We start from the raw sequence: 57,671 nt of genomic DNA, 5'->3' as shown, positions 1-57,671 counted from the left end.
CCTGGGGCTTGCTCTTGGCCTCAGCCTTAGCCTTAGCCTTGGCCGGCGCCTGAGCCTGGGAAGATGAATGCTCGGTCTGGGCCAGAATCGTGGCCACCTCATCCTGCGTCAGGTCGCGCCAGTCCCCCAGCGCCAGGCCCTTGAGCGAAACGTTCATGATGCGGATGCGCTCGAGCTTGACCACCTCATAGCCGAACACCTCGCACATGCGCCTGATCTGGCGATTCAGCCCCTGTACCAGGGTGATGTTGAACACGAAGCGCGACTCCTTGACCACTCGGCACGGCTTGGTGGTCTCGCCGAGGATCCGCACGCCGCTGCCCATCCCGGCGATGAAGTCGTCGGTGATGGGCTTGTTGACGGTGACCAGGTACTCCTTCTCGTGGTTGTTGCTCGCGCGCAGGATGCGGTTGACCAGGTCGCCGTTGTTGGTCAGGAAGATCAGGCCCTGGGAATCCTTGTCCAGGCGGCCGATCGGGAAGATGCGCGTGCCGTGCTTGACGAAGTCGACGATGTTGGCCTTCTCGCTGGACTCCGTGGTGCTGACGATGCCGACCGGCTTGTTGAGCGCGATGAACACCAGGTCCTCTTCCTCCATGGGCTCGATCACCTGGCCGTTGACCTTGACCACGCTGCCCGGGAAGACCTGGTCGCCGGTAATGGCACGCCGGCCGTCGATGGTGACGTTGCCCTGCTCGATGTAGCGGTCCGCATCCCGCCGGGAGCACATCCCGCTCTCGCGAATGTACTTGTTGATGCGCTTCGAGAGGTCTTGGGCCATGGGATCACTACCGGGCTGCTGGAAGAAGGGAAAAGGCCGTGGAGGCACGGCCGCTCGACCGGGCAGTGTAAGGGCTGCCCCGCCCGGCGGCCAGTCGCGCCGCAGCGCAACGCCTGTCGTAAAGAGCGTCGCGTTCAACCCAGGCCGCAGCAGGCCTTGAACTTGCGCCCGCTGCCGCAGGGGCAGGCCTCATTGCGGCCGGGCTTGAGACGCGTCACCGAGGGCTCGCCGTCGAGATAGCGCCAGCGTCCGTCTTCAAGCACGAAACGCGACGCCTCCACCAGGACGCCCCAGCGCCGCCCTTCCTGGAAGGTGGCGCGAAAGTGCACCCGACCGTGATCGCCCTGCTCGTCGTGGTCGAGGATCTCCAGGCGCCGCCAGCGGGTGGCGTCGTCGGCCGGCAGGCTCGCCGGGCGGCTGCTCGAATGCCATGTCTCGCGCAGGTAGTCAGTGAGGTCGAGGGCGAAGGCGCTGTAGCGCGAGCGCATCAGCGCCTCGGGGCTCGGCGCCGCCTCGCCCTGGTGATAGCGGCCGCAGCACTCGCAAAGAGGCCGTTGGCTGCTGCAGGGGCAGGCCTGATCGGGGGGCGTGGCGGCGGTCATGGCGGGTCTCCCGAAAAAGTCGCTATTGTGCCATCTCGCGAGACGCGGTTCCCGCCCCCGCGCCCCCCATGAACCATGACCTGGATTACCGCACTGCAGCATAGAGTGTGGTACACCTGTCAGGGTACCACCCTCACGCGACACAAGGAGGACAGGGATGACCCGCCACGCACCCGCCCACGACCGCCACTGGCATGCCCTATCGCCCGAGGAGGCGCTGGCGGAGCTCGACGCCGCCCAGGATGGGCTCTCGGAAGACGACGCCCGCGAGCGCCTGGCGCAACACGGGCCAAACCTGCTCCAGCAAGGCCAGGGACGGCCCGCCTGGCGGCGCCTGCTGGCCCAGTTCAACAACCTGCTGATGCTGATCCTGCTGGTCGCCGCGGTGGCGAGCCTGGGGCTTGGCCATGCACTGGACGCCGTCGCCATCGCCGGGGTGGTGCTGATCATCGCGCTGATCGGCTTCTTCCAGGAGGGCAAGGCCGAGCAGGCGCTGGACAGCATCCGCAACATGCTCTCGCCGCGCGCCCAGGTGCTGCGCGACGGCCGACGCCATGAGGTCGATGCCGAAGCGCTGGTGCCCGGCGACGTCGTGCTGCTGGAGAGCGGCGACCGGGTACCCGCCGACCTGCGCCTGCTCGAGGCCAAGCGGCTACGCGACGAGGAGGCGGCGCTGACCGGGGAGTCCACCCCGGTGGACAAGGCAATCGGCGCGGTGGACGCCCAGAGCGAGCTGGCCGAGCGCAGCTCGATGGCCTATGCCGGCACCCTGGTGGTCCAGGGCAGTGCCCAGGGGCTAGTGGTGGCGACCGGCGAGCGCACCGAGATCGGGCGCATCTCCGAGCTGCTGCGCGGGGTCGAGACGCTGAGGACGCCACTGCTGCGCCAGCTCGACCGGGCCGGGCGCGTGCTGGCGCTGATCATCACGGTGATGGCGATGCTGACAGCGGCCTTCGGGGTGCTGGTGCATGACGAGCCCCTCGGCGACATGTTCATGGCCGCGGTGGGGCTGGCCGTGGCCGCCATCCCCGAGGGCATGCCGGCGATCGTCACCATCGGCCTGGCGCTCGGCGTGCAGGCCATGGCGCGACAGAACGCCATCATCCGCCGCCTGCCCGCGGTGGAGACCCTGGGCTCGATCTCCACCATCTTCTCCGACAAGACCGGCACCCTGACCCGCAACGAGATGACCGCCCGGGCGATCCGCCTGCCCGAGGGCGAGTTCCGCTTAGAGGGGACCGGCTTCGCCCCCGAGGGCGCGTTCCACCGGGTGTGCGACGGCGAGGCGCTCGATGCCCCCCTCGGCCTCGACGACGCCCCGGCGCTGCGCCACTTCCTCAAGGTCGGCGTGCTGTGCAACGACGCCGAGCTCGCCCGGGACGAGGGCCGTTGGCGCATCCACGGCGACCCCACCGAGGGCGCGCTGGTGGTGGCCGCCGCCAAGGCCGGCCTCGAGGCCCGCGAACTGCGCGGCCATCACGCCCGCCATGACGCCATCCCCTTCGAGTCCGAGCGCCAGTACATGGCCACCCTCCACGAAATGGACGGCGAGCCGTGGCTGCTGGTCAAAGGCGCCCCGGACCGCCTGCTGGAGCGCTGCCAGCGGGTGCGCAGCGCGGCCGGGGACGTCGCGCTGGACCCCGCCGAGTGGCAGGCGCATCTCCACGCGCTGTCGGCCCAGGGACTTCGCGTGCTGGCCCTGGCCGAGAAGCGGGCCGAGGGCGTCAACGAGCTGGCCGACGAACATGCCGAGGACGGCCTGGTGCTGCTGGGGCTGGTGGGGCTGCAGGACCCGCCCCGGGACGAGGCCGTGGCCGCGGTGAAGGACTGTCTCGCCGCCGGCATCCGCCCGGTGATGGTGACCGGCGATCATGCCGTCACCGCCCAGGCCATCGCCCGCCAGCTCGGCTTCCTGCACACCGAGCGGGCGATCTCCGGGCGGGAGATCGAGGCGATGTCCGACGCCGAGCTCGAAGAGGTCATCCTCGATGTCGACGTCTATGCACGCGCCTCCCCCGAACACAAGTTGCGCCTGGTCACCGCCATGCAGGCCCGGGGCGGCGTTTGCGCCATGACCGGCGACGGCGTCAACGACGGCCCGGCGCTCAAGCGCGCCGACGTGGGCGTGGCCATGGGCATCCAGGGCACCGAGGCGGCCAAGGAGGCCGCCGAGATGGTGCTGGCCGACGACAACTTCGCCACCATCGTCGGCGCCATCCGCGAGGGCCGTAAGGTCTACGACAACATCCGCAAGACCATCACCTTCCTGCTGCCCACCAACGGCGCCCAGGGCCTGGCCATCCTGATCGCCGTACTGGCCGGTAGCGTGCTGCCGGTTACCCCGCTGCAGGCGCTGTGGGTCAACATGGTGGTCGCGGTGACCCTGGGCCTCGCCCTGGCCTTCGAGTCCGGCGAGCGCGACCTGATGCGCCGGCGCCCCCGCGACCCGAGCGCCCCGCTGCTCGACCTCTTCCTGCTGTGGCGGGTGGTGTTCGTCTCGGTGCTGCTGCTGCTCGGGGTGTTCGGGATCTTCTCGTGGCTCTTCAACGGCCAGGGCACGAGCCTCGAGCTGGCCCGCGCCGCGGCCGTCAACATGCTGATCACCGGCTGCGCGGCCTACCTGATCAACAGCCGCTTCATGCACCGCAGCAGCCTCTCCCTCCAGGGGCTCTTCGGCAGCCGCCCGGTATGGATCGCCATCGCCCTGGTGATGGCCCTGCAGCTCGGCTGGACCTACCTGCCGATCATGCAGCGGATATTCGGCAGCGCCGCCCTGGGGCTCGACCACTGGCTGGCGATCCTCGCCGTCGCCGTGGCGATCTTCCTTTCGGTGGAGCTGGAGAAGGGGGCACGGCGCCGCCTGCATCGCCGGCGTGGCGAGCGCAAGGCCTTTGATGATCGCGGTCATCCGGGCGACGAAACAGCTCGCATAGACGAACAGAAAGACGAACGAAAAGACGAGCACGCCGAGGCACGCTGAGGCACTTGCGCCGGGCTCAGTCGCTTGCGTCGGGCTCAGTCGCTTGCACCGGGCTCAGCCGCGCCGCTTGGTGCGGGCGGTCGCCTCGGCGGCCAGCGGATCCTCGGGCCAGGGGTGCTTGGGGTAGCGACCGCGCATCTCGCGACGCACCTCCGGGTAGCCGTTGGCCCAGAAGCTTTCGAGGTCGGCGGTGACCTGCAGCGGCCGACGCGCCGGCGAGAGCAGGTGCAAAAGCACCGGCTCGCGCCCGTCGGCGACCCGCGGCGAGCCCTGCCAGCCGAAGCACTCCTGCAGCTTGACCGCCAGCACCGGCGGCTTGCCTTCCAGGCACGGCCTGTAGTCCAGCCGATGACTCGCGCCGCTGGGCACCGCCAGGCGCGGCGGCGCCAACTCGTCGAGGCGCGCGCGCAGCGGCCAGGCCAGCGAATCCGTGAGAATGCGCGAAAGCGGCAGCTTCTCCACCGCCTCGAGGCGGCTCACGCCGTCGAGATAGGGCCCTAGCCACGCCTCCAGGGTCTCGAGCAGGGCCGACATCGACCAGTCCGGCCACGCCTCTTCCCCTTCCCTTCCCCCCTCATCGTCCTCGTCGCGATTCAGCGTACGGCGCAGCAGCGCCACTCGACCGCGCAGCTGCTCGGCTTCCTCACCAAAAGGCAGCCGCTCGCGGCGCCGCAGGGCCGCCAGCAGCGCGGCACGCACCGCTTCCGGTGGCAGGCGGTGAAGCGGCCGACGCTCGAGCACCACGGCATCGAGCCCCCTCACCTGCTCGCCGAGCATCCGGCCCTGGGCGTCGGACCACTCGAGGCTCGCCCGCCACTCGCGGGTCTGCGGGTAGAGCGCCTCCAGCCGCTCGGGCGCCAGCGCCACGGCGCGGAAGATGCGCGCGCCGCTCGCCTCGCCGTCGAGTTCGGCGGCCACCAGCAGCGGCGCATGGGCCAGCGGATGCGCCTCGGGCAGGGTCGCCAGCGTCCCGCCCGCCAGGCGAAAGCGCCCGGGTTCGAGGCGCTGCCCGATACGCTCCGGGTAGGCCAGCGCCAAGAGCTCACCCAGCGGCGCCAGGCGGATCGCACCCCCTCCCGTCTTAGAGAGATCGACGCCGGCGATGCGCGCCAGACGCCGGGCCTCCTGATGCCACTGGCGATGTTCCTTCGGCGCGGCCAGCCGGGTGGCCAGCGCCCGCTCCAGGTCGCGCTCCTGATCGAGGTCGCGACCCTCCAGGGCGGCCACCAGGGCACAGGCGAGCGGCCGGGCCTCGAGCTCGGCCGCGCGCTCCAGCATCACGGCGAGGCGCGGATGGGTCGGCCAGCGCACGCAGGCGCGGCCCAGCGCGGTGAGATGACAGGCGGCGTCCAGCACGCCGAGTCGCGTGAGCAGCGCCCGCCCGGCCGAGAGCGCCCCGGCAGGCGGCGGCGTCACCCAGGCGAGCTCGCCCGGCTCGGTGATGCCCCAGCGCGCCAGCTCGAAGGCCAGCGGTGCGAGGTCCGCCTGGCGGATCTCCGGCTCGCCGTGGGGGATCAGCGGTTGCTCCTCGGCCCACAGCCGTACGCAACGGCCCGGGCCCTGGCGGCCGGCGCGGCCGCGGCGCTGGTCGGCGCTGGCCCGGTTGACGCGGCGCGTCTCCAGCCGAGTCAACCCGGTGCGCGGCTGGAAGACCGGCACCCGCTCCTGGCCGGCGTCGATCACCAGACGCACGCCGTCCACGGTGACGCTCGACTCGGCGATGGCGGTGGCCAGCACCACCCGCCGGCGCCCCTCGGGATGCGGTCGCAGGGCGCGCCGCTGGGCCTCGATCGGCAGGCGACCGTGCAGCTCCATGATGGCGAGCGCCGGCGCCCGGGCCCCGAGCTCCCGGGCCAGGCGGCGGATCTCCCCTACGCCGGGCAGGATCACCAAGGCGTCGCCCGTCCCTGCTTCACCCGAGGGCGTCTCGTCCAGTGATTCAAGGAGCGACGCTGCCTGCTGGCGCGCGGCGTCCTCGCGCGGGCGCAGCGGACGATGGCGGGTCTCGACGGGAAAGCTGCGCCCCGGGCAGTCGATCACCGGGGTGGCCTCGCCGAGCACGCCCAGCAGGGCGTCGACGTCCAGGGTCGCCGACATCACCAGCAGGCGCAGGTCGTCGCGCAGACCCTGCTGGGCATCGAGGGTCAGGGCGAGTCCCAGGTCGGCCTCCAGGCTGCGCTCGTGGAACTCGTCGAAGATCACGCCCGAGACGCCCTCGAGCATGGGATCCTCCTGGAGCATCCGGGTCAGCACGCCCTGGGTGACTACCTCGAGGCGAGTGCTCGGCCCCACCCGGCTCTCGCCGCGCATCCGGTAGCCCACCGTCTCACCGACCCGCTCGCCCAGCGATTCGGCCATGAAGCCGGCCGCCAGCCGCGCCGCCACCCGCCGCGGCTCCAGCAGCAAGAGCCGCCCGTCACGGCACCAGTCGGTGTCCAGCAGCGCCAGCGGCACCCGGGTGGTCTTGCCGGCGCCGGGCTCGGCGACCAGCAGCGCCCGGGATTGAGCCGCCAGGGCGGCCCGGATCTCGTCCAGCCGGGAGTCGATGGGCAGGGCGGCCGGGGAAGGGTCGTCAACGCTGTTCATTCGTTCACTCTGGTTGGTTCGTTCACTTGAGTCGTTAGCCCAGGCCCCAGGGCCTCTGGCCTCACGCGGGGCAAGCGTCGTTGAACGTCGATTCGTGCGGCCGGCTTGCCGGCGATCGCGTCCGGCACTAGCCTTGCTTCTCGCAACTTGACCGATAGGTCAGGAAGTGTCAGTTTCGAGTCCCCGACCACAACAACAATAGGTTTCGGTATGCAACAGACCTCCACGACCCGCGCCGATGGGCGCCCTCACTCGGCCTCATCTCAAAGCGACGGGCTGCCGCTGCTCGACCGCTGGTTTGGCGTCAGCCGCCGCGGCTCGACGCTGAAGACCGAGATCCTGGCCGGGATCGCCACCTTCCTGGCCGGCATGTACATCATCGTGGTCAACCCGGCCGTGCTCAGTGACGCCGGCATTCCCTTCACCGCGGCGCTGTCGGCCACGGTACTGATCAGCTTCATGAGCAGCCTGGCCATGGGCCTCTATGCCCGTAACCCCATCCTGGTGGCGCCGGGCATGGGCATGAACGCGCTCTTCACCTATACCCTGGTGCTAGGCGCGGGCCTGACCTGGGAGGTGGCGCTGGGCTGCGTCTTCTGGTCCGGGGTGATGTTCGCGGTGCTGGCGATGTTCAACGTGCGCCGCGCCATCATCGAGGCTATCCCGCTGTCGTTGCGCTACGCCATCACCTGCGGCATCGGGCTCTTCATCACCTTCATCGGGTTGCAGAACGCCGGCTTCATCGTCGGCAGCGACGCCACCCTGGTCACCCTGGGCAACATGGACGCGAGCCTCGCGACCTTCTTCTTCGGCCTGGTGGCCACCGGGGTGTTCGTGATCCTGCGCTTCAACGGCGCCCTGATCATGGGCATCGCCCTGACCACCCTGCTGGCCGTCCCCATGGGCCGGCTGTGGGGCGACGAGGTGATGGTGGCCTGGAACGGCCTGGCCGCCTGGCCCGACTTCAGCGCCGTGATGCAGGTCGACATCCTCGGTGCCCTGAAGGTGGCCTACCTGCCGTTCATCTTCGTGATGCTGTTCACCAACTTCTTCGATGCGCTCTCCTGCTTCATGGCGCTGTCGGAGTCGGCGGATCTGAAGGACAAGGACGGCAACCCGCGCAACCTCAAGCGCTCGATGACGGTGGATGCCTTCGCCTCGATGATCGCCGCGCCGCTCGGCACCAGCGCCGCCCAGACCTTCATCGAATCCGGCGCGGGCGTGGCCCAGGGCGGACGCACGGGCCTCGTGGCCGTGGTCATCGCCCTGCTCTTCCTGCCCTTCCTGTTCCTGTCGCCGCTGCTGTCGCTGGTGCCCGGCGTCGCCACCGCCCCGGCCCTGGTGCTGGTGGGGCTGTTCATGATGGCGCCCATTGCCAAGATCGACTGGGCCCATTTCGATCAGGCCCTGCCGGCCTTCCTGGCCATCATCCTGATGCCGCTGACCTACTCGATCACCCTCGGCATCGCCTTCGGCTTCATGAGCTTCGTACTGATCAAGGCCCTGACCGGGCGGATCGGCGAGATCAAGCCGGCGATGTGGGTCTCCGCGGCCCTCTCGGTGCTGATGCTGCTCACCGCCCAGTGAGGGGCACCGGCTCCTCGCCGCGGGCCGCGGGGTGCTTCACCCCGCAGCCCTTGATCACCACCCGGGTCAGGAACTCGGTGATGTGCTCGAGATCATCGTCGTCGAGCGCCTCACGGCCGGTGATGCCCAGCACCTGGGCCTCGAAGTCGGCGTAGTGCTGGGTGGAGGACCAGATCAAGAAGATCAGCCAGACCGGGTCGACCGGGTCCATCAGGCCCCGGTCGGCCCACTCGCGAAACACCGCGGCGCGGCTCTGCACCCAGTCGCGCAGCTCACCGCTCAGGTACTCCTGCAGGAAGGGCGCCCCGCCGAGGATCTCGCTGGCGAACAGCCGCGAGCCCTCGGGGTGACGGCGCGACATCTGCATCTTGGAGCGGATGAAGGCGGAGAGCACCTCGGCCGGATCGTCCTCCGCGGAGATGTCATCGAGCATCACGTTCCAGCGCTCCATCATCCGCTCGAGCAGGCGAACGTAGAGCTCACGCTTGCTGCCCATGTAGTAGAGGACGTTGGACTTCGGCAGGCCCGCCTCCTCGGCGATCGCCTGGAGGCTCGCCCCCCGATAGCCGTGCCGGGCGAAGACCCGCTCCGCGGCCGCCAGGATCGCCTGCTCGTTGCGCCGGCGGATGGCGCCGCCTTCCTGCTCGCTGGGGTGTTCTGCCTTGGCCATAGGCCCTCGCTGCTGTCGACACGGACGTTTCGGCCCAGAGCTTGCCTGAGAGGCGCCCCACAAGGCAATTCGGCATGGAATACCGTCAACGGAGAAAGAGCGAAGGCAAGTCGACGAGGAGGTCCTAGGCCAGGGGTGAGGAGCACTGCTCCGAACGGGCTGGCCATGGATGGCCAGCACCGGTCCTGCAAGACGGAGCAGGATGCCTGAGCGCCGCAGGGCGTCGGTAGCGCCCAGGAACGGGTTCACAGCGCCTCCTCGATGGTCCGGCACCCCGGGACTGGCCTTCGAAAAGAAAAAAACGTCACGGCTTGCCAAAGCTGACCATATGGTCAAGAATCAAGGTATTCCCTGATGCTTCGGCCACTACAACCACAAACGGAGCCGACCATGATCGACTTCCACCTCAATGGCAGGCGCCAGCGCTGTGCCGACGTGCGCGCCGACGAGAGCGTGCTCGAACTGCTGCGCACGACCCTGGGTCAGACCGGCACCAAGGAGGGCTGCGCCTCCGGCGACTGCGGGGCCTGTACCGTGGCCATCGGCGAGCCGGACGCTTCAGGCGAGCTCGTCTATCACAACGCCAACGCCTGTATCACCCCGGCCCACCAGCTCGAGGGCTGCCACCTGGTGACCGTCGAGGGCCTGGCCGAAGGCGAGCGGCTGCACCCCGCCCAGGCGGCCATGGTCGACTGCCACGCCAGCCAGTGCGGCTTCTGCACGCCGGGCATCGTGATGTCGCTGTTTACCCTCTATGAGCAGCAGCGCCGGAGTGATGAAGAGCCCCCGCCCCCGCTGACCCAGGAACGCCTCGAAGCGGCGCTCGGCGGCAACCTCTGCCGCTGCACGGGCTACCGGCCAATCCGCGACGCGGCGCTGGCCATGGGCGACTATCCGGCGGTCGATCCCGCCTGGATCACCAACGCAGAGCTTGGCCATCCCGCCGACGGCCAGATCGCCACCGCCGACGCCAGCCACTACGTGGCGCCCCGGGATCTCGCCGCGCTGCGCGCCCTCAAGGCCGAGCGGCCCCACGCCCGGCTGTTGGCCGGCGCCACCGACCTGTGGCTCGAGACCACTCAGCAGCTCAAGGCGCTCGATGAGCTCATCGACGTGCGCCGGGTCGCCGAGCTCAACGCCATCGAGGAGGTGGAGGCGGGCTGGTGGATCGGCGGTGCGGTGACGCTCGCCCGACTCATGCCAGTGCTGGCCGAGCCCTACCCGGCCTTCGAGCACCTGATGCACCGCTTCGCCTCCTCGCAGATCCGCCACCGCGCAACCCTGGGCGGCAACATCGCCAACGCCTCGCCGATCGGCGACACCCCGCCGGTGCTGCTGGCCCTCGACGCCCGGCTGCGTCTGGACGGCCCGCGGGGAGAGCGCGAGCTGCCCCTGGCGGAGTTCTTCCTCGACTACAAGCGCACGGCGCTGGCCGAGGACGAGTTCATCGCCGCGATCTTCCTGCCACGGCCTACCGCCGGGCACCACCTCAAGGTCTGGAAGCTCTCCAAGCGGCGCGAGGACGACATCTCGGCGGTACTGGCCGCCTTCGCCTGGCGCCTGGAGGAGGGTGTGATGCGCGACGTCCACCTGGCCTTCGGCGGCATGGCGGCGATTCCATGCCGGGCGCCGGCCGCCGAGGCCGCCCTGGAGGGCCGCGCCCCCGACGCCGAGGCCTTCGCCGCCGCCCGCGCGGCGCTCGCCGAGGAGCTGACGCCGATGACCGACGTGCGCGGCAGCGCCGAGTACCGTCGTCTGGCCGCCGGCAACCTGCTCGAGCGACTGCGCCTGATGATAGAGGCCGAGGGCAACCCGACCGACAACAACAGCGACAACCGCGATTCCGCGACCAAGGTGACTCTCGATGCGTACGCTAACTGACATTGCCCAAGACACCTCCCGGCGCAACCAGGGCGATGCGCCGCTGGCCCGCGAGACCGTCGCCCCCCAGGGGGGCGCCGGCAGCTCCCGCGCCCACGAGAGCGCCGTCAAGCACGTCACCGGTCGCGCCGCCTATATCGACGACCTGCCGGTCCCGCGGGACTGCCTGCACGTGGCGATAGGCCTGTCGCCGGTGGCCCATGGCCAGCTGACTCGCCTCGACCTCGAGAAGGTCCGCGCCGCGCCCGGGGTAGTGGACGTGATCGCGCTGGCCGACGTGCCCGGCCATACCGACGTCGGCCCGGTGTTCCCCGGCGACCCGCTGTTCGCCGATGACGAGATCAGCTACGTCGGCCAGTGCCTGTTCGCCGTGGCCGCCGAGAGCCACCGCGCCGCCCGCCTGGCCGTCAAGGCAGCGGTGGTCGAGATCGACGAACAGCCGGCCTGCCTGGATCCGGTGGCGGCCGCAGAGCGCGGCGAGTTCGTGCGCCCGCCCCATACCCATGAGCGCGGCGACTGGCAGCAGGCCTTGGGCACGGCGCCCCACGTGCTGGAGGGCGAGCAGTTCGTCGGTGGCCAGGAGCACTTCTACCTGGAGGGCCAGGCGTGTCTCGCGCAACCCACCGAGGACGAGGGGGTGATGGTCTACACCTCCAACCAGCACCCCAGCGAGACCCAGAAGCTAGTCGCCGAGGTGCTCGGCATCCCCTTCCACGCGGTGACCATGGAGATGCGGCGCATGGGCGGCGGCTTCGGCGGCAAGGAGACCCAGGCCTCGCCCTGGGCCTGCATCGCCGCCCTGCTCGCCCGTCGCACCGGCCGGGCCGCCAAGCTGCGCCTGCCCCGCGCCGAGGACACCCGCGCAACCGGCAAGCGCCATCCCTTCCACAACCGCTATCGGCTCGGCTTCGACGACCGGGGCGTGCTGGCCGGCGGCGAGATCACGGTGATCGGCGACTGCGGCTACTCGCCGGACCTGTCCGACGCCATCGTCGATCGCGCCATGTTCCACGCCGACAACGCCTACTCCCTGGGCGCCGCCCGGGTCACCGGGCAGCGCGCTCGGACCCACACGGCTTCCAACACCGCCTTTCGCGGCTTCGGCGGCCCCCAGGGCATGATGATCATCGAGCAGGCCATGGACGACATCGCCCGTCACCTCGGCGAGGACCCGCTGACCATCCGCCAGCGCAACCTCTATCGCGCCACCGACCCGGACGCCACGCCACGCGACGTTACCCGCGATATCACCCACTATGGCCAGCGCGTCGAGCAGCTCGCCCTGCTCCACGACCTGATCGGCCAGCTCGAGGAAAGCAGCGACTACTGGGCGCGCCGCCGCGAGATCACGGCGTTCAATGCCCAAAGCCCGATCATCAAGAAGGGCCTGGCGCTGACGCCGGTGAAGTTCGGCATCTCCTTCACCGTTCAGCACTTGAACCAGGCCGGGGCGCTGCTGCTCGTCTATACCGACGGCAGCGTGATGATCAATCACGGCGGCACCGAGATGGGCCAGGGCCTGCACACCAAGGTCTGCCAGGTGGTGGCCCGGGAGCTAGGGCTCGATCTGGAGCGGGTGCGCATCAGCGCCACCCGCACCGACAAGGTGCCCAACACCTCGCCCACCGCCGCCTCCAGCGGCGCCGACCTGAACGGCCAGGCCGCCCGGGACGCCGCCGCCAAGCTGCGCGAGCGGCTGTTCGACTTCGCCGCCACCCACTTCGATCGCGACGCCGGCGGGCTCGACCGCGAGGCCATGCGCCTGGAAGACGGTCACTTGGTGGCCGGCATCGGCGAGGCCGAGCGGCGCATTCCCTGGGGCGAGCTGGTCCAGGCGGCCTACATGGGCCGGGTCTCGCTCTCCGAGAAGGGCTTCTACGCCACCCCGCTGATCCACTACGACCGCGCCACCGGCCGCGGCCGTCCCTTCTACTACTACGCCTATGGCGCCGCGGTGGCCGAGGTGGAGGTGGATACCCTCTCCGGCGAGTACCGGGTCAGCCGCGCCGACATCCTCCACGACGTTGGTGACTCCCTGAACCCGGCCATCGATATCGGCCAGATCGAGGGCGCCTTCATCCAGGGCATGGGCTGGCTGACCAGCGAGGAACTGGTCTGGAACGACGCCGGCCGACTGGTCACCGACGGCCCGGCCACCTACAAGATCCCGGCTTTCGGCGACCTGCCGCCGACCTTCAACGTCGACCTGCTGCAGGGTCATCCCAACTCCCAGGCCAGCATCTACCGCTCCAAGGCCGTGGGCGAGCCGCCCTTCATGCTGGCCATCTCGGTGTGGTCGGCGCTGCGCGATGCCCTGGCGAGCCTCGCCGACTATCGCATCAGCCCGGCCCTCGACACCCCGGCCACCCCGGAGCGGGTGCTGATGGCCGCCGAGGCGCTGCGCGCCCGCCACAAGGCACGGCCAGTGGACCAGGAGGAGCCCGCATGAGCGCCGCGGATATCCGGCCCGAGCCCTGGCACGCTGCCCTGCACCGCCTGCAGCGCGAGGGGCTGCCCCACGTGCTGGCAACCCAGGTCACCAGCGCCGGCTCGACCCCCCGGGAGCCCGGCGCGCGCATGGTGATCACCGCCGAGGCGGTATATGACACCCTGGGCGGCGGCACCTTCGAGTGGCAGACCATCGAAGCCGCCCGTCGGCGCCTGGCGGGCGTCGATGGCAGCGCCGAGGGCCGGGGCGATGGCAGAACCGAGGCCGGCATGAGCCTGGAGGCCTTCTCCCTGGGCGGGCGCAGCGGCCAGTGCTGCGGCGGCTTCGTCAACGTGCTGCTCGAGGTCTTCCCGGGCAGCCCCGCGACGCTCGCCATCTTCGGCGCCGGCCACGTGGGCCAGGCGCTGGTGCGCCTGGCCGCCCCGCTGCCGTGGCGGGTGCTGTGGCACGATAGCCGCGCGGACGCCTTCCCCGACTGGGCCGCCGGCGAGCCGAGGCTCGAGTGTCGCCAGGCGCCAGACCCCGCCGCGGCCGTGGCCGCCCTGCCAGCCGGCGCCCACGCCCTGGTGCTGACCCACGATCACGCCGAGGACCGCGCCCTGGTGGACGCCCTGCTCGCCCGCGGCGACACGGGCTCGCTGGGGCTGATCGGCTCGCGCAGCAAGTGGGCGAGCTTTCGTCGCCGGGTGGGCGAGGCCGGCCACGACGAGGCGGCGCTGGCCACGGTCCGCTGCCCCATCGGCACGGCGGCCGGCGGCACGGGCGGCGACAAGACGCCCTACGCCATCGCCCTGGCCGCCATCGCCGAGCTGCTGCCCTTGATGGCCGGCGAGGAGCGCCCCGACCGGCGCGGCCTCGACCCGGCCGAACTGCGCGGCGCCCTGAGCGATACCCTTCGCGACGAACCAAACGCGACGGCCTGACGCCGACCGTCACGCCCCCTGTCACGACCCCCGAGACGAGCCCCGACGACATGAGCCTCGATGTGATGACCCCTGATACCGCGCGCGTGCTGCGCGCCGACCTGCTGAGCTTCGACACCGACCCCGGCGAGGGCGATACGCCCGCCGCGGGGAGCGTGCGCCATATCGAGGATGGCGCCCTGTGGATCGAGAACGGCCGCATCCGCGCGCTGGACGCCTGGGCGCGGCTGGCCCCCGACCTGCCCGAGGGCATCGAGGTCGTCGATCATCGCGGCAAGCTGATCGTGCCCGGCTTCATCGACAGCCACGTGCACTACGTGCAGCTGGAGATCATGGCCTCCTGGGGCCGCCAGCTGCTCGATTGGCTGAACGACTACACCTTCCCCGAGGAGTGTCGCTTCGCCGTTGCCGAGCACGCCCGGGCCCAGTCGGGGGCCTTTCTCGACGAGATGCTGCGGGTCGGCACCACCACCGCCCAGGTGTTCTGCTCGAGCCACCCCGGCTCGGTGGACGCCTTCTTCACCGAGTGTCGCGAGCGCGGCCTGCGCATGCTCGCCGGCAAGGTGCTGATGGATCGCCACGCGCCCGAGGCGCTGTGCGACGACACCCGGGGCGGCATCCGCGACAGCGAGCGGCTGATCGCCGACTGGCACGGCCGGGACCGGCTCGGCTACAGCCTGACGCCGCGCTTCGCGCCCACCTCCACCCGGGCGCAGCTCGATGCCACCGGGGGGCTTCTGCGCACCGACCCGAGCCTGTGGCTACAGACGCACCTCGCCGAGAACACCGGCGAGCTCGACTGGGTGGCCGAGCTCTTCCCCGAGAGCCGCGACTACCTCGAGGTCTACGAGCAGTCGGGGCTCGTCGGCCCCCGCAGCACCTTCGCCCACGGCATCCATCTCGACCAGGAGATGCGCGGTCGACTGGCGGCGCGGGGCGCCAACCTGGCCTTCTGCCCGAGCTCGAACATGTTCCTGGGCAGCGGCCTGTTCGACCGCCTCGCCGCCCGGGAGGCCGGCCTTGCCATCAGCTATGCCAGCGATGTCGGCGGCGGCACCGACCTCTCGGGCCTGGCCACCCTCAAGACCGCCTATCAGGTCGGCCAGCTGCGCGGCCAGCCGCTCACCGCCTGGCAGGGCTTCTACGGGCTGACGCTCGGCAACGCCCGGGCGCTCTCCCTGGACGACCACATCGGCAGGCTCGCCCCGGGCATGGAGGCGGACCTCGTGGTGCTCGACCCCGCCGCGACCCCGCTGATGGCTAGGCGCACGGCCAGAAGCCAGAGTCTCGCCGAGACGCTCTTCGCGCTGATGATGCTCGGCGACGACCGCACGGTGGCCGAGACCTGGAGCGGCGGGCGCCGAGCACATCGCCGCGACGCGCCTTAGCGACGCGCCCTTTGGCCGCCCCCGATCGACGCCTGACTTGATGCAGGTCAATCATCCCTTTATCCGACCGCGGCGGCGGTTGATTCGCCGCGGGACTCGAGCGTTACTAGCTACATTAGTGCAATCCATTTTTGGCGTGCCCGAGTCACCAACGGAAGGGAATTTCTCATGCGCAAGCGCCTGCTGGTCAGCGCCATCGCTCTTGGCTCCACGCTCGGCCTCGTCGGCACCGCCCTCGCCGACGACGGCCTCGCCGACTACCGCGATCGCTTCGAGCCGCTGCCTCACCTGCCGAGCATTCCGGCCGACAACTCTCTTACCAAGGAGAAGGTCAGGCTCGGCAACATGCTGTTCTTCGAGCCGCGCATCTCCGCCAGCGGCGTGATCAGCTGCGCCACCTGCCATAATCCGGCGCTGGGCTGGAGCGACCGCATTCCTCGCGCCACCGGCCACGATGGCCAGATCGGCAAGCGCAATACGCCCACGGTGCTCAACGCCGGTTTCCTGGAGTCGCAGTTCTGGGACGGGCGCGAGCCCGACCTGGAAAGCCAGGCCCTGGGCCCGATCCAGGCCGATGTAGAGATGGCCATGGACCTGGAGGGTGCGCTCTCTCGCCTGGAGGGCTTCGAGCTCTACCAGCGTCGCTTCGCCGAGGCCTTCCCGGGCGACCCCGCGCCGATCAGCGCGGATCATCTCGCCGAGGCCCTGGCCAGCTTCCAGCGCACGCTCAACACGCCGGACTCGCCCTTCGACCGCTATCTGCGAGGCGATCTCGAGGCCCTGAGCGAACAGCAGAAAGCCGGCATGGTGGCCTTCGTGGACAGCGGCTGCATCGCCTGCCATCGCGGCGCGAATCTCTCCGACAGCCAGTTCCACCGCATCCAGGTGCCGGGCTCCACCGACGTGGGGCGCTTCGACGTCACCGGCGAGGAGAGCGATCGCCATCGCTTCCGCACCCCGACCCTGCGCAACGTGGCGGTGACCTATCCGTACATGAACAACGGCGCCACCGAGACCCTCGAGGAGGCCGTGGCCATCATGGGCCAGGAGATGCTCGGCCGAGATTTCGAGCAGGCCACCATCGACGACATCACCGCCTTCCTGCACAGCCTGACCGGCGAGATGCCTGACATCGAGGTGCCCGCCCTGCCCTGATCCCGATGGGCCGACACGCAAAACCCCGGCGAGGCCGGGGTTTTGCGTTAGCGACAGGCAGGGACGTCAGGTCGTGACAGAGTACCGAATACAGGGTGTCGACGACGTAGTGCCGTCAGCTCACCTCGGCCAGCCGCCGCCGCAGCTCCTGGCGGCGCTCGTCGCTCATGAAGGCGGCCTCGAGGGCATTGCCGGCGAGCCCCGCGAAGACCTCCTTCGACCAGCCGAAGGCCTCGTGGCAGGCCTCGAAATTGGGCAACATGCCGCCGCCGAAGTAGGCGGGGTCGTCGGAGTTCAGCGTCAGCGTCAGGCCCGCCTCGAGCAGCTGCGGCAAGGGGTGGTCGGCCATGCGCTCGACCACCCGCAGGCGCACGTTGGAGAGCGGGCAGACGGTGAGCACGACCTGCTCGTCGCGCAGCCGGGCCACCAGCGCGGGGTCCTCCAGGCAGCGCACGCCGTGATCGATGCGACAGACGTCCAGCAGGTCCAGCGCCTCGCGGATGTAGGCGGGCGGTCCCTCCTCCCCGGCATGGGCCACGCGGGGAATGCCGAGCTCGCGGGCGAAGCGGAAGACTTCGGTAAACTTCGCCGGCGGATTGCCCTGCTCGGCGCTGTCCAGACCCACGGCGTCGAGCATCTCCCAATAGGGAGCGGCGCTCTCCATCACCGCCATGGCCTCTTCGGCCGGACGGTCGCGCAGGAAGGCCATGATCATCGCGCTGGACATGCCGAGCTCGCGCCAGGCCTCACGGCGCGCCAGGGAGAGCCCCTCCATCACCACCGGCAGCTCGATGCCCCGCGCCAGATGCGCCTGGGGATCGAAGTGCATCTCCACGTGCACGACGCCCTCGGCGCTGGCCCGGCGAAAGTAGTCCATGGCGAGATCATGGAAGTCCTCGGCAGTACGCAGCACGCTCATTCCCTGGTAGTAGAGATCGAGGAAGGACTGCAGATCGGCGAAATCATAGGCCTCGCGAACCTCCTCCACCGAGGCATAGGGCAGGCGGATCCCGTTGCGCTCGGCCAGGGAGAACATCAGTTCGGGCTCCAGCGAGCCCTCGATGTGCAGGTGGAGTTCGGCCTTGGGCAGGCGCCTGAGGAAGTCACGCATGGCACACCTCATGGAAAATGATCGGTCCTATCCTGAAACATCCTGACCATCCGTGCAAAGCGCACCTTCACGCAGGGTCAGGCGCTGATCGATGCCCGGCGGATCGACGGCCTCGCCGAGCTGGTGCACCAGGTAGATGACGCTGCGACCGGCAAGCCACCCGTCGAGACGGGCGGCCAGGCGTGCCGCGGTGGGCGCATCGAGCCCGGCGAAGGGTTCGTCGAGGATCACCAGGTCCGGCTCCCGAAGCAGCAGACGGGCGAGGCCGACGCGTCGAGCCTGACCGCCGGAGAGCCGTCGTCCGCCCTCGCCCACCCGGGTCTCGAGCCCCTCGGGCAACGCGTCCGCCCAGCCGGCGAGCTCGACCATCGACAGCACCCGCCACAGCCGCGCCTCGTCCGCCTCGGAGTCGCCCAGGCGCAGGTTGGCGGCCAGGCTATCGTCGAACAGCTCCACCTGCTGGGTGAGGCAGGCCACCCGCTGGCGCAGCGTCGCCTCGTCGATCGCCTCCACGGGAACGCCGCCGAGAGTGATTCGCCCGGCGCTCGGCGCGAGCTGGCGCGTGAGCAGCTGTGCCACGCTGGACTTGCCGGCCCCGGAGGCGCCGCACAGCGCCAGTCGCTGGCCCGCCGGCAGCGAGAGGTCCAGCGCAGTGAGCGCCGGCTGCAGGGCGCCCGGATAGTGCAGGTCGACCGCATCGAGGGTCACATCGAGAGGCCCAGGGTGCGGCGCCTGTCCCGCGGCGCTCGTCTCGCACGAGACGGCGGCGCTCGGGCAACGAGCGGCCTCCAGGGCGTTGAGGCGCTCGGCGGCGGCCCGGGTCGCGCCCAGCCGAGTGAAGGCCATGGGCAGCGCGGCCAGCGCCTCGTTCAGCGCCATCACCGCCAGCGGCATCAGCACCATCACCGGGCCTGAGAGCGCCCCGGCCTGCCAGGCCAGGGCCGCCAGCACCAGCACCGCGAGCCAGGTGGCGCCGACGGCGAGTCCCGCAAGGGCCGAGCCCAGGGCCGCGACCCGGGCCAGCCGCCACTGATCGACCTGCAGGCGACGCTCGATCGCCTCAAGCCGCGCGCGGTGGGTGGCCAGGCTGCCGTAGGCCTCGAGCTCGGCGAGCCCCCGCAGGTGCTCGAGCATCCGGCCACGCAGCGCCTCCAGCGCCTCGACCTGACCGCGGCTCGCGGCCATGCCGCGCCGGGCCTGGCCCAGGGTGAGCCACAGCCAGGCCGACAGCAGCAGCGCGAGCGCGACAAGGCCGGCCCGGGGCAGCCACAGGGCGAGCAGGCCCGACAGCGCCAGGATGGCCAGCAGCGCCACGCCGGCCGGGGCCACGAGGCGCAGGTAGAGGCCGTCCAGGGTGTCGATATCGGCGGTGAGGCGATCGAGCCAGTCGCTGGCGCGACGCCGCGACAGGGTTCGCCCGTCGAGCCCGACCATCACGCCGAACAGGTGACCACGCAGATCGGCCAGCAGGCGCAGCACGGTATCGTGGTTATAGAGCCGTTCGACGTAGCGCGAGACGGTGCGGGTAACGGCGAAGAAGCGGATCCCGCCGCCGGGCACGTACACGTCCAGAAACGCCGAAAGCCCGGCGGCGAGGGCCAGGCCGGTCAGCGCCGTGGCGGTGATGAACCACCCCGAGAGCGCCAGCAGTCCGATGCCTGCCGCCACGGTGAGCAGCATCAGGCAAGCTCCGACGAGCAGCCGGCCGCGACGCCGATCGAGCAACCGCCACCAGGGACGCAGAGTCGTGATCAGTGAGGCCTCTCGCGCGTCAGGCATCGACGGACTCCCGAACGGGGGCGGCCTCGAGCGCCAGCCGACGATCGGCCAGCGCCAGAAGCGCGGGATGGTGGGTGGCGATGACCAGGGTGCGCCCCTCGGCGGCCAGCCGCCCCAGGGCCTCGATGACCCGCGCCTCGGTCCGGGCGTCCAGGCTCGCGGTCGGCTCGTCGAGCAGCACCAGCGGCGCCGGTGAGAGGAACACTCGGGCGAGTGCCAGGCGCTGCACCTGCCCCCCGGAGAGGCCCTCGCCGCGCTCGCCGAGCGAGGCATCGAGCCCGTCGGGCAGGCGCTCGAGCAGCTCGGCGAGCCCGGCCCGGCCGAGCGCCGAGCGCATCTGCGCCCCGCTCGCCTCGGGTGCGGCCAGGCGCAGGTTGTCGGCGAGGCTCCCCTGGACCAGCAGAGGGCGCTGATCCAGCCAGGCGAAGCCGGCATCGGCGGCCAGGCGCCGCTCGCCCTTGGTCGGGGCGATGAAACCCGCCATCACTTGCAGCAGGCTCGACTTGCCGGCCCCCGAAGGCCCCGTCACCACCAGCGTCTCGCCGCGCGCAAGGCGAAGGTCCAGCGGCCCCAGAACCCGGCCGCGCCCAGCGTGGGTGAGCGTGACGGCCTCGAGTTCGAGCAGGCTGTCGGGCGACATCGGGCGCACAGGCTCGGCTGCCTCATCGGCGCCGCGTCCGGCGTCGGGCGTCTCCTGGAGCAGCGTCACCAGGCCAGCGGCGGCGCCCAGGGCCGCCGCCCGGTCATGATAGTGCTGGGCGAGGCTTCTCAGCGGCTGGAAGAACTCCGGCGCCAGCAGCAGCACCAGCAGGCCGGTGAAGAGCGTCAGCTCGTCCGCCGGCCCGTACTCGATATAGCCAAGCAGCCCGAAGCCGACATAGATCGCCACCACGGCGATGGCCACCGAGGAGAAGAACTCCAGCACCGCCGAGGAGAGGAAGGCCAGGCGCAGGGTGCGCATGCTGCGCCGCCGATAGTCATCGGCCACGGCCTCCACCTCCCGGGTCGCCTGGGCGGTGCGCCCGAACAGCTGCAACGTGGTGATGCCGCGTACCCGATCGATGAAGTGCCCGGCCAGGCGCGCCACGGCCACGAACTGCTCCTGGTTCAGGCGCTCCGCGCCCATGCCCACCAGGGCCATGAACAGCGGAATCAGCGGTGCAGCGATCAGCAGGAAGAGCGCGGCCAGCCAATCGAGCCAGGCCACCACCGCGAGGATCATCAGCGGAACCGCTACCGCCAGCACCTGCTGGGGCAGATAGCGCGAAAAATAGCCGTCCAGGGCCTCGACCTGGTCGACCAGGCGCTGGGCGAGCCCCGCACCGTGATGAGCGGTGAGGCGCACCGGGCCCAGGCGTTCCAGATGATCGAGCAGCTCGGAGCGGGCTCGCCGGCGGATGCGCAGGCTGGCCGCCTGGCCGGCCACCTCCTGCCCCCACTGGGCCAGGGCCCGCAGCGGCAGGACCGCCATCAGGCCCAGCAGCCAGGGAACGAGCTCATCAAGCGCTCGCTCATCGACCAGCAGAGCGCTGATCAGGGCGGCGAGCAGTGCCATCTGGACGATGGTCGCGACGCCGACCGCCCCGCCGGCCAGCAGGGCCAGGCGCTGATAGCGGCGCTCGCCGGCGGCGAGTCGCGACAGCCACGCCCGGGCCGAGGGCCCGGGCGCTTCGGCTTTGGCCCTCACCTCAGTGATAGCCCTCGCCGGGGCGGACCTTGCCGCGGAACACCCAGTAGGACCAGGCGGTGTAGGCCAGCACGATGGGGATCACGAAGAGCACGCCGATCAGCAGAAAGAGCTGGGAGCCCGGGTCGGAGGCGGCGTCCCAGATGGTGTAGTCCGGCGGCACGATGACCGGCCACTTGCTGACCACCAGCCCCAGGTAGGTGAAGAGGAACAGGCCCAGGGTGGCAATGAAGGGCTGGCCCTCGCGGCGCTGGAGGACGGCACGCCACAGCAGGCCCGCACAGGCCAGCGCCAGCGCCGGGAAGATCCAGATCAGCTGCAGATGGCCGAACCAGCGATCGCGCACGCCGACGTCCACGAAGGGCGTCCAGAGGCTGATGATCAAGAACACGCCGAGCACCGCCAGCAGCAGGCGCGGAGCGAGACGGTAGGCCCACTCCTGGAGCGCGCCCTCGGTCTTCAGGATCAGCCAGGTGGCGCCGAGCAGCGCATAGCCGGCCATCAGCCCGAGGCCAGTGAGCACGCTGAACGGCGTCAGCCAGTCGAACGGGCCGCCGACGTAGACGAAGTCCTCGACGGGGAAGCCCTGGATGTAGGCGCCCACTACCACACCCTGGGCGAAGGCCGCCACGGCGGATCCCCAGCAGAAGGCGCGGTTCCACCAGTGGCGGTTGCGGTGAGACTTGAAGCGAAATTCGAAGGCGATGCCGCGGAAGATCAGCCCGGCGAGCATCAGGAAGACGCCGAGGTAGAGCGCCGGCAGAAACACCGAGTAGACCAGCGGGAAGGCGCCCAGAAGCCCCGCCCCACCCAGCACCAGCCAGGTCTCGTTACCGTCCCACACCGGGGCGACCGTATTCATCATCACGTCTCGTGACTCCTCGTTCGGGGCGAAGGGAAAGAGGATCCCCACGCCCAGATCGAAGCCGTCCATCAGCACGTACATGATCACGCCGAAGCCGATGATCACGGCCCAGATAATGCTCAGATCGAACATGGCCATGGTTCAGTTCCTTCCCGGTTGGCTGGAGGCGTCCTCGAAAGGCACGTCGGCGGCAGAGAGCGGGCGCTTGGGCCGGTGCACCTCGTCGCCGTGGGCGGTTTCGGGCAGCATGCCCTGGCGCACCACGCGGGTGAGATAGTAGACCCCGCAGAAGAACACCACCGCGTAGACGGCCATGTAGCCGATCAACGTGAACAGGGCCATGCCCCCGGTCAGCGAGGGCGTCAGCGCCTCGGCGTGGCTCATCAGGCCGTAAACCACCCAGGGCGCGCGGCCGGTTTCGGTGACCACCCAGCCGGCCAGCACCGCGATGAAGGGTGTAACGGTCATCACGCGCATCAGCTGCAGGAAGCCGCGATGCTCATAGACCCGGCCGCCACGGCGCAGCCACAGGCCGACCAGCGCCGCGCCGATCATGGCAAAGCCGAGAGCCACCATGATGCGGAACGACCAGAAGACGATCCAGACCGGCGGCTGCTCCTCGGGAGGCACCTCGCTGATGCCCGGCACCTCCCCCTCGGCGTGGTGGGTCAGGATGATGCTCGCAAGGCTCGGAATGCCGATCTCGAAGCGGTTCTCCTGAGCTTCCTGGTCCGGCAGGGCAAACAGCAACAGCGGCGTGTTCGAGCTGCGCTCCCAATTGCCCTCCATGGCGGCCACCTTGGTCGGTTGGTGCTCCAGGGTGTTGAGGCCATGGAAGTCCCCCACCACCGCCTGAGTCGGCGCCAGCACCAGTAGCAGCCACAGGCACATGGAGAGCGCCTTGCGGTTGGCCTCCCGGTCGCGTCCGATCAGCAGGTACCAGGCGCTGACCCCCGCGACCACGAAGCCGCCGGTCAGGAACGAGGCCAGCACCATGTGAGTGAAGCGATACGGGAAGGAGGGGTTGAAGATCGCCGCGCTCCAGTCAGTGACGTGGAAGCGCCCGTCGATCAGCTCTACGCCAGCCGGGGTCTGCATCCAGCTGTTGGCCGAGAGAATCCAGAACGAAGAAATGAACGTGCCGATGGCAACCATGATGGCGGCGAAGAGGTGCACGCCTTGCGGCACCTTGCCGCGTCCGAACAGCAGCACGCCAAGGAAGGCCGCCTCCAGGAAGAAGGCCGTGACCACCTCGTAGCTCAGCACCGGTCCCAGGAAGTTCGACGCCGCAAAGGAAAAGTTGCTCCAGTTGGTGCCGAACTGGAAGGACATGACGATGCCCGAGACCACACCCATGCCGAAGACCACGGCGAAGACCTTGGTCCAGAACAGCGCGAGGCGGTCCCAGGCAGGATTTTCCGTCTTGAAGAAGAGCCCGTTCAGCAGGGCGATGTAGGACGCCAAACCGATGGTGAACACCGGGAAGATGGCGTGAAAGGCCACCACGAAGGCAAATTGCAGCCTCGATAGCAGCAGGGGATCCAGTTCCATGAGGCACTCCTCGTTCCTGCGGGTCGTGGGTACGGGATGCGTCGGGCACTGGACGTGCTCTTGTGCGTGGGGCTTGGACACCCTGCCGCATTCTGGTCGATCGGAGAAAGGTCACTCAACGTAGATGCTCGGCCTCAGGGGTGGTGAGATCGAAATCGCATGACCTTATTCTCATAATCGTCAAGCCATCATACTCCTCGGACTCGTCCCGGGGGGAGACAGTTCGCGACATCATGGCGTGTCGCGTTGTCGCAGCCCGATCCTCAGGATGCGCCGCCTCGGGCCACCAGGCTGATCATGTACGCGGTGTAGCCGATGAACATCGCCAGCAGCACGGCGCCTTCGACGCGGTTGATGCGCCCTGCCCGGCCGCGCCAGCCCATGGCGAAGATCGCCAGCATCACGGTCATGACCATCATCAGGCTCCAGTCGCGCAGCAGCACCTCGCGGCCGGCCTCGATGGGCGCGATCACCGCGGCCAGGCCCACCACCCCGAGGGTGTTGAAGAGGTTCGAGCCCACCACGTTGCCGAGCACCAGGTCGTGCTCGCCCCGGCGCAGCGCGCTGATCGAGGAGGCGAGCTCCGGCAGCGAGGTGCCCACGGCGACCACCGTCAGGCCGATCACCAGGTCACTGACGCCGAACCCCTGGGCGATGGCCACCGCCCCCCACACCAGCACCCTCGAGCTTGCCACCAGCAGCACCAGGCCCACCCCGGTCCAGACCAGGCCGGCCTTCAGCGACATGGGGTGCTCCGCCAGGCTCTCCTCGGTCTCGGGCCCCAGCACATCACCGCTCTGGCGCAGGCCGAGATAGATGCTGTAGCCGATGAAGGCCGCCAGCAGCACCAGCAGCAGCGCGCCCTCCAGACGCTCGATCATGCCGCCCCACAGCAGCGCGGCGGAGCCCAGGGTGACGGCGCCGAGCACCGGCAGCTCGCGACGCACCACGCCGGAGTGCACCGCCAGCGGCGAGATGAGCGCCACCAGGCCCAGGATCAGGCCGATATTGGCGATGTTGGAGCCATAGGCGTTGCCCAGCGCCAGGCCAGGGTTGCCCTGGCTGGCCGCCAGGGCGGAGACCACGAGCTCCGGGGCCGAGGTGCCGAAGCCGATCACCAGCATGCCGATCAGCAGCGGCGATAGCCCCAGTCGCGCCGATGTCGCCGCGGCCCCGTCGACGAAGCGCTCGGCGCTCCACACCAGCAGGACCAGGCCTGCCAACACCGCCATCGCGGGCACGATCATGTCATCTCCTCCTGAACATTCAGGCGTGCATGTTTGACTATGGTGCCCCCCGCGTCAACGTGACACACTTTCCGCGTGTCGACTTCATCGTCAGGAGAACCTCATCGCCGTGCCCAGGCCTGCCCTACGCGCCCCCAGCCTGCCCCGGGGGACCCCGCTGGTAGATCGCTCGCCGCCGGAGACTCGCACCTCACGGCGTCGGCTGCGCGCCTGCCACGAGTGCGACTGGCTGACGGCGCTGCCGCCGCTGCACGGCGGTGAGAAGGCCGAATGTCCACGCTGCGGCCACGTGCTGGCTACCCGCCACCACCGCCCGGCCCAGCGCAGCATGGCGCTGGCGCTGGCCTCGCTGGTCGCACTGGCGCTGGCCGTCTCCTTCCCCTTCATCAGCTTCACCGTCAGCGGCATCGGCAATCGCATCGAGCTGACCCAGACCGCCACCACCCTGATCGGCTTTCACCAGCCGCTGGTGGCGATCGCGGTGGTGCTGACCATCGGCGTGCTGCCCGCCGTCTACCTGGTGGGCGTGGTGTGGCTGCAGGCCGGGCTGCTGCGCGGCGATCCGCTACCGGCCAGCCGCAGCATCGCCCGCTCGCTCTCGCATCTTCACCCCTGGATGATGGCCGACGTCTTCATTGTCGGGGCCCTGGTCAGCCTCATCAAGATCGCCGGCATGGCCGAGGTGGGTCTCGGCATCTCCTTCTGGGCCTTCTGTGCCTTCGCCCTGCTGCTGCTGCTGACCACCCAGTCGCTGGACGCCGACTGGATGTGGTTCTCCCTGGCCGGCGAGCCCCTGGCCCCGGAGGGCGCGCGCACCGGCGAGACCGCCGCCCCCCAGGGGCTGGCCGGCTGCGCCACCTGTGGCCTGGTCAACCGCCTGGACGGCGAGGGCCACGGCCGCTGTCGTCGCTGCGGCGAGCGCCTGCATGCCCGCAAGCCCGATAGCCAGCAGCGCACCTGGGCGCTGCTGGCGGCCGCCACCCTGATGTACCTGCCGGCCAACCTCTATCCGATCATGACCACCACGAGCCTCGGCCATGACACCCCCTCCACCATCATCGGCGGCGTGGTGCAGCTGATGCAGATGGGCTCCTGGCCGGTGGCCGTGGTGATCTTCGTCGCCAGCGTGATCGTGCCGGTGGGGAAGCTGGTGGCCCTGGCCTGGCTGTGCCTGGTGGCCAAACGCAGCAACGAACTCAACGCGGCGACCCGCACGCGGCTCTACCGCCTCACCGAGTTCATCGGCCGCTGGTCGATGGTCGATGTCTTCGTGGTGGCGATCCTGGTGGCGCTGATCCGCGCCGGTGCGTTGCTGTCGATCTCCCCTGGCCCCGCCGCACTGGCCTTCGCCAGCGTAGTGGTCATCACCATGCTCGCCGCCATGACCTTCGACCCCCGAATGCTCTGGGACGCGCCGCTGCCGCGTGACGCCCGACCCGCCCAAGGATACTCGCCATGACCGACACCCCCGCCCCGTCCGAGCGAGACGGGCACCGCGCCCGCGCCACGCCCCAGGCGCGGCTGTCGCCGATCTGGATCGTGCCCATCGTGGCGATCCTGATAGGCGCCTGGCTGGTCTTCGACAACTACCGCAGTCGCGGGCCGGAAATCACCCTGATCACCGACAGCGCCGAGGGCATCGAGGCGGGCAACACCCTGATCAAGACGCGCAACGTCGAGGTCGGGCGCGTCGAGCGGGTGCACCTCTCGGAGGACCTGAGCCGCGCGGTGATCACCGCCCGCATGAGCCCGGACAGCGACGACATGCTGGTCGAGGACAGCCGCTTCTGGGTGGTCAAGCCGCGCATCGGCCGCGAGGGGATAAGCGGCCTGGGCACGGTGCTGTCCGGCGCCTACATTCAGCTCGAGCCGGGCCAGAGCGAGATCGACGCTCGGGAGTTCGAGGTCAGCGACCAGCCGCCGGTCTCACCGGCCGGCGCCAAAGGCTTGCGCATCAACCTGATCAGCCAGCTCGGCAACGCGCCTAGCGTCGGCGACCCGGTCACTTTCCAGGGCCTCACCGTCGGCCGCGTCGAGGAGGCCAACTTCGATGGCACCACCCGACGCATGCACCATCGCCTCTTCATCGAGAGCCCCTACCACGACCTGGTCACCGACGGCACCCGTTTCTGGGCCGCCAGCGGCGTCGACCTGCGTCTCGACTCCGAGGGCGTCCGGGTCAACATCGACTCCCTGGAGGCGCTGCTCGGCGGCGGCGTCACCTTCGGCGTGCCCGAGGATCTCCCCCAGGGCAGGCCGGTGGAGGCGGACACCACCTTCACCCTCCACCCCGACGAGGAGAGCGCCCGACAGGGCACCTTCAGTCGCTACCTGGAGTACGTGCTGCTGATCGAAGACACCGTGCGCGGCCTCTCCCGGGGGGCGCCGGTGGAGTTTCGCGGCGTGCGCGTCGGCACCGTGACTACGGTGCCCTGGCAGTTCAGCGCGCCCCAGCCCGATTCCCGCGACAATTTCGCCATCCCGGTGCTGATTCGCATCGAGCCCCAGCGCCTGGGCGTCGATGCCGAGTCCCTCGACCTCGAGCAGTGGCGGGAGCGCTTCGAACGGCTCTTCGGGCTAGGCCTCACGGCCTCGCTGAAGAGCGGCAGCCTGCTGACCGGGGCGCTGTTCGTCGACCTCAACTTCCAGCGCGACGAAGCGGGTAACGCCGAGATCGACTACGTCGCCGAGACCTTCGCCGAGCGCACCGTCTTCCCCACGACCTCCAGCGGCTTCGCCCAGATCGAGGCGCAGGTGACGGCCCTGCTCGACAAGCTCAATGGCCTGGAGCTCGAGCCGCTGCTGGCCGGGCTCGACCGCAACCTCGATGCCTCAGAGGCCACCCTCGAGCAGGTCAATGCGCTCACCGAAAGCGTCCGCGGCCTGGTCGAGGACCCCGGCATGCGCGAGCTGCCCAGCAACCTCAATGCCACCCTCGAGGCGCTGCGCACCACCCTCGAGGGCGTGTCGCCCGAGTCCCGCGCGTACCGCGACGTCAGCACGACCCTCGCGCAGCTCGAGCGGCTGCTGCGCGACCTGCAGCCCACCGCCCGTACCCTGCGCGACAATCCCAGCGCCCTGCTCTTCGATCGCCTGGACACCGAGGACCCGATCCCCCGGGCGCCGACCTCCCCCCAGCAAGGAAGCTCGCCATGAGCGCCATCAAAGCCCTTGCGGCCGTCCTGGCCGCGCTGTGGCTGGCCGGCTGCGCCACCGATGCCCCGCCGTCCAACCGCTACACCCTCCCCGATGACGCCATGGCGGCCCCCACTGGCGTGGCCGGGGCCGAGGCCGCCCACCGGCTGCGCGTGGCCCCGCCGACCCTGGCGCGCTTCCTCGCCGTCGACGGCCTGGTGCTCAAGCTCGACGACATCACCCTCAACGAGGCGAGCGGACACCTGTGGGCAGAGCCCCTCGGCCTGCAGCTCGAGCGCCGCCTCAAGGCCCGCCTGGCCGCCCGCCTGACGGAGACTCGCCTTCTCGGCGAGGCCGCCGGCGAGCCCCGGGAGCAAGCCGCCACCCTGCGCCTGACGGTGGACCGCTTCCACGGCCGCTTCGATGGCCAGGCGGTGGTGGCGGGCCAGTGGCAGCTCAACGACGCCGAGGGCGAGCTGCTGGCGCTCTCCCCCTTCGCGGTGGAGGTACCCCTGGCGCGGGACGGCTATCCCGCCCTGGTGCGCGCGCTGGGCCGCGGCTGGAACAGGGTGGTCGACGAGATCGCCGGAGAAATCAAACGGCTGCGTTAACTCACGCGCTATGGCATACTGCGCGCCACGCGGCGATCGATGGTCCCTCCTGCCGCGCCAGATTCCTTTTCCACGCCTTGGCCAGGGACTGACCACGTCGACACGACGCGGCGCGACCAAGGCGTCTCTGCGGAGACCGCATGACCTTTTCCGACCTCGGCCTGCGTGCCGAACTGCTCCGTGCCGTCGAGGCACAGGGCTATACCACCCCGACCCCGATCCAGCATCAGGCGATTCCCGCCGTCCTCAAGGGCGGTGATCTGCTGGCCAGCGCCCAGACCGGCACCGGCAAGACCGCCGGCTTCACCCTGCCGATGCTGCAGCGCCTCGCCGACGGCCCGCGCCCGGCGGCGCGCCAGATCCGCGCCCTGGTGCTGACGCCGACCCGCGAGCTCGCCGCCCAGGTGGGCGAGAGCGTGGCCGAGTACGGCCGTCACCTGACGCTCAAGTCCCACGTGATCTTCGGCGGGGTCGGCCAGCAGCCTCAGGTCGACGCCATCCGTAAGGGTCTCGACGTTCTCGTGGCCACCCCCGGCCGCCTGCTCGACCTGCAGCAGCAGAAGCACGTCGACCTCTCCAAGGTCGAGATCCTGGTGCTCGACGAAGCCGACCGCATGCTCGACATGGGCTTCATCCACGACATCAAGAAGATCCTGCGCGTGCTGCCCGAGAAGCGCCAGAACCTGCTGTTCTCGGCCACCTTCTCCAACGAGATTCAGGCGCTCGCCAACAAGCTGCTCGACGATCCGGCGATGATCGAGGTGGCGCGTCGCAACACCACCGCCGAACTCGTCGACCAGGCAATCTACCGCGTCGATCGCGAGAAGAAGCGCGACCTGCTGGCGCACCTGATCACCCGTCATGACTGGCAGCAGGTGCTGGTGTTCACCCGCACCAAGCATGGCGCCAACCGCCTGGCCGAACAGCTGTCCAAGCAGGACATTCCGTCCATGGCGATCCACGGCAACAAGAGCCAGTCGGCGCGCACCAAGGCGCTGGCCGCCTTCAAGACCGGCGACCTGCAGGTACTGGTCGCCACCGACATCGCCGCCCGCGGCCTGGACATCGAGGAGCTGCCCCACGTGGTCAACTTCGAGCTGCCCAACGTGGCCGAAGACTACGTGCACCGCATCGGCCGCACCGGCCGGGCCGGCAGCGAAGGCAAGGCGGTGTCGCTGGTCTGCGTCGACGAGCACGGCCTGCTCAAGGGCATCGAGCGACTGATCAAGCGCGACCTCGAGAAGCGCATCGAGCCCGGCTTCGAGCCCGACCCCAACGCCAAGCCCGAGCCGATCGAGAACGGCCGCGGCAAGCGCGGCGGCGGTGGCGGCCGCAACGGCCAGGGCCAGCGTCGCCAGGGCCAGGCGGCCGGCCAGCGCAGAGGTGGCGACGAGGCCCGTGCTCCCAGGCGCCAGCGCGGCGGCCGCGGCGGCTCGCGCCAGGCCTGACGGGCTGCCTGGCGGGCTACATCAAGATATGGGAATGTAGTCCGCCGGGCGTCGCGTCATCGACCGCCCCCGTCCACCCTCTACGTCAGGATGCATCCATGGATGACACGACCCTGATCAGCGACTACCGGCGCTGGCTGAGCTTCCAGCATCAGGCCCGGCTCGACCGCGAGCACCAGGCGGCGAGCCAGCGACTCGAGACGTCGAAGGTCTCCGCCACGCGCATGACCGAAGCCTATCGCAGCATGGCCGAGAAGGGCGCCAGCGAAGGCGCCAGCTATCGCACCCTCTTCCTGCGCGATCACGGCGATACGGCACTGGCCTGCGAGGGCTGGCTGTTCGTGCGCCGCGTGCTGGCCGAAGGCGGATCCACCCGGGTGCGCACCACCCTGCTGACCACCTTCACCCTTGGGTCGGGCCGCCTCGAGCCCGGCAGCCAGCCGGCCGAGAAGCTGACCCTGGAGATCTTCGATCAGCTGAATATCGATCGCGGCATGAGCAGCGTGGTGCGCGTCGACCGCACCGATGGCGGCCGCGACACGCGTTTCATCACCCTGCTCGACACCGTGCGAGGCGATCTGCGCCGCCATATGGTGTAGCCCGACATGCTCAAGCTGAAACGACTGTTCCACCGTCCTCCCGTCAAGGTCTGGGTCATCAAGCAGATCGATCGAGACCTGCTGCACCTGTGTGGCCAGGCCGAACTGGATCCCAAGGCCAAACGCAAGCAGGTACTCGCCGAGCTGGCGCGCGGCGAGTACCGAGGTGCCGTGCGCATGGCGGGGGGCGGCCTGGTCTTCAATGCCCGGCTGTTCGCGGCGCTGATACCGCTGGACGAGCTGACGCTCACCGACGATGGACAGGCCCACTGGCGAGAACGCCTGTGGCGCGTCAGCCAGGTGCCCCAGCGCTGCTGGAGCTTCGAAGGCTCCCTGATCGCCGAGCCGGCGAGCCATGTCGGCGGCTCGGGCCTGGTCAGCAGCGAGGATGTCTCGGGCATCCGCTCGCGCATCGATCCCGATACGCCGACGCTTCCCGGCGAGGTCACCTTCCGGGCCGAGGACGAGCTCGAGACGCCCGAACCGTTCGACTCGCGCTACGCTACCCGGTCGCTGAAGCGACGCGGGAGGCACCATTAGGCCACTTGATACCGACGCCGCGCGCCCCGAGGTTCGAGCCCTCGACTCTCGCCGCCTGGCGCTGTTCATCGGCTTGATGGTGCTGGTCGGGCTCAACCTGCGCCCGGCCCTCTCCACCCTGGCCCCGCTGCTGGCGCGCATCCAGCAGGATACGGGGCTATCGGCGCTGTCGATCGGCGCCCTGACCACCCTGCCGGTGCTCTGCCTGGGGATCTTCGCCCCGCTGGCGCCCTGGCTCGCCAAGCGCTTCGGCCCCGAGAACACCCTGGCCGCCGCCCTGCTGCTGCTGGCCGGCGGCCTTGCGCTGCGCGGCGTGCCGGCTATCGTCGCGCTGTTTGGCGGCACCTTGATGGTGGGCGCCGCCATCGGCGTGGCCGGCACCCTGCTACCGGCGCTGGTCAAGCGCGAGCTGCCGGCCGGGGCCGACCTGATGACCGGCGTCTATACCATGGCCCTGTGCCTGGGTGGTGCCCTGGGGGCGGGGCTCAGCGTGCCGCTCGCCGATCGGCTGGGGAACTGGTCCACGGGGCTCGCCAGCTGGACCCTGCTGGCGCTGGCCGCCCTGGTCGCCTGGCGACTGCTGATGCCCCGCCACGACGCCGCCAAGGCCGCGCCCGACACCGGCGGCTCCCTTCGCGAGCTGCTGAGCCAGCCGCTGGCCTGGCAGGTAATGCTCTTCATGGGCAGCCAGTCGTCGCTCGCCTACATCGTCTTCGGCTGGCTGCCCACCCTGCTGATGGCGCGTGGTTACAGCGAGGCCGAGGCCGGCTGGATGATGGGGGCCTCGGTAATGGTGCAGCTGATCTCGGCGCTGTCGGCGCCCTGGCTGGCGCGCCTGGGGGGCGACCAGCGCCCCGCCCTGCTGCTCGTGCTGACCATGGTCGCCAGCGGCTTCTGGCTGCTGCTGCAGGCGCCGGCCATGTGGCGCTGGCCCGGCGCCGCGCTGCTGGGCCTCGGCCAGGGCGGCGGCTTCAGCCTCGCCCTCACCCTGATCGTGCTGCGCACCGCCGACTCGCGGCTGGCCGGCAAGCTCTCGGGGCTGGTACAGGGCGGCGGCTACACCCTGGCCGCACTGGGCCCGCTGGCAATCGGCGTGATGCTACAGTTCGACGTGGGGCTGACCGTCCTGACCCGCGTGCTGCTGGGCATCGTCGCCGTCAGCATGGGCTTCGCGCTGTTCGCCGGGCGCAACCGTCGCCTGGAGGTCGACGACGCGGGACGGCTGCTCACCCGCTAGACTCCAGTCGAGAGGCGGGAGGAGCGCGGCGGATGGACAACGACAGCGACGTGGTCCTGACGACCCGAGGGCTGACCCGGCACTACCGCATGGGCGAGGTCACCATCCAGGCGCTGCGTGGCGTCGACCTCGACCTGCATCGCGGCGAACTCATCGTGATGCTCGGCGCTTCCGGCTCCGGCAAGTCGACCCTGCTCAACATCCTCGGCGGCCTGGACCGCGCCTCGTCCGGCACCGTGCACGTCGGCGACGACGACCTGACCCACGCCTCCCAGCGCCAGCTGACGGCCTACCGGCGCCATCACGTGGGCTTCGTCTTCCAGTTCTACAACCTGATCGCCAGCCTCACCGCCCGCGAAAACGTGGCGATGGTCACCGACATCAGCCGCGACCCGCTGACGCCCGAGGCGGCCCTGTCCCGGGTCGGACTCGAGGATCGGCTCGATCACTTCCCCTCCCAGCTCTCCGGCGGCGAACAGCAGCGAGTGGCCATCGCCCGGGCCATCGCCAAGCGACCCTCGCTGCTGCTCTGCGATGAGCCGACCGGCGCGCTGGACTCGCACACCGGCATTCGCGTGCTCGAGGTGATCGAGACCCTCAACCGCGAGTCCGACACCACCATGGCGATCATCACCCACAACGCGGTGATCGGCGACATGGCCGACCGAGTCGTGCACCTGCGCGACGGCCGTGTGGAGGGCATCACGGTGCCGACGCGGCGCCGCCGCGCCAAAGAGCTTCGGTGGTGAGCCAGTGAAAGCCCTGCATCGCAAGCTGCTGCGCGACCTCGGTCGGCTGAAGGGCCAGGCGCTGGCCATCGCCGTGGTGGTCGCGGGTGGGGTGATGACGCTGATCCTCGCGGTGACGATGCTCGACGCCCTGACCCGTGCCCAGGAACGCTTCTATGCCAGCCATCACTTCGCCGAGGTGTTCGCCGACGTCACGCGCGCACCGCTCGGGCTCGTCGAGCGCCTGCAGCGAGTGCCCGGGGTCAACCTCATCGAGGCGCGCGTAACCGCGCCAGTGAGGCTCAGGGTCCCCGACTTCGAGGACCCGGTGCGCGGCCAGCTGGTCTCGATTCCCGACGGCCGTCAGCCGACGCTCAACCGACTTCACCTAATAGCGGGCCAGCTGCCCACCGCAGGCCGCGAGGGGCAGGTGGTGGTGAGCGACGCCTTCGCCGAGGCCCACGGGCTCACCCCCGGGGACAGCCTCGAGGCGATCATCAATGGACGCCGTACCCGCCTGGTTCTCAACGGCATCGCCCTGAGCCCCGAGTTCCTCTACCAGGCCGGCCCCGCTGACCTGGTTCCCGACTACCGGCGCTATGCCATCCTCTGGATGAACCAGGAGGCGCTGGCCGACGCCTACGGCATGGAGGGCGCCTTCAACCAGCTCTCGCTGACCCTCCAGTCAGGGGCAGATCGGGAAACCATCATCGACGCCCTGGACCTGGCCCTCGCCCGCTACGGCAGCACCGGTGCCCGCACCCGCCACGACCAGCCGTCCCATCGCTTCCTTGAGGAGGAGCTGGATCAGCAGCGCGCCCAGGCCAGGATCCTGCCCACCATCTTCCTGCTGGTCTCGGCCTTCCTGCTGAATGTCGTGATGACCCGGATCATCCAGACCCAGCGCGAACAGATCGCCATCCTCAAGGCCTTCGGCTACCGCGACGCCGAGCTGGCACGCCACTACGCCGGGCTCGCCCTGCTGATCGTGCTGCTGGGCTGGGCACTGGGCGTGGGGCTCGGCGCCTGGACCGCCCGCTGGATGGCCGGCCTCTATGCCGACTATTTCCGCTTCCCCGAGATGCGTTTCCCGGTTCCGCCCTGGGCGCTTGCGCTGTCGCTGCTGTTGGCCGGCCTGTCGGCGCTGGCGGGCACCTGGCGGGCCGTCTGGCAGTCGGTCAGCGCACCGCCCGCCGAGGCGATGCGACCGCCGGCGCCGCAGCGCTTCCGGCGCAGCTGGCTCGAGCGCTCCGCGCTTCGCCATGCCCTGGGCGGTGAAGGACGGATCATCCTGCGCCAGCTGGCCCGGCAACCGGCCAAGATGGCCCTGTCGGTGATCGGCATCGCCCTCTCGGCGGGTCTCTTGATGATGGGCGCCTGGCAGATCGCCGCGCTGGACCAGATGCTGGACCGCCAGTACCGGGACCTCCTGCGCATGGACATCGAGCTGACCTTCAACGACCCCACCCCGGTCAGGGCCCTGGGCGAGCTTCGCCACCTGCCCGGCGTGCTGGCCGTGGAGCCCTGGCGCCGGGTCCCCGCCACCCTGATCCATGGCCATCGCCGCTACCGGACCAGCCTGACGGGGCTCGAGGCCACGCCGCGCCTGCGCCCGATCGTGGACGCGGCAGGCAACGCACAACCCCTGCCCCCCGAGGGCCTGGTACTGACCCGCTACCTGGGCGAGTGGCTGGGAGTCGGAGCCGGCGATCGCCTGGAGGTGGCGATCATGGAGGGCCACCGCCGTCGTCTGTCACTGCCCGTGGCCGCCCTGGTGGACGAACCGGTCGGGGTCGGTGCCTACCTGCGCCGCGATCGCCTCAATCGACTGATGCGGGAGGGTCCTGCGATCGGCGGGGCCTGGCTGCAGGTCGACGATAACCGGCGCGATGCCCTGATCGATGAGCTGCATGACCTGCCGGTGGTGGCGGGCATCGGCTTGATGGATGAGGCCGAACGCGGCGTGCGCCGCTACCTGGACGAGACGCTTCATGTGTTCGCGATCGTGTTCGTGGCCCTGGCCGGCTCGATCGGCTTCGGGGTGATCTACAACAACGCCCGGATCAGCTTCGCCGAGCGCTCCCGGGAACTGGCCACCCTGCTCGTGCTGGGCTACACCCGGGCAGAGGTATCACGGATACTGCTGGGGGAGATCGCCCTGCTGGGGGGGCTGGCCATCCTGCCGGGCTGGGCCTTCGGCGCAGCCTTCTGCACCCTGCTCAGCGAGGCGTTCAGCAGCGACCTATTTCGTATTCCGCTGATCTTCACACCGCGCCTCTTCGGCCTCTCGGCGGCCGGCGTGGTGGCGGGCTCGGCGCTGGTGGGGCTGCTGATGCTGCGCCGACTGTGGCACCTGGACAAGGTCGCCGTCCTCAAGGCGCCGGAGTGAGCCCCGCCCCTGCGTCCTCGACCGACCGTCGCCGACCGACATGGAGTCCGCTATGTCCCGTCAGCTGCTCACCCTTCGCCGCCTGCTCTGGGCCCTGGCCGCCCTGATCGCGCTGGGCCTGCTGATCTGGGCACTGCGCCCGATGCCGGTCCGCGTGAACACGGTCACGGTTCAAAGCGCCCCCTTCGTCGACTCGGTCAACGAGGAGGGACGCACCCGCCTTCGCGACACCTGGCACGTCACGGCCCCGATCACCGGCTACCTGCGGCGGGTGATGCTTGAGGTGGGCGACGCCGTCGAACAGGGCCAGGTGCTGTTCCGCCTCGAGCCGAGCCCGGCGCCCGCCCTGGATGCGCGCAGTCGCGAGCAGGCCGAGGACGCCCTTCAGGCCGCACGGGCCCGCCTCCACGCCGCCGAGGCCAACCTGGAGACGGCCCGGGCCGAGAAGCGCTTCGCCGAGGCCGAGTACCGGCGCTATCAACGGCTGCATGAGCGCAACCTGGTCTCGACCGCCGACCTGGAGCATCGCGAGAGCCTGCGCGATCGCCAGCGCGCGCTGGAGCGGTCAGCAGCATCGAGCGTGGAGGCGGCGAGTTTCGAGGTGGAGAGTGCCCGGGCGGTGCTCGCGGTGACCAGCGGCCAGCGCAGCGGCACCGAGCAGCCGATGCTCGAGGTGGCCGCCCCGGTGACCGGTGTGGTGCTCGAGCGGTTCCGCTGCTGCGAGGGCGCGGTGGAGGCCGGCCAGCCGATCGTCGAGATCGGCCGACTGGCGGACATGGAGATCCTCGTCGATCTGCTCTCCATGGACGCGGTCCGCCTGAAGTCGGGCATGGACGTGCACATCACCGGCTGGGGCGGGGCACCGCTGTCCGGCAGCGTCCGGCGCATCGAGCCGGCCGGCTTCACCCGCGTCTCGGCGCTGGGGGTCGATGAGCAGCGGGTCCCGGTGGTCATCGACTTCGCCGAGGGGACCGACGCCGCCGCCCAGGGGCTCGGCACTGGCTTCCGGGTCGAGGTGGAGTTCCTGATCTGGCAGGCCGATGACGTGTTGCAGGTACCTACCAGCGCCCTCTTTCGCGACGATGGCCGCTGGGCGGCCTTCGCAGTCGAGGACGGCCGCGCCCGGCTTCGCCACCTGAAGATCGGCCGCCAGAGCGGGCTCGCCAGCCAGGTCCTCGAGGGCCTCGAGGCCGGGGAGCGCATCGTGACCCACCCTGGCGACGCCCTCACCGACGGCGCGGCGGTCACCCAGGGCAATTGACGCCGGCGACTTGCCTGGCGCCGCACCGGCCGTATCATGGGGACCCCGACCGCTCGACCCGCCAGGAGCCCCCATGACCGCCGGACCCGACCTCGACGCCCCCATACTGGTGATCTACACCGGTGGCACCCTGGGCATGGTGCAAGGCCCTCAAGGGCTCACGCCGGGTCATGACATCGAGGCCCGCCTGCGCCGGGCGCTGGCCACCCTGCCCCCGGCCCGTCAGGCCAGCCTGCCCGCCTTCGAGGTGCTCGAGACCGACCGCCCCATCGACTCCAGCAGTGCCACGCCGAGGGACTGGCAGGCGTTGGCCGCGCTGGTGGCCCGCCACTACCGCCGCCATGCCGGCATCGTCATCCTCCACGGCACCGACACCCTGGCCTGGACGGCCTCGAGCCTGGCCTTCCAGCTGCAGGGCATCGATCGCCCGGTGATCCTCACCGGCGCCATGCGCCCCCTGGAGGCCGAGGGCAGCGACGCCACCGCCAACGTCGCGGATGCCCTGCGCTTCGCCATGACGCCGCGCCTGCAGGAGATGACGATCTGCTTCGCCGGCAGGCTGCTGCGCGGCTGTCGCACCCGCAAGTGGCAGACCCAGGACGCCGCCGCCTTCGAAAGCCCTAACCTCGCGCCGCTCGGCGAAAGGGTCGACGATGAGGTGGTGCTCTACCCCGGCCGCGGCCTGGCCGATCACCAGCGCGGCGCACCGCGCTTCGAGCTGCCGGACTATGCGCCACTGGCGGCCGGCGGCGTGGTCCGCCTGGCCCTGTGGCCCGGCCTCGAAGCCTGGCAGGTCGAGGCCTGGCTCGGCGACGAGCGCGTCAAAGGCGCGGTGCTGGAGGTGTGGGGCGGCGGCAACCTGCCGGACGACCCGGCGCTGATCGGGGCGCTGGCCCGGGCGAGCGGCGAGGGTAAGCTGCTGGCCGCCCTCAGCCAGTGCCCCCGTGGCGCGGTGGCCTTCGGCGACTACGCCGCGGGCCAGGGACTGAGCGATGCCGGCGTGCTCAGCGCCGAGGACATGACCCCCGAGGCCACCTTCGCCAAGCTGGTCCACCTGCTGGCTCAACCACTAGAGGAGCACGAGCGACGCGGGCGCTTTCTCACGCCGCTGGTCGGCGAGCGTTGACGCGCATCATGCACGCCGAGGCGGAAATCGTTAAGGTGAGAGGACCCTCACCGGTCAGCAGGAGTCAATCCATGGAACATCCCGACCACCCCTTCACCGAACTCTTCGAGCAGCTTGGCCTCGCCTCGGATCACGCGGCCATCAAGCGCTTCATCGATCGCCACGCGCCGATTCCCGAGGAAATCGCGCTACCGGACGCGCCCTGCTGGAACGAGGGCCAGGCGGAGTTTCTGCGCGAGGCCCTCCAGGAGGACGCCGACTGGGCCGAGGTCGTCGATCACCTCGATGCCTCGCTGCGCAAGGGCTGAGGATGTCGCCCCGAGGTCACGCGGCAAACAACGACGCCGCCCGTCATCGTGACGGGCGGCGTCGTTAGTTGGCCGCGCAGGGCGCGCGAGGTCAGGCGCCTGCCGGCTAGAGCCGCGCCTCGACGCGCTCCAGGATCTGTCGGCTGACCTTGCCCACCAGGGGCCTGGCCGCTCGATTGACGGCCTTCTCCAGCAGGCGATTACGAATCGTGTAGGTCAGGGTCAGGGCCACTTGGGTACCGCCCTCTACCGGGGTCAGGCGATAGCAGCCCTGATTGTGGACGCCGTCCAGCGACTCCCAGGCCAGCACCTCCGGCGCACGCGCCTCGGTGATGGCGACATCGAAGGTCCAGTCCATTCCCACCGCGTGCACGTGCCAGCGGTAGCGATCCTGCCCCAGCGGCTCGATCGCCTTGATCAGGTCGGAATAGTCGGCAAAGTCCTCGACCCGCTCGAGCAGGGCGAAGACCCGCTCCGGGGATGCCTTGAGAATCGCGCTGTGTTCGATGGTCGCCATGGCGCTCCCTGTTCGACTGCCAACGGTTCGACGTCTCGCTGTTCGACGGTCAATCGTCCCCTACCATGTCGCCGGCGGCCGAGGAAGTCCAGCCGCGCGGTGAATCAGAGGTCGCGCATCAGCAGCGCGAACTCGATGCGCTCGGGCGAGATCGCCTCACCCGGCACGGGAATGCGCACCACGTGACCGGAGCCCGGCGCCGCCCCCACCGACTCGCCGCGACGGTTCTCGATGTGCTCGAGCGCGAAGCGGCGGTTGCCGCCGGGCAGCATCAGCTCCATGGAGTCGCCGACCTCGAAGCGGTTCTTGACGTCGATCTCCAGCACGCCGCGATCCGGGTCATAGGCGGTGACCTCGCCGACGAACTGCTGGTGCACCCCCACCGAGTTGCCCTGTTCGTAGTTCTGGTACTGGTCGTGGACGTGGCGGCGGTAGAAGCCCTCCGTGTAGCCGCGGTTGGCGAGGTTATCGAGCTCGTCCATCAGGCGCATGTCGAAGGGGCGGCCGGCCACGGCGTCATCGATAGCGCGGCGATAGACCTGGGCGGTGCGCGCTACGTAGTAAGGCGACTTGGTACGGCCCTCGATCTTCAGCGAGGTGACGCCCATCTCGGCCAGGCGCGGCACGTGCTGCACCGCGCGCAGGTCCTTGGAGTTCATGATGTAGGTGCCGTGCTCGTCCTCGTACACCGGCATCAGCTCGCCGGGCCGGCTGCGATCCTCGATCAGCGCCGATAGCTCGTCCTGCCCCTCGGTGCCGCCCGCGGTGGCGGTACTCATCTCAGCCGCCTCGGCACTGCCGCCGCCCGAGGCGATCAGCCCTCCGCCCTGCGGTGATGACTGGCCCGGCGTCCAGATGCCGCTGGCGGCGTGGGCGCGCGCCGAGTTGGCCGGCACCAGGTCGCCGGTCTCGTCCTCGGAGGCCGCCACGGTGTTGTACTTCCAGCGGCAGGCATTGGTGCAGGTGCCCTGGTTGGGGTCGCGATGGTTGAAGTAGCCCGAGAGCAGGCAGCGCCCGGAATAGGCGATGCACAGCGCGCCGTGGACGAAGGTCTCGATCTCGAGATCCGGGCACTCGGCGCGGATCTGGGCGATCTCCTCCAGCGACAGCTCCCGCGAGAGGATGATGCGGCTGATGCCCTGCTGCTGCCAGAAGCGCGCGGCCGCGTAGTTGACCACGTTGGACTGCACGGAGAGGTGGATGACCTGCTCGGGCCAGCGCTCGCGGATCATCATGATCAGCCCGGGATCGGACATGATCAGCGCGTCGGGCCCGGCCTCGATCACCGGCTCCATGTCGCGCAGGTAGGTCCTGAGCTTGCTGTTGTGGGGCGCGATGTTGGACGCCACGTAGAACTGCTTGCCCCGCTCGTGGGCGTAGGCGATGCCCTTGTGCAGGTTGTCGATCTTGAAGTCGTTGTTGCGCACGCGCAGCGAGTAGCGCGGCTGGCCGGCATAGACCGCATCCGCCCCGTAGGCGAAGGCGTAGCGCATGTTCTTGAAGGTGCCGGCGGGCGACAGCAGTTCAGGGGCTTTCATGGAATTCACCGTTGTCAGGACGATGGCACCGCCGTCGGCCGAAGCCGCGGGTGCAGGGATGGAAGGCGCGAAAGTCTAGCAATTGGCACCGATTCTGGCCAGATAAGACGGCCTTGCGTACACTGTCGCGCGCCGGACCGGACCCCGGCGCCCTCTCCCGACGCGTTGCTCGTTACGCGCCGGGGGCGACAAATTCTCCGACCAGAGTTTCCGACATGACCCACACCCCCGATCCCGCCACCGTGGTGATCTACTCCGGCGGCATGGACTCCTTTACCGTGCTGCACCGCGCCCTGCGCGAGGGCCTCGATGTCCACGCCCTCTCCTTCGACTACGGCCAGCGTCATCGCCGTGAACTCGAGGTGGCCGCGCGCGTCTGCCGCGAGCTGGGCGTGCCCCACCAGATAGTCGACATCACCGCCATCCACGGCCTGATCGACTCATCGGCACTCACCGACGAAAGCCGCGCAATGCCCGAGGGCGACTACGCCGAGGACAACCTGACCGCTACCGTGGTGCCCAACCGCAACATGGTGCTGCTCTCATTAGCCATCGCCAAGGCGGTCAACATTGGCGCCGGCCGGATCGACTACGGCGCCCACGGCGGCGATCACGTGCTCTACCCGGACTGCCGACCCGCCTTCGTCGAGGCGATGAACGACGTGGCCGGCATCGCCAACTTCGAGGCGGTGACGATCCACGCGCCCTACCTGCGTTCGAGCAAGGCCGCGATTCTCGCCGAGGGCCTGGCCATGGGCCTCGACTACGCCGACACCTGGACCTGCTACCGCGGCGAAGCACTCGCCTGCGGGCGCTGCGGCAGCTGTCGGGAGCGCCTCGCAGCCTTCGCCGCTAACGGCGCCGTCGATCCCCTGGGCTATTCAGAGCGGCCCGATGACGCCGCCGCCGATTTACAGCGGCCCGATGACGCCGCGCATTTCCAGCGGCCCGATGACGCCGCCATTACTCAGCGGCCCGACCCCGCCGCCACCGCTCAGCGGCACGACGCCGCCGCCCATGCAAAGCGTTCTGACGACGCAGGAGACTCCTGATGTACAGCGTCAAGGAAGCCTTCTACTCGCTGCAGGGCGAGGGGGGCCAGGCGGGGCGCGCCAGCGTCTTCTGTCGCTTCAGCGGCTGCAACCTCTGGTCGGGACGCGAGGCGGATCGCGCCACCGCGGCCTGCCGCTTCTGCGATACCGACTTCATCGGCACCGACGGCCAGCACGGCGGTCGCTTCGCGGATGCCGCCGCCCTGGCCGCCCACCTGAGCGCGCTGTGGCCGGATCAGGACGGTGTCGCCACGCCCTACGTGGTGTTCACCGGCGGCGAGCCGCTGCTGCAGCTGGACGAGGTCCTGGTGGCCGCCATGCACGAGCGCGGCTTCGAGGTCGCGGTGGAGACCAACGGCACCCTGCCACCCCCCGCCGGCATCGACTGGCTCTGCGTGAGTCCCAAGGGCGACAACCCGCTGGTGGTCACCGGCGGCGACGAGCTCAAGCTGGTCCACCCCCAGGCCGGGGTCACGCCCGAGCGCTTCGCGCGGCTGGATTTCGCCCACTTCTTCCTGCAACCCATGGACACCACCCCCGCCGGCCTTGAGGGCGACGGCGCTTCCAATACCATGGCCGAGACGGTGGCCTACTGCCTGGCCCATCCCCAGTGGCGGCTGTCGCTGCAGACCCACAAGATCGCGGGAGTCGACTGATGACCCTCTTCGTCAACCGCCTCACCCAGCTCGATGCCTCGCTGTGGTGCCCGAGGCGCGGCCTGGTCGGCGCCAGCTGGCAGGTCGATGTCGAACTCGACGGCGAGCTCGGCGAGGACGGCATGCTCTTCGACTTCGGCGAGGTGAAGCCCTGGATCAAGGGCGCCATCGACGGCGGCGTCGACCACACCCTGCTGGTGCCGACCGAGGCGCCGGGCGTGACCCTGCACGACTGCCGGGAGGGGCTCTGCCTGCGCAGCGACACCCCCTACCCGCTGGAGATGCGCGCCCCGCGCCAGGCGATGAGCCTGCTGCCCTGGCCCGAGATCACCGCCGAGCGCCTCGCCGACCATCTGGCCGGCGAGCTGATGCGCCGGCCGCCGCCGCGGGTCGACGCCGTGCGCCTGACCCTGCGCGAGGAGGCGATCGAGGGCGCCGCCTACGGCTACAGCCACGGCCTCAAGCGCCACGCCGGCAACTGCCAGCGCATCGCCCACGGCCACCGCTCGCGGCTGCACGTCTGGCAGGCCGGCCAGCGCCAGCCGGCGTTGGAGGCGCGCTGGGCCGACTGGCTCGGTGAGCGCTACCTGGTCGACGCGGCCGACATCGTCGAGGACGACGAGTCGGGCCTCGATGACCGCCTGACCACCCGCTACCGCGCCGAGCAGGGGCAGTTCTTCCTGCGCCTGCCTCGCCGCCGCTGCGCCGTGCTGCCGACCCCTACCACCGTGGAGCAGATCGCCGCCTGGCTGGCCGAGGCCATCGCCCGGGAGAGCGGTCGCGCCACTCGGGTCCAGGCCTTCGAGGGGATCGACAAGGGCGCCATCGCCGAGGCGCGACCGTGAGGTTCGCCACGTCGAGCGCCTCCTCCGGCGAGTGCCGTCCGGGCTGCGGCGCCTGCTGCATCGCGCCGTCGATCAGCTCGCCGATTCCCGGCATGCCCGATGGCAAGCCGGCGGGCGTGCGCTGCGCTCAGCTCGACGACGCCAACCTCTGCCGGCTGTTCGGCGACCCTCGCCGCCCGACGGTGTGCGAGCGCTTCGACCATGACGCCGAGCTGTGTGGCGACGATCGCGACGAGGCGCTCGAGCGCATCGCGGCCCTGGAACTCGCCACCTGACTCGACTCGCCCCCGGCCCCCACCGGGGCAGATAGCACGAACGACAACGGCGCCCTGGGGGCGCCGTTGTCGTCTGCGGGCATCGCGTCAGCGGTCAATTCCTCATGAGGAGAGATCCTCGACGTGGGGCAGTCGACGGTCGAGCAGGCTTCGCCAGCGCATCAGCACCGGGGCATCGCCGTGGCTCACCACGCCCAGCAGACGGCGAAACTCGACCTGAGCCGCCTCGTCGCGCGGGTCGATCAGCGTCAGCCAGAGCTCCAGCACCGAGAGCTGCTGGTGCAGGTTGCCATCCTCCCGAGCGTGAGCCAGGGCCTGTTCAGCCAGGCTCCTGACCTCATCACGGGAGTACCCCAGGCGGTGGCGGATCCGCGCCAGGTTGAGCGCCAGTTCCGAGACGAACAGCGTGGTGCGCTCGCGGGCGATCATCAGGCACTGATCGAGGTAGGCCTCGGCGCGGGAGAGCTCGCCAAGGGCCACGCAGGCATCCACGTACCAGAGGGCCGGACGCTGGTAAGGGTCGCGCCCGGTCACCTCGGCCAACTCCTCCAGGGCCGCCTCGATCTTGGCCAGGCCATCGCGGTCGCCCGCCAGCGCCCGCTGCCAGCCCAGCACGCAGCGCGAGGCCACCTGCCAGAGGTGCAGATCCGGCGTGCCGGTCAGCTCGAAGGCGCGCTCGGCGCGCACGGTGGCCAGGTGCACGTGGCCCAGCTGGCGGTAGAGGGCCGCGGCGTACATCAGCGCCATGGCCAGGCTGCCCGGGTGATTGATGCGCTCGGCCAGGCGAATGGCCGACTCCACCTGCCGCTCGGCCCGCTGGTAGTCACCGCGCAGGCAGAGCGTCCAGCCCTGGAAGCAGGCCGCGGCCACCTGGGGGTGATCGGAGAACGGCAGCCACTCGATCATCATCGGGGCGTTGAGCGGATCGATCTCCTCGAGGTGGTCATAGGCCTGGGAGATGCGCCCCGCCCAGTACTCGCAGCTGGCACGGGCAAAGTCGGCCAGGCGCCGATAGCGGGGATCCTCCAGGCGATCGGCCAGGCCGGCCAGCCGCGAGGCCAGCGAGAAGGCGTCGGCATGGGCATGGCGCTGGCTGCAGCCCACCCACAGCCCCCACTTGACCAGGAAGGCCTGCTCCAGGTCGCCGCCCTCCTCCGGGCTCTCCGCCTGCTGGGCCAGCAGTTCCCGGGCGCGCACGAAGCTCTCGTGGGCGGTGGGCGAGCCGTGGCCCTCCAGGGCGAAGGCCGCCTGGCCCCGCACGGTGAGCAGGCTGATCTCACGCTCGGCCTGATCCTCGACGTGGCGCAGGCTGGCGAGGCCGAAATCGGCCATCTTCAGCGCCGTGCGGTTGGCGCTGACCTTGAGGGCCTCCCGGGCGGCCAGCTCGAAGTAGCGGGCGCCGCGCGCATAGTGGCCGCTGCGCCGCAGATGGGTGGCGAAGTCGCCGGGATGGCGACTGATCCACATCGGGAAGTGTTCCTCGATCAGGCTGACCACCTGGCGATGAATGCTGACCCGCACGTCGCGCGGGCAGGCCAGGTAGGCGGCCTCCTGGAGCAGCTGATGGGTGAACTGGTACTCGCGCTCGGCCGACTCGCCCTCGGTAGGCTCGATGATCTCGAGCCGGCGCATGTGCTCCAGCGCCGTGGAGAGTCGACTCATCTCCCAGCCGCTGCACTCGGCGAGAAAATCGAGACGGAAGCGTCGGCCCAGTACCGCCGCCACGTGGGCCACCTCGCGGTCGCCGTCGAGCTGGTCGATGCGGCTGGCCAGAAGCCCCAGCAGGCCGTGGGGCAGCTCGTCGAGCTGCACGCTGCGCCCCTCACGGCGATCCATGTCGACCCGCCGGCAGATCTCCTGCAGGTAGAGCGGCACACCGTCACAGCGCTCGATGATCTGGCCGCGCAGCCGCGGGCTGAGGTGGATCCGGTAGCGACGCGCCAGCTGGGAGAGCAGCCGGGAGGACTGGGTGGGATCGAGCCGCCCCAGCGAGATCTGCTGGTCCCAGTGCAGGCGCGCCGGCAGGGCCTCGCGGCCGTGGTGGCTGGCCACCAGCAGGAAAGGACAGTTGATCGGCAGCCGCGCCTGCAGGCCGGCCAGCACCTTGAAGGAGGGCTCGTCGAGCCACTGCAGGTCGTCGATCATCAGCACCAGGGTGCGCTGGCGGGTCAGCTCGCCGATCAGGCGATGCAGCAGCCCCACCACCAGCTCCACGGCCTCGCCGCTCTGGGCCAGTGCGGCCATCTCGCGGGGCTCGCGCACGCCGAGCGCCTCCTCGAGCAGCAGCCGCGGATCCGTATCCGGTGCCAGCGCTTCGTCGTCGGCCAGCAGGCGCGATATCGCGGCCTCCTCGATGCGCCCGCCAAGGTGCCAGCGCAGCAGCTGGCGCGCCACGCCGTAGGGCTCCTGGACGGAGAGCCGGGTGGTCGGCTGCCAGCAGATCGCCGCCTCGCGGCTCTGCTCGAGCTGGCGAAATCCGACCAGCAGCGCCGACTTGCCGAGTCCCGAGGGGCCGCGCACCAGCACGCTCTGGCGCAGGCCGATGCCGGCGCGGGCCAGGGCGTCGCGCAGCGTGCGCAGCGAGGTCTCGCGGCCCACCAGGCTTGGGGGCAGCGCCTCGCGCCCGCCTTCGTTCGCGCCGAGAACGAGCGCCCGCAGGCGCACGCGACCGTCGCTGGCCACCAGGCGCGTAGAGAGGCGCGGCTGCAGATCCAGGGCCGGCGGCATGTGCTGGCTGGCATCCTGGGAGATCACCAGCTCGCTGCCCCCGGCGGCGCTCATCAGATCCAGGGAGCCCTGGGTCACCTGCCCCAGCGGGTCGACCAGGTGGCGCTCGGGCAGATACACCACGCGCCCGCTGTCGAGCCCCGCGGCCAGCTCGATGCTGGGTGGCTCGCCCTCGCCGCTCCAGTGACGCAGCGACTCCTCAGGCAGCACGCGGCGGCAGTGCTCATAGAGCGCGACCAGCTCGGCCAGCTGATGGGCCGGGCCGTGGGTACCGAAGCAGGCCAGCCCCAGGCCGCCGGTCGCCCCGGGCAGCCAGAAGCCGCCCAGGTGGTGACACTGCTGCTCGAGCCAGCGCATCAGCTCGACCTGCAGCGCCAGGCAGGCGCGGGCATCGGCGCGATCCGAGAGATCGGCCTTGAGCCGCAGTCGGATGGCCATGACCGAGAGCTGCCGCTGCTCGATCTCATCCTCGCGCAGCGGCGCACTATCCGTGGCCAGGGTTCGCGAGAAGGCCCCGCTGGGCCCCAGCGGCGAGCCCTCGGCCGGCGCATCGGACCAATAGCGGGCGAGCTGCAGGAAGGCGGGCTCGGGCTGCTGACCGGAGAGCGCCAGCAGCTGCAGGTAGGCGTTGTACTGCTCATGGGCGGCGGCCAGCTGCCCCTGCTCGGCAAGCTGGCGCACCAGCCGCTCGTGAAAGGGGCCGTAGCCCGAGAAGCGGCTGACCAGCGCCTCCAACACCTCGGCGGGCACCGGTTCCTGGTGCTCGAGCACGCCTTCGGCGAAGCGGATCACCCGCTGGCGCCACTCGTTGCGCACCTGCACCAGCCAGCGCTGATATTCGGCGCAGCTTCCGAGCTGCAGCTCCTCGACGAGATCGCCCCGGTAGCAGGCCAGCGCCGCCTCGAGGGTGGCCACGTCGCCGGGGCCATCGAGCAGCGTCTGCAGGCGATGCATGTCGAAGCGCCAGGGTTCCGGCAGCCGGAAGGCGATGGTCTGGCGGGTCACCGCCAGCACCCGTTCGGCCTCGTCACCCAGCGACTGGCGCAGGCAGTGCAGGGCGTGACGCAGGTTGGTGCGCCCCGACGACAGACCCTGATCGGGCCACAGCAGCTCGGCCAGGGTGGCGCGGTTGACGGGCTGGTCATGCAGCAGAAGGTAGACCAGCAGGGCCTTTACCTTATCGTAACTGAACTGGGTCAGGACGTCGTCGCCCAGGTTCAGTGAAAAGTGGCCGAAGAGTGCCAGGTGATCCCGGTCGTTCTCGTATATGTCGTCGGCTGCATCCCGCATGGTGAGCATTCCTGCGTGGCGGAAGTGATGGCGTCAGGCCGGCACACCGCTGTGAAAACGAAAGACCGTGTCCGGCATGGTGACCAGCTCGGCCTCGCGATCGGAAAAGAAGGCGATGCGTTCGTCGATGGGCGCCGTGGCCAGGCGGCGCGCCAGCATCAGATAGTCCTCGAAATGGCGACCTTCCGACTTAACCAGACTGCGATAGAACTTGGCAAGTTCATCATCCAGATGCGGAATCAGCCGGGCGAAGCGCTCGCAGCTGCGCGCCTCGATCAGCGCCCCGATGATCAGGATATCGATCAGCCGCTCGGGCTCCTCCCCGCGAACGTGTCGGCGCAGCCCCTCGGCATAGCGCGATGCGCTGATATGGCGATAAACGACTCCCCGCGCCTCCATCAGCTTGACGACCTGCTCGAAGTGCAGCAGCTCCTCCCGGGCGAGCTGGCTCATCTTGGAGAGCAGCAGCGGCTGGTCCACATAGCGATAGAGCAGGCTCATGGCCGTGGAGGCGGCCTTCTTCTCGCACTGGGCATGATCGATCAGCAGCAGTTCGGGGTTGTCGAGCGCCCAGTCCACCCAGGCATCCGGAGTGGCACAGGGCAGGAAGGACAGCAGCTCGGCGGGCATCAGGTCCTGGCAAGCGGTCGATTCGAGGGTGTCGGTCGAGGGCATCATGGTGTCGGCAGGTCGGTGGAATCGAAGGAGGTCGCCAGGCGCCGGTCCGCGGTGGCGAGCAGGTCACGGGCGATCGCGGCGTGCAGCGAGGCGGCATCCTGGTGATCGAGGCCGGCCAGGCCGTAGCGCGCGAGCTCTTGGATGCGCCCGCGGCCCACCCGCAGCAGCTCCACGGCCCGGGAGAGCGCCGGCTGATCCTCGCGGAAGCGAATGCGATAGCGTTGCAGCTGGGTCTCGAGGAGTGCCGCGTCCTCGACGACCAGGTGGCGCGCGGCAACCTCGGCACGCAGCCGGTCGATGTCGACCAGGCGGGCGCGGCGCTCGCCGCCGCTGTAGGCCGGCCAGTCGCGGATCTCGCTGTCGGTGCGCTGACAGCCGCGACACACCCGGTCTCCCAGGGTGGTCGAGCAGACGCCGACGCAGGGCGAGACGATGCGCTCTCCCATATGACCTCCCGTTGACGTTCAGGTGTATTGGCAAACGTTCATGGTACCGCGCAGGGCGGCGCTCTGGCATCCCGAAGTTGTGCCCGGCGGCCACCGCCGACCAAAGTTCAAGGCCCCAACCACGGGCTCGCCTTAACATTGTCGACAGTTTCATCTATCATCGCGGCACCGCTGACACCCTGGCCAAACCGGGCGGGTCCGCCGGCTCCGCGCCCCTGTCGGCGCGGTCCGCACGACGCGTCTCGCCGGCCCTGGCCGCCACTACCGATGAGGGTCCCCACGTGCTTGAAGCCTATCGCCAACATGTTGAGGAGCGCGCCGCCGAGGGCGTGCCGCCGAAGCCGCTGAACGCCGAGCAGGTCGCCGCTCTGGTCGAGCTGCTGAAGAACCCGCCGGCCGGCGAGGAGGAGTTCGTCCTCGATCTGCTCACCAATCGCGTTCCACCCGGTGTCGACGAGGCGGCCTATGTCAAGGCCGGCTTCCTCACCGCCATCGCCAAGGGTGAGGCCGAGTCGCCGCTGATCGACCGCATCCACGCAGTGAAGCTGCTGGGCACCATGCAGGGCGGCTACAACATCGTCTCGCTGGTCGAGCTGCTGGACGATGCCGACCTGGCCCGCGAAGTCGGCGAGCAGCTCAAGCACACCCTGCTGATGTTCGATGCCTTCCACGACGTGGAAGAGCGCGCCCGCGCCGGCAACGCCGTGGCCAAGGACGTCATCCAGTCCTGGGCCGAGGCCGAGTGGTTCCTCTCCAAGCCCGCGCTGGACGAGAAGATCACCCTCAGCGTCTTCAAGGTGCCGGGCGAGACCAACACCGACGACCTCTCCCCCGCCCCGGATGCCTGGTCGCGTCCCGATATCCCGGTGCACGCCAACGCCATGCTCAAGAATGAGCGTGACGGCATCGAGCCCGAGGAGCAGGGCGTCAAGGGCCCGCTGGCACAGATCGAGGCGGTGAAGGCCAAGGGCTACCCGGTCGCCTACGTGGGCGACGTGGTCGGCACCGGCTCCTCGCGCAAGTCCGCGACCAACTCCGTGCTGTGGTTCTTCGGTGACGACATCCCCAACGTCCCGAACAAGCGTGCCGGCGGCTTCTGCTTCGGCGGCAAGATCGCCCCGATCTTCTTCAACACCATGGAAGATTCCGGTGCCCTGCCCGTCGAGATGGACGTCGAGAAGCTCGAGATGGGCGACGTCATCGACGTCTACCCGTACGAGGGCAAGGTGTGCAAGCACGGCACCGACGAGGTGCTGACCACCTTCGAGCTCAAGACTCAGCTGATCCTCGACGAGGTGCGTGCCGGCGGGCGCATCCCGCTGATCATCGGTCGCGGCCTGACCACCAAGGCGCGCGAGTCTCTGGGCCTCGCCCCCTCCGACGTCTTCCGCCTGCCCGAGCAGCCGGCCGACACCGGCAAGGGCTTCACCCTGGCCCAGAAGATGGTCGGCAAGGCCTGCGGCATGGACGGCGTGCGTCCCGGCATGTACTGCGAGCCGAAGATGAGCACCGTGGGCTCCCAGGACACCACCGGGCCGATGACCCGCGACGAGCTCAAGGACCTGGCCTGCCTGGGCTTCCAGGCCGACCTGGTGATGCAGTCCTTCTGCCACACCGCGGCCTACCCCAAGCCGGTCGATGTGGATACCCACCACACCCTGCCCGACTTCATCATGAACCGCGGCGGCGTCTCGCTGCGCCCGGGCGACGGCATCATCCACAGCTGGCTCAACCGCATGCTGCTGCCCGACACCGTCGGCACCGGCGGCGACTCCCACACCCGCTTCCCGCTGGGCATCTCCTTCCCGGCAGGCTCCGGCCTGGTCGCCTTCGCCGCCGCCACCGGCGTGATGCCGCTGGACATGCCGGAGTCGGTCCTGGTGCGCTTCAAGGGCGAGCGTCAGCCCGGCGTCACCCTGCGTGATCTGGTCCACGCCATCCCCTACTACGCCATCCAGCAGGGGCTGCTGACCGTCGAGAAGTCCGGCAAGAAGAACGCCTTCTCCGGTCGCGTGCTGGAGATCGAGGGCCTCGAGGACCTCACCGTCGAGCAGGCCTTCGAGCTTTCCGACGCCTCCGCCGAGCGCTCCGCCGCGGGCTGCACCATCACCCTGGGTGATGACTCCGTCGCCGAGTACCTGAAGTCCAACATCACCCTGCTCAAGTGGATGATCGCCAACGGCTACGGCGACCGCCGTACCATCGAGCGTCGCATCCAGGGCATGGAAGAGTGGCTGGCCAACCCGAGCATGATGCGCGCCGACAAGGACGCCGAGTACGCCGAGGTCATCGAGATCGACCTCGAGCAGCTCAAGGAGCCGGTCCTGTGCGCCCCGAACGATCCGGACGACGCGCGTCTGCTCTCCGAGGTCGCCGGCGAGAAGATCGATGAGGTCTTCATCGGCTCGTGCATGACCAACATCGGCCACTTCCGCGCCGCGGGCAAGCTGCTCGAGAAGCAGCCGGCCGGCAGCCTGAAGACCAAGCTGTGGCTGGCGCCGCCGACCAAGATGGATCAGCACCAGCTGACCGAGGAAGGCTACTACGGCATCTACGGTCGCGCCGGTGCGCGCATGGAGATGCCGGGCTGCTCGCTGTGCATGGGTAACCAGGCGCGCGTGGCCGCCAAGAGCACCGTGGTCTCGACCTCGACCCGCAACTTCCCCAACCGCCTGGGCGATGGCGCCAACGTCTATCTGGCGTCCGCCGAGCTCGCGGCCGTGGCCGCGGTGGAGGGTCGCCTGCCGAGCGTCGACGAGTATCGCCGCTACATGAGCGAGTTCGACGCCATGGCCGGCGAGATCTATCGCTACATGAACTTCCACGAGATCGAGGAGTATCAGAACGCCGCGTCCAACGTGATTCCGGTCGCCCAGGAAGCCTGATACCCGACGTCGTGAGAACGTCAGCTCGACTCCGATGCTCGCAACATCGAAGGCCGCCGCTCGCGGTGGCCGGAGCCGATGACAGAAGCGCCCCTCCGGGGGCGCTTTTTTTGGCTCTTTTTACCCTCTTCCCTGCCCCATCGAGCGGCGTCTGCCACCAAAGGGGGCCTGTCGCTGTGCTCCGAGCGTGGCATCATCGACGAGTCTCGATATCAAGACCGACATCAGGAGCCATCCCCGTGAGCCAGATCGTTACCCCGGATATTTGCGACGCCTACCCCGAGGTCCAGGTGCTCGACCCGATCTTCGTCAATGCCGGCGGCCTGGAGGCCTTCTACGGCCCGATTCGCACCGTCAAGTGCTTCGAGGACAACTCCAGAGTCAAGGAAGCCGTGGCCGAGCCCGGTGACGGCGCCGTGCTGGTGGTCGACGCCGGCGGCTCGACCCGCTGCGCCATGCTTGGCGACATGCTGGCCGAGCAGGCCGCCGGCAACGGCTGGGCCGGCGTGGTGATGTACGGCTGCGTGCGCGACGTCGACGTCCTGGCCGAGACCGAGCTCGGCATCCAGGCGCTGGGCGCCCATCCGCGCAAGAGTGAAAAGCGCGGCGAAGGGCAGCGGGACCTGCCCGTGACCTTCGCCGGCGTGACCATCGAGCCCGGTCAGTGGCTCTATGCCGACAACAACGGCATCCTGATTGCCGACGAGCGGCTGGACCTGGAACGCTGAGCCCTACTATTCATCACGATGGCCCCGCGAGCGTTCGCGGGGCTCGTCGGCCAGGCGGCGGGGCCGCCTGCGAATCGGTACGGTACGCTCCCCTTCCCTTGCCCGAGCGTGAGACGCGATGTCACCCTGATGGCTCCGAAGTCACCCTTGCGCGTCCATGCTGGCCCTGTCACGACTGAGCGGCGACGTGCTGCGCACCCTGCGCGAGCACCTGCGACCGCTGATCGCCTATCACCTCTTTTTCACCCTGCTGGCCTCGAGCCTGCTGCTGCCGGCCGTGGGCTGGACGCTATCGAGCCTGCTCGGGGAGTTCGGCCGGCCGGTGATCACCAACGGCGAGCTGCTCGCCCTGCTGATGAGCCCGGCCGGGCTCGTGTGGCTGCTGGCCGCGGTGGGCCTGACCTTCCTGGTACTCTACCTGCAGCAGTCCGGCATGATCCTCGTCGCGGTGCGTCCTCACGGCCAGCACGTGCGCCTGGCCTTCGAGGCGCTCTGGGCCACGCTGCGCCGCCTGCCGGCGATCAGCGGCCTGATCGCAATGCAGGTCGGTACCCAGCTGCTGCTGCTCGCCCCCCTGGCCTTCGCCCTGGGCGGGCTGCACGAGCTGTTCCTCGGGGATCTGGATCCCTACTTCGTGCAGCGCGTGCGTCCCCCGGCCTTCTGGGCCTTCCTCGCCAGCGCCCTGGTGCCGGTGCTGGCCTGGGCCCTGCTGGCGGGCGGCCTCTACGTGCGCTGGCACCTGGCACTGACGGTGCTGACCCTGGAAGGGGTGCCTCCCCGGGCGGCTCTCGCGCGCAGCATGCGGCTGACCCGGGGCCAGGGTCGCCATATCGCCGCGGCAGTGCTGCTGTTGCTGCTCGGCATCGTCGGCCTGCCCTTGGTCGCCACCGCCCTGTTCGACCGGGTCGTCACGCCGCTGCTGTGGTGGCTGCCCGAGCGCAACGCGGTGCTGATCCCGGCCATGCTCGCCTACCTCACCGCCTACCTGCTCATCACCCTGGCCATCGCCTTCGGCGGCATCGCCGCCAATGCCCTGCAGGCCACCTGCCTCTATCTGCGGCTGGCGCACCGCGAGCCACGCCCCGAGCCTCCCCCGCCCGGCAGCCATCCGCGTCGCCTGGCCTGGGCCGTGGAGCTCGCCGTGGTGCTGTTCGCCATCGGCCAGGCCTGGCTGATCGTCAACCGCTTCGAGATCCGCGACGAGGTCGAGATCATCGCCCACCGTGGCAGCTCGCTGAAGGCACCGGAGAACACCCTGGCGGCGCTGGATCAGGCCATGCAGGACGGCGCCGACGGCATCGAGATCGACGTGCGGCTCACCGCCGACGATCGCGTCGTGCTCTACCACGATGCGAGTCTCCAGCGACTGACCGGCGATGATCGGCAACTCGGCACGCTGCCACGGGCATCCCTTGAGGCCTACGATGTCGGCCGCTGGTTCGACCCCGCCTTCGCTGGCGAGCGGATCCCGGGACTGGACGAGGCGCTCGCGACGGTGCGCGGGCGCGCCTGGCTGCTGATCGAACTCAAGCCGGACCCGGGGCGTGAGCTCGACCTGCTCGAGGCGGTGCTCGACGAGCTGAAGCGGGAACGGACCCATCGCCTGGACTGCCGGGCCCGCGCCGAGGACCGCGTGAGCGCTCTGGCCTGTGGCGACGCCGACATCATGGGGCAGATGCGCGTGGCCACCCGCTCGCCCTGGCTGCTGCGCGAGGCGTCACGGCGCGAGCCTCGCCTGGGCACCACGCTGCTGGCCCAGCTGGTGCTGTCGGGCAGCCTGGAGCGTCGCGGCTTCGATGCCCTGGCGCTGCGCCACAACCGCATCGACGAGGAGGAGATCCGCCTGGCCGGACACTACGGTTACGCGCTTCACGCCTGGACCCTCAACGAGCGCAACGCCATGTCACGACTGATCGACCTGGGGGTGGACGGCATCATCACCGACCGCCCGGCCCTGCTCGCCGAACTGATCGCCGAGCGTCGGCGCCTGGGCGATGGCGCCCTTCTGCTGGTCAAGCTGCGCAACTGGCTGAGGGGCTAGCGGGCCCGTGGCGCGATCGAAGTGGGTTTCACTCTCCCCGCACGACACCCTCGCGGCGTGGATCGGTGTCGCCGACGAAGCCTTGCCCGGTGCGCCGGAGCGCGTGCAGGCCGCCGGTCGGCTCGCGCTCCTCCACCTCGTGACCCAACTCGCGCAGGGCCTCAAGGGTAGCGGTCGGAAAGCGGCCCGCCTCCAGCGAGACCGGCCCACCCAGGGTGCTGGCATGGGGCAGGGCCAGCGCGCCTTCGACGTCCAGCCCCCAGTCGAGCATCGCCACCAGCGCGAGAGCGGTATCGGTAATGATGGCCGCGCCCCCTCTCGCTCCCAGGCTCGCCATCAGGGCACTGCCCTCGCCCTCGACGACCAACGTCGGGCTCAGGCTGGAACGCGGGCGCTTGCCCGGCTCCACCCGATTGGCGATGGGCGTGCCCTGATCGTCCGTGGGCGTGAAGGAAAAGTCGGTCAGGGCATTGTTGAGCAAAAAGCCTCCCGGCATGCCGGTGCCCCCGCCGGAGAGGATGCGCGCGCCGAAGGCCTGCCCTAGGGAGCTGGTCATGGCCAGCGCGTTGCCATGCGCATCGATGATGCTGATGTGGCTGGTGCCCGCCTCCGGCTGCGTCGGCTGCGCGGCCCAGGCGGTCGCCACGACACCCGGGGTGCCCGGACTCGCGCCGCCGCTGCCCAGGCTCTGCGTCGCCTCGATCAGGGCGGCGCGCTCCTCCAGATAGTCGGGCGCGATCATCAGCGACCAGTCTCCGCCGGGCGCTTCGACGAAGGCCGGATCGGCGATATAGCGCCCCCGGTCGGCGAAGGCCAGACGCGAGGCCTCGAGAAAACGATGCAGCCAGTCGACGCCGGGAAGGTCGTCCTCCAGACCCGCCTTCGAGGGCGGCAGCTGCGCCAGGATGCCGAGGATCTGCATCACGGTCAGGTGCCCCGACGAGGGCGGCGGAAAGCCGCAGAGGCGATGGTCCTGCCAGTCACTGCAGAGCGGCTCGCGCTCCTTTGCCGTGTAGGTGGCGAGATCCTCGAGGCTCAGGCTGCCGGGGATGGCGGGATGATTCTGCACCCGCCCCACGATGTCCCGGGCGACCTCCCCGGTGTGTAACGCCGAACTGTCCTGCTCGGCGACGCGCTGGAGGATCACGGCCAGCGCCGGGTTCTTGAGCCGGTGTCCCTCCGCCAGGGGCTCCCCCTGTTCGGTGAAGAAGAAGCCCGAGGCCTGGGCGTCGTCACGCAGGGCCTCGGTGTCGTCCAGGCTCGCGTGCAGCCTGGCACCGACCGGAAACCCATCGTCGGCCAGGGTGATGGCCGGCTCGAAGAGCACGGCCCAGGGCAGTCGCCCGTGCTCGCCGTGGGCCGTCTCCAGCATGCGCAGGGTGCCGGGCACGCCGACCGAACGGCCGCTGGCCACGGCCTTCATGAACGCCAGAGGCTCGCCGTCCTGACCCAGGAAGAGCCCTTCCTTGGCCGAGGAAGGCGCGGTCTCGCGCCCGTCGTAGGCCCGGGCCTCCTCGCCGTCGTGATGCATCAGGAAAGAACCGCCGCCGATACCGCTGGACTGGGGTTCGACCAGCGTGAGCACCATCTGCACGGCGATGGCGGCATCGATCGCCGAGCCTCCCGCCGCCAGGATCTGATAGCCGGCGTCGGCAGCCAAGGGATGCGCCGCGGACACGGCGAAGCGCTGGAAGGGACCGCCGGGCGCCTTCTCGCTCTCGGCGCCCGGCGGCGGCGTGGCGTCGGGACGCTGGTACTGGAAGTCCACCTCTCCCAGGGCCGCCGGCGCCAGCAGCAGCGGGGATAGGATCAGCAGCAGCGTCGCTGCGCGACGACGGGCGTCGGGGAGGGTCATGGCCATGGCTCCTTGTCTCGACTCGAGGCCATGTCAGCATAGGTGAGAGCGACTCGGGCGTCGCGACGCCTAGCGGCGACAGCGCCAGGCGGCCAGCAGGCTTACGGTGGCCAGGGTCAGCAGTCCGGCGGCGATCCAGCCCAGCACCTCGACGAGGCGGTGAAACTCCCCGGGGGCCTCGCCAGGGCGAAAGGCCATGCCGTATTCGGCCAGGCGGCTCCCGCCATAGAGCAGCAGGGTCAGCAGGCCCAGCGGCAGTGACGAGCGCCGACGGGCCAGCCAGCTGGTCAGGCGCCAGGGCTCCGAGGGCGCCTTGGGGCTTCCCCCCTGAGGCGAGGCCTTGGTCTTGGCCTTGTTGGTGGCCTTGTTGGTGGCCTTGGGGGGCGCCTTGGCAGAGGTCTTGGGCGCGGCCCTCGGCCGATTCGGTGCCCGACGCCTCTTCTGCCGTGACGACGAGCCGCCTCCTCCGCGCAGCCGGCGACCCAGCCAGCGCCCCATGCCGATCAGCCCCCAGCCCAGGGTAAAGCAGACGGAGAGCGCCAGGCCTCCCATCACCAGCAAGTATGTCATCCCGATCGGTTCCCGCGTCGCCTGTTCAGGGGGCGCCATCTTGCCAAATTCTCGCCGCCCTGTGGGGCGGCATCGTTCAGGACAATGCCTGGGCCACTGCGACGTCGCTCAGGGCACCGCGATCAGGGCACCACAATCAGGGGAATCGGCAGCCGCGCCAGCAGGTCGGGGCCCTGCTCGGCCAGCCGCGCGACGAACGACCTGCGTGTTTAACGCTAATCTGCGATGCACCTATCATGACGGCGGACAAGGGACGCTGACGAACGGGCAAACGGGTTGCCACAAGCCGGGCGGCCGTCGCGAAAAAAGCCGGGGCCTTTTGGGCACCCGGCTTGAATGAGACGTTCGATGCGGCTCAGGAGGTTTGCGCGGCACTCTTCCCCGCGCCGACACGAGACAGCAGAACGTAGCCCAGAAACGCCACCAGTATGGAATCCACGGACGGGATACCGCTTAGCGTGAACCAGCCGTTCACGGTGCAGAACCCCACGAAAGAGGCCACCCCCCAGGCCACAAAGGTCCTCGGCTTGATGGCCGCGTCGCTGTCCAGCCGCGCCTCGTCAAAGCCTTTGCGCCGGTTGACGAGGTAGTCAGCAATGTAGATGCCACACACCGGTGGCGTCGCGATACCCAGAAACAGCAGGAAGGGGATAAACCAGCCCATGATGTCCATGCTGCCCACAACGGCAGCCAGCACTCCCAGTGCCACAGTGATCTTCCATTTTGCAAAAGCACTGAACAGCGTGGACACCACCAGAGTACCCTGGAACATATTGCCTGCGTTGCCGGTAATGCAGGCGAAGATCAGCAGTATGGTAGCCGGCAAGGTTGTGCCGATGATGGCCATGGCCGCCAGCAGGGAGTCCTGGGAGGTCATGGAGCCTGGTACCGCGCCCACCAGAAAGAGCACCGGATAGGCCACTCCGAAGGTCAGCAGGCCGGCG

43 protein-coding genes and 1 pseudogene (2 of these 44 only partly in view) are annotated in these 57,671 nt (G+C 69.8%); 26 read left to right on the top strand and 18 right to left on the bottom strand.

Annotated elements, in window-relative coordinates:
* Together rluF and RSO68_RS00950 are read right to left on the bottom strand one after the other, a co-directional pair.
* Nucleotides 1–781, bottom strand: the 5' portion of a protein-coding gene (gene rluF, locus RSO68_RS00955) for a 23S rRNA pseudouridine(2604) synthase RluF (RefSeq protein WP_315585107.1). Its footprint begins 311 nt before the window's first position; only the first 781 of its 1,092 coding nucleotides appear in the window; it begins with the start codon at nucleotides 779–781; the stop codon falls past the left edge of the window.
* A gap of 134 nt (nucleotides 782–915) precedes the next feature.
* A complete protein-coding gene (locus RSO68_RS00950) occupies nucleotides 916–1,383 on the bottom strand; it encodes a YchJ family protein (RefSeq protein ID WP_315585106.1) in 468 nt (155 codons plus the stop codon).
* Between the two features lie 157 nt (nucleotides 1,384–1,540).
* Here RSO68_RS00950 and RSO68_RS00945 point away from each other — a divergent pair, with 157 nt between their 5' ends.
* Nucleotides 1,541–4,363, top strand: a complete 2,823-nt coding sequence (locus RSO68_RS00945) for an HAD-IC family P-type ATPase (RefSeq protein WP_315585105.1) — start codon at nucleotides 1,541–1,543, stop codon at nucleotides 4,361–4,363.
* A gap of 54 nt (nucleotides 4,364–4,417) precedes the next feature.
* Here RSO68_RS00945 and hrpB read toward each other — a convergent pair whose 3' ends face one another.
* The gene (hrpB, locus tag RSO68_RS00940; RefSeq protein WP_315585104.1) at nucleotides 4,418–6,949 is read right to left on the bottom strand and encodes an ATP-dependent helicase HrpB; all 2,532 of its coding nucleotides are present in this window, start codon (nucleotides 6,947–6,949) and stop codon (nucleotides 4,418–4,420) included.
* Between the two features lie 210 nt (nucleotides 6,950–7,159).
* Here hrpB and RSO68_RS00935 point away from each other — a divergent pair, with 210 nt between their 5' ends.
* Nucleotides 7,160–8,536: an NCS2 family permease gene (locus RSO68_RS00935; RefSeq protein WP_315585103.1), complete on the top strand. Its 1,377-nt coding sequence runs from the start codon at nucleotides 7,160–7,162 to the stop codon at nucleotides 8,534–8,536.
* Here RSO68_RS00935 and RSO68_RS00930 read toward each other — a convergent pair.
* Nucleotides 8,523–9,206, bottom strand: a complete 684-nt coding sequence (locus RSO68_RS00930; RefSeq protein WP_315585102.1) for a TetR/AcrR family transcriptional regulator — start codon at nucleotides 9,204–9,206, stop codon at nucleotides 8,523–8,525. The genes RSO68_RS00935 and RSO68_RS00930 overlap by 14 nt on opposite strands.
* A gap of 390 nt (nucleotides 9,207–9,596) precedes the next feature.
* On the opposite strand from RSO68_RS00930, the gene xdhA reads away from it, so the two are divergent.
* From xdhA to RSO68_RS00905, 5 genes are all read left to right on the top strand, one after another.
* A complete protein-coding gene (xdhA, locus tag RSO68_RS00925) occupies nucleotides 9,597–11,087 on the top strand; it encodes a xanthine dehydrogenase small subunit (RefSeq protein WP_315585101.1) in 1,491 nt (496 codons plus the stop codon).
* Nucleotides 11,071–13,536, top strand: a complete 2,466-nt coding sequence (gene xdhB / locus RSO68_RS00920) for a xanthine dehydrogenase molybdopterin binding subunit (RefSeq protein ID WP_315585100.1) — start codon at nucleotides 11,071–11,073, stop codon at nucleotides 13,534–13,536. Before xdhA ends, xdhB begins: the two co-directional genes overlap by 17 nt.
* Nucleotides 13,533–14,459 carry a xanthine dehydrogenase accessory protein XdhC gene (gene xdhC / locus RSO68_RS00915; protein ID WP_315585099.1) on the top strand — a complete coding sequence of 309 codons (927 nt, stop codon included), beginning with the start codon at nucleotides 13,533–13,535 and terminating at the stop codon, nucleotides 14,457–14,459. Before xdhB ends, xdhC begins: the two co-directional genes overlap by 4 nt.
* A gap of 50 nt (nucleotides 14,460–14,509) precedes the next feature.
* A complete protein-coding gene (gene guaD, locus RSO68_RS00910; protein ID WP_390882370.1) occupies nucleotides 14,510–15,847 on the top strand; it encodes a guanine deaminase in 1,338 nt (445 codons plus the stop codon).
* A 168-nt stretch (nucleotides 15,848–16,015) separates the two neighbouring features.
* Nucleotides 16,016–17,002: a cytochrome-c peroxidase gene (locus tag RSO68_RS00905; RefSeq protein WP_315585098.1), complete on the top strand. Its 987-nt coding sequence runs from the start codon at nucleotides 16,016–16,018 to the stop codon at nucleotides 17,000–17,002.
* Nucleotides 17,003–17,117: 115 nt separating this feature from the next.
* Here the strand turns inward: RSO68_RS00905 and RSO68_RS00900 are convergent, their stop codons facing one another.
* The 6 genes from RSO68_RS00900 to RSO68_RS00875 form a co-directional block, all read right to left on the bottom strand.
* Nucleotides 17,118–18,113 (bottom strand): adenosine deaminase, encoded by a 996-nt coding sequence (locus tag RSO68_RS00900; protein WP_315585097.1) that lies wholly within the window; start codon nucleotides 18,111–18,113, stop codon nucleotides 17,118–17,120.
* Nucleotides 18,114–18,140: 27 nt separating this feature from the next.
* Nucleotides 18,141–19,892, bottom strand: coding sequence for a thiol reductant ABC exporter subunit CydC (gene cydC / locus RSO68_RS00895; protein WP_315585096.1), 1,752 nt, complete (start codon nucleotides 19,890–19,892; stop codon nucleotides 18,141–18,143).
* Entirely contained in the window at nucleotides 19,885–21,579 is a 1,695-nt protein-coding gene (cydD, locus tag RSO68_RS00890) for a thiol reductant ABC exporter subunit CydD (protein ID WP_315585095.1), read from the bottom strand. Before cydD ends, cydC begins: the two co-directional genes overlap by 8 nt.
* A 1-nt stretch (nucleotide 21,580) precedes the next feature.
* Nucleotides 21,581–22,582, bottom strand: a complete 1,002-nt coding sequence (cydB, locus tag RSO68_RS00885) for a cytochrome d ubiquinol oxidase subunit II (RefSeq protein ID WP_089848657.1) — start codon at nucleotides 22,580–22,582, stop codon at nucleotides 21,581–21,583.
* Nucleotides 22,583–22,585: 3 nt separating this feature from the next.
* On the bottom strand, nucleotides 22,586–23,995 hold the full coding sequence (locus RSO68_RS00880) for a cytochrome ubiquinol oxidase subunit I (protein ID WP_089848659.1): 1,410 nt from the start codon (nucleotides 23,993–23,995) through the stop codon (nucleotides 22,586–22,588).
* A 263-nt stretch (nucleotides 23,996–24,258) separates the two neighbouring features.
* Nucleotides 24,259–25,242 carry a calcium/sodium antiporter gene (locus RSO68_RS00875; RefSeq protein WP_315585094.1) on the bottom strand — a complete coding sequence of 328 codons (984 nt, stop codon included), beginning with the start codon at nucleotides 25,240–25,242 and terminating at the stop codon, nucleotides 24,259–24,261.
* A 109-nt stretch (nucleotides 25,243–25,351) separates the two neighbouring features.
* On the opposite strand from RSO68_RS00875, the gene RSO68_RS00870 reads away from it, so the two are divergent.
* The 12 genes from RSO68_RS00870 (at nucleotide 25,352) to RSO68_RS00815 (ending at nucleotide 38,624) form a co-directional block, all read left to right on the top strand.
* Nucleotides 25,352–26,701 (top strand): paraquat-inducible protein A, encoded by a 1,350-nt coding sequence (locus RSO68_RS00870; protein WP_315585093.1) that lies wholly within the window; start codon nucleotides 25,352–25,354, stop codon nucleotides 26,699–26,701.
* Nucleotides 26,698–28,398, top strand: a complete 1,701-nt coding sequence (gene pqiB / locus RSO68_RS00865; RefSeq protein WP_315585092.1) for an intermembrane transport protein PqiB — start codon at nucleotides 26,698–26,700, stop codon at nucleotides 28,396–28,398. Before RSO68_RS00870 ends, pqiB begins: the two co-directional genes overlap by 4 nt.
* Nucleotides 28,395–28,988: a PqiC family protein gene (locus RSO68_RS00860; protein WP_315585091.1), complete on the top strand. Its 594-nt coding sequence runs from the start codon at nucleotides 28,395–28,397 to the stop codon at nucleotides 28,986–28,988. Before pqiB ends, RSO68_RS00860 begins: the two co-directional genes overlap by 4 nt.
* Nucleotides 28,989–29,128: 140 nt before the next feature.
* On the top strand, nucleotides 29,129–30,436 hold the full coding sequence (locus RSO68_RS00855) for a DEAD/DEAH box helicase (protein WP_315585090.1): 1,308 nt from the start codon (nucleotides 29,129–29,131) through the stop codon (nucleotides 30,434–30,436).
* Nucleotides 30,437–30,534: 98 nt separating this feature from the next.
* Nucleotides 30,535–31,035: a hypothetical protein gene (locus RSO68_RS00850; RefSeq protein WP_315585089.1), complete on the top strand. Its 501-nt coding sequence runs from the start codon at nucleotides 30,535–30,537 to the stop codon at nucleotides 31,033–31,035.
* Nucleotides 31,036–31,041: 6 nt separating this feature from the next.
* A complete protein-coding gene (locus RSO68_RS00845; protein WP_315585088.1) occupies nucleotides 31,042–31,575 on the top strand; it encodes a hypothetical protein in 534 nt (177 codons plus the stop codon).
* Between the two features lie 76 nt (nucleotides 31,576–31,651).
* Nucleotides 31,652–32,812, top strand: coding sequence for an MFS transporter (locus RSO68_RS00840; protein ID WP_315585727.1), 1,161 nt, complete (start codon nucleotides 31,652–31,654; stop codon nucleotides 32,810–32,812).
* A 32-nt stretch (nucleotides 32,813–32,844) separates the two neighbouring features.
* Nucleotides 32,845–33,561 carry an ABC transporter ATP-binding protein gene (locus RSO68_RS00835; protein ID WP_315585087.1) on the top strand — a complete coding sequence of 239 codons (717 nt, stop codon included), beginning with the start codon at nucleotides 32,845–32,847 and terminating at the stop codon, nucleotides 33,559–33,561.
* A 4-nt stretch (nucleotides 33,562–33,565) separates the two neighbouring features.
* Nucleotides 33,566–35,929: an ABC transporter permease gene (locus RSO68_RS00830; protein ID WP_315585086.1), complete on the top strand. Its 2,364-nt coding sequence runs from the start codon at nucleotides 33,566–33,568 to the stop codon at nucleotides 35,927–35,929.
* Nucleotides 35,930–35,981: 52 nt separating this feature from the next.
* Nucleotides 35,982–37,190: an efflux RND transporter periplasmic adaptor subunit gene (locus RSO68_RS00825; protein WP_315585085.1), complete on the top strand. Its 1,209-nt coding sequence runs from the start codon at nucleotides 35,982–35,984 to the stop codon at nucleotides 37,188–37,190.
* 73 nt (nucleotides 37,191–37,263) lie between these two features.
* Nucleotides 37,264–38,316 carry an asparaginase gene (locus RSO68_RS00820; RefSeq protein WP_315585084.1) on the top strand — a complete coding sequence of 351 codons (1,053 nt, stop codon included), beginning with the start codon at nucleotides 37,264–37,266 and terminating at the stop codon, nucleotides 38,314–38,316.
* A gap of 71 nt (nucleotides 38,317–38,387) precedes the next feature.
* Entirely contained in the window at nucleotides 38,388–38,624 is a 237-nt protein-coding gene (locus RSO68_RS00815; RefSeq protein WP_315585083.1) for a DUF2789 domain-containing protein, read from the top strand.
* 106 nt (nucleotides 38,625–38,730) lie between these two features.
* Here RSO68_RS00815 and RSO68_RS00810 read toward each other — a convergent pair whose 3' ends face one another.
* Together RSO68_RS00810 and trhP are read right to left on the bottom strand one after the other, a co-directional pair.
* The gene (locus RSO68_RS00810) at nucleotides 38,731–39,141 is read right to left on the bottom strand and encodes an SRPBCC family protein (protein ID WP_089848689.1); all 411 of its coding nucleotides are present in this window, start codon (nucleotides 39,139–39,141) and stop codon (nucleotides 38,731–38,733) included.
* Between the two features lie 104 nt (nucleotides 39,142–39,245).
* On the bottom strand, nucleotides 39,246–40,679 hold the full coding sequence (gene trhP / locus RSO68_RS00805) for a prephenate-dependent tRNA uridine(34) hydroxylase TrhP (protein ID WP_089848691.1): 1,434 nt from the start codon (nucleotides 40,677–40,679) through the stop codon (nucleotides 39,246–39,248).
* Nucleotides 40,680–40,894: 215 nt separating this feature from the next.
* Here trhP and queC point away from each other — a divergent pair.
* The 4 genes and pseudogenes from queC to RSO68_RS00785 form a co-directional block, all read left to right on the top strand.
* Nucleotides 40,895–41,563 (top strand): annotated as a pseudogene (queC, locus tag RSO68_RS00800) (7-cyano-7-deazaguanine synthase QueC); the annotation flags it as partial.
* A 167-nt stretch (nucleotides 41,564–41,730) separates the two neighbouring features.
* Nucleotides 41,731–42,387: a 7-carboxy-7-deazaguanine synthase gene (queE, locus tag RSO68_RS00795; RefSeq protein ID WP_315585082.1), complete on the top strand. Its 657-nt coding sequence runs from the start codon at nucleotides 41,731–41,733 to the stop codon at nucleotides 42,385–42,387.
* Nucleotides 42,387–43,232 carry a 6-carboxytetrahydropterin synthase gene (locus tag RSO68_RS00790; protein WP_315585081.1) on the top strand — a complete coding sequence of 282 codons (846 nt, stop codon included), beginning with the start codon at nucleotides 42,387–42,389 and terminating at the stop codon, nucleotides 43,230–43,232. Before queE ends, RSO68_RS00790 begins: the two co-directional genes overlap by 1 nt.
* Entirely contained in the window at nucleotides 43,229–43,507 is a 279-nt protein-coding gene (locus tag RSO68_RS00785; protein WP_315585080.1) for a YkgJ family cysteine cluster protein, read from the top strand. The genes RSO68_RS00790 and RSO68_RS00785 overlap by 4 nt, the downstream gene beginning before the upstream one ends.
* A 102-nt stretch (nucleotides 43,508–43,609) precedes the next feature.
* On the opposite strand, the gene RSO68_RS00780 is transcribed toward RSO68_RS00785, so the two are convergent.
* Genes RSO68_RS00780 through RSO68_RS00770 form a run of 3 tightly spaced genes read right to left on the bottom strand, consistent with a single transcriptional unit; the run spans nucleotide 43,610 to nucleotide 48,648 of the window.
* Nucleotides 43,610–47,524: an AAA family ATPase gene (locus RSO68_RS00780; RefSeq protein WP_315585079.1), complete on the bottom strand. Its 3,915-nt coding sequence runs from the start codon at nucleotides 47,522–47,524 to the stop codon at nucleotides 43,610–43,612.
* A gap of 33 nt (nucleotides 47,525–47,557) precedes the next feature.
* Nucleotides 47,558–48,199 carry a tRNA-(ms[2]io[6]A)-hydroxylase gene (gene miaE / locus RSO68_RS00775; protein ID WP_315585078.1) on the bottom strand — a complete coding sequence of 214 codons (642 nt, stop codon included), beginning with the start codon at nucleotides 48,197–48,199 and terminating at the stop codon, nucleotides 47,558–47,560.
* Nucleotides 48,199–48,648, bottom strand: a complete 450-nt coding sequence (locus tag RSO68_RS00770) for a DUF1289 domain-containing protein (RefSeq protein WP_089848704.1) — start codon at nucleotides 48,646–48,648, stop codon at nucleotides 48,199–48,201. The genes miaE and RSO68_RS00770 overlap by 1 nt, the downstream gene beginning before the upstream one ends.
* A gap of 281 nt (nucleotides 48,649–48,929) precedes the next feature.
* Between RSO68_RS00770 and acnB the strand changes: the two genes are divergently transcribed.
* The 3 genes from acnB (at nucleotide 48,930) to RSO68_RS00755 (ending at nucleotide 54,302) form a co-directional block, all read left to right on the top strand.
* A complete protein-coding gene (gene acnB, locus RSO68_RS00765) occupies nucleotides 48,930–51,533 on the top strand; it encodes a bifunctional aconitate hydratase 2/2-methylisocitrate dehydratase (protein ID WP_315585077.1) in 2,604 nt (867 codons plus the stop codon).
* A 239-nt stretch (nucleotides 51,534–51,772) separates the two neighbouring features.
* Complete coding sequence (gene rraA / locus RSO68_RS00760) at nucleotides 51,773–52,261, top strand: ribonuclease E activity regulator RraA (protein ID WP_089848707.1); 489 nt, start codon at nucleotides 51,773–51,775, stop codon at nucleotides 52,259–52,261.
* 157 nt (nucleotides 52,262–52,418) lie between these two features.
* Nucleotides 52,419–54,302, top strand: a complete 1,884-nt coding sequence (locus RSO68_RS00755) for a glycerophosphodiester phosphodiesterase (protein ID WP_315585076.1) — start codon at nucleotides 52,419–52,421, stop codon at nucleotides 54,300–54,302.
* A 28-nt stretch (nucleotides 54,303–54,330) separates the two neighbouring features.
* Here RSO68_RS00755 and RSO68_RS00750 read toward each other — a convergent pair whose 3' ends face one another.
* The 3 genes from RSO68_RS00750 to RSO68_RS00740 form a co-directional block, all read right to left on the bottom strand.
* Complete coding sequence (locus RSO68_RS00750) at nucleotides 54,331–56,157, bottom strand: gamma-glutamyltransferase family protein (RefSeq protein WP_315585075.1); 1,827 nt, start codon at nucleotides 56,155–56,157, stop codon at nucleotides 54,331–54,333.
* Between the two features lie 69 nt (nucleotides 56,158–56,226).
* Nucleotides 56,227–56,727 carry a hypothetical protein gene (locus RSO68_RS00745; protein WP_315585074.1) on the bottom strand — a complete coding sequence of 167 codons (501 nt, stop codon included), beginning with the start codon at nucleotides 56,725–56,727 and terminating at the stop codon, nucleotides 56,227–56,229.
* A 355-nt stretch (nucleotides 56,728–57,082) separates the two neighbouring features.
* Nucleotides 57,083–57,671 carry the end of a cytosine permease gene (locus RSO68_RS00740; protein ID WP_315585073.1) on the bottom strand. Its footprint extends 665 nt past the window's final position, so 589 of the gene's 1,254 nt are visible here — the last part of the coding sequence; its start codon lies beyond the right edge, outside the window; it ends in the stop codon at nucleotides 57,083–57,085.

Origin of the sequence: Halomonas saccharevitans (genome assembly GCF_032333995.1) — a bacterium.
GTDB lineage: Bacteria > Pseudomonadota > Gammaproteobacteria > Pseudomonadales > Halomonadaceae > Halomonas > Halomonas saccharevitans.
The sequence above is the reverse complement of the archived record's forward strand: the minus strand, read 5'-3'. Positions and strand labels throughout refer to the sequence as shown.

Bases quoted from the DNA above. Each gene is read 5' to 3' on its own strand.
- RSO68_RS00950 (WP_315585106.1), bottom strand. From the start codon at position 1,383: ATGACCGCCGCCACGCCCCCCGATCAGGCCTGCCCCTGCAGCAGCCAA.
- RSO68_RS00945 (WP_315585105.1), top strand. From the start codon at position 1,541: ATGACCCGCCACGCACCCGCCCACGACCGCCACTGGCATGCCCTATCG.
- hrpB (WP_315585104.1), bottom strand. From the start codon at position 6,949: ATGAACAGCGTTGACGACCCTTCCCCGGCCGCCCTGCCCATCGACTCC.
- RSO68_RS00935 (WP_315585103.1), top strand. From the start codon at position 7,160: ATGCAACAGACCTCCACGACCCGCGCCGATGGGCGCCCTCACTCGGCC.
- RSO68_RS00930 (WP_315585102.1), bottom strand. From the start codon at position 9,206: ATGGCCAAGGCAGAACACCCCAGCGAGCAGGAAGGCGGCGCCATCCGC.
- xdhA (WP_315585101.1), top strand. From the start codon at position 9,597: ATGATCGACTTCCACCTCAATGGCAGGCGCCAGCGCTGTGCCGACGTG.
- xdhB (WP_315585100.1), top strand. From the start codon at position 11,071: ATGCGTACGCTAACTGACATTGCCCAAGACACCTCCCGGCGCAACCAG.
- xdhC (WP_315585099.1), top strand. From the start codon at position 13,533: ATGAGCGCCGCGGATATCCGGCCCGAGCCCTGGCACGCTGCCCTGCAC.
- guaD (WP_390882370.1), top strand. From the start codon at position 14,510: ATGAGCCTCGATGTGATGACCCCTGATACCGCGCGCGTGCTGCGCGCC.
- RSO68_RS00905 (WP_315585098.1), top strand. From the start codon at position 16,016: ATGCGCAAGCGCCTGCTGGTCAGCGCCATCGCTCTTGGCTCCACGCTC.
- RSO68_RS00900 (WP_315585097.1), bottom strand. From the start codon at position 18,113: ATGCGTGACTTCCTCAGGCGCCTGCCCAAGGCCGAACTCCACCTGCAC.
- cydC (WP_315585096.1), bottom strand. From the start codon at position 19,892: ATGCCTGACGCGCGAGAGGCCTCACTGATCACGACTCTGCGTCCCTGG.
- cydB (WP_089848657.1), bottom strand. From the start codon at position 22,582: ATGGCCATGTTCGATCTGAGCATTATCTGGGCCGTGATCATCGGCTTC.
- RSO68_RS00880 (WP_089848659.1), bottom strand. From the start codon at position 23,995: ATGGAACTGGATCCCCTGCTGCTATCGAGGCTGCAATTTGCCTTCGTG.
- RSO68_RS00875 (WP_315585094.1), bottom strand. From the start codon at position 25,242: ATGATCGTGCCCGCGATGGCGGTGTTGGCAGGCCTGGTCCTGCTGGTG.
- pqiB (WP_315585092.1), top strand. From the start codon at position 26,698: ATGACCGACACCCCCGCCCCGTCCGAGCGAGACGGGCACCGCGCCCGC.
- RSO68_RS00860 (WP_315585091.1), top strand. From the start codon at position 28,395: ATGAGCGCCATCAAAGCCCTTGCGGCCGTCCTGGCCGCGCTGTGGCTG.
- RSO68_RS00855 (WP_315585090.1), top strand. From the start codon at position 29,129: ATGACCTTTTCCGACCTCGGCCTGCGTGCCGAACTGCTCCGTGCCGTC.
- RSO68_RS00850 (WP_315585089.1), top strand. From the start codon at position 30,535: ATGGATGACACGACCCTGATCAGCGACTACCGGCGCTGGCTGAGCTTC.
- RSO68_RS00845 (WP_315585088.1), top strand. From the start codon at position 31,042: ATGCTCAAGCTGAAACGACTGTTCCACCGTCCTCCCGTCAAGGTCTGG.
- RSO68_RS00840 (WP_315585727.1), top strand. From the start codon at position 31,652: ATGGTGCTGGTCGGGCTCAACCTGCGCCCGGCCCTCTCCACCCTGGCC.
- RSO68_RS00835 (WP_315585087.1), top strand. From the start codon at position 32,845: ATGGACAACGACAGCGACGTGGTCCTGACGACCCGAGGGCTGACCCGG.
- RSO68_RS00825 (WP_315585085.1), top strand. From the start codon at position 35,982: ATGTCCCGTCAGCTGCTCACCCTTCGCCGCCTGCTCTGGGCCCTGGCC.
- RSO68_RS00820 (WP_315585084.1), top strand. From the start codon at position 37,264: ATGACCGCCGGACCCGACCTCGACGCCCCCATACTGGTGATCTACACC.
- RSO68_RS00815 (WP_315585083.1), top strand. From the start codon at position 38,388: ATGGAACATCCCGACCACCCCTTCACCGAACTCTTCGAGCAGCTTGGC.
- RSO68_RS00810 (WP_089848689.1), bottom strand. From the start codon at position 39,141: ATGGCGACCATCGAACACAGCGCGATTCTCAAGGCATCCCCGGAGCGG.
- trhP (WP_089848691.1), bottom strand. From the start codon at position 40,679: ATGAAAGCCCCTGAACTGCTGTCGCCCGCCGGCACCTTCAAGAACATG.
- queE (WP_315585082.1), top strand. From the start codon at position 41,731: ATGTACAGCGTCAAGGAAGCCTTCTACTCGCTGCAGGGCGAGGGGGGC.
- RSO68_RS00790 (WP_315585081.1), top strand. From the start codon at position 42,387: ATGACCCTCTTCGTCAACCGCCTCACCCAGCTCGATGCCTCGCTGTGG.
- RSO68_RS00780 (WP_315585079.1), bottom strand. From the start codon at position 47,524: ATGCGGGATGCAGCCGACGACATATACGAGAACGACCGGGATCACCTG.
- miaE (WP_315585078.1), bottom strand. From the start codon at position 48,199: ATGCCCTCGACCGACACCCTCGAATCGACCGCTTGCCAGGACCTGATG.
- RSO68_RS00770 (WP_089848704.1), bottom strand. From the start codon at position 48,648: ATGGGAGAGCGCATCGTCTCGCCCTGCGTCGGCGTCTGCTCGACCACC.
- RSO68_RS00755 (WP_315585076.1), top strand. From the start codon at position 52,419: ATGCTGGCCCTGTCACGACTGAGCGGCGACGTGCTGCGCACCCTGCGC.
- RSO68_RS00750 (WP_315585075.1), bottom strand. From the start codon at position 56,157: ATGACCCTCCCCGACGCCCGTCGTCGCGCAGCGACGCTGCTGCTGATC.
- RSO68_RS00745 (WP_315585074.1), bottom strand. From the start codon at position 56,727: ATGACATACTTGCTGGTGATGGGAGGCCTGGCGCTCTCCGTCTGCTTT.